Source organism: Micromonospora sp. AMSO31t, from assembly GCF_008868175.1.
GTDB lineage: Bacteria > Actinomycetota > Actinomycetes > Mycobacteriales > Micromonosporaceae > Micromonospora.
This window is the reverse complement of sequence record NZ_WBKT01000041.1, coordinates 1-42222: the sequence shown is the minus strand read 5'-3', so window position 1 is coordinate 42222 and position 42222 is coordinate 1. Positions and strand designations below refer to the sequence as shown.

Annotated in this window: 25 protein-coding genes; 18 read left to right on the top strand and 7 right to left on the bottom strand. The window is 75.7% G+C overall.

The features are described 5' to 3' along the window. The 3 genes from F8274_RS12345 to F8274_RS12335 form a co-directional block, all read left to right on the top strand. On the top strand, nt 1–617 hold a 617-nt coding region (locus tag F8274_RS12345; protein WP_151462440.1), incomplete at its 5' end, for a zinc-binding alcohol dehydrogenase. Continuing rightward, entirely contained in the window at nt 614–1432 is an 819-nt protein-coding gene (locus F8274_RS12340; RefSeq protein ID WP_151462439.1) for a sugar phosphate isomerase/epimerase family protein, read from the top strand. The genes F8274_RS12345 and F8274_RS12340, both read left to right, overlap by 4 nt. Further along, nucleotides 1429–2787 (top strand): hypothetical protein, encoded by a 1359-nt coding sequence (locus tag F8274_RS12335; protein WP_151462438.1) that lies wholly within the window; start codon nt 1429–1431, stop codon nt 2785–2787. Before F8274_RS12340 ends, F8274_RS12335 begins: the two co-directional genes overlap by 4 nt. A 9-nt stretch (nt 2788–2796) precedes the next feature. Here the strand turns inward: F8274_RS12335 and F8274_RS12330 are convergent, their stop codons facing one another. Together F8274_RS12330 and F8274_RS12325 are read right to left on the bottom strand one after the other, a co-directional pair. Further along, a complete protein-coding gene (locus F8274_RS12330) occupies nt 2797–4929 on the bottom strand; it encodes a molybdopterin-dependent oxidoreductase (protein WP_151462437.1) in 2133 nt (710 codons plus the stop codon). Between the two features lie 58 nt (nt 4930–4987). Next, nucleotides 4988–5317 carry a hypothetical protein gene (locus F8274_RS12325; RefSeq protein WP_225853751.1) on the bottom strand — a complete coding sequence of 110 codons (330 nt, stop codon included), beginning with the start codon at nt 5315–5317 and terminating at the stop codon, nt 4988–4990. A gap of 306 nt (nt 5318–5623) precedes the next feature. Between F8274_RS12325 and F8274_RS12320 the strand changes: the two genes are divergently transcribed. The 10 genes from F8274_RS12320 to F8274_RS12275 all read left to right on the top strand — a co-directional run bounded on the left by F8274_RS12320 (nt 5624) and on the right by F8274_RS12275 (nt 34001). Then, complete coding sequence (locus F8274_RS12320) at nt 5624–6019, top strand: DUF2267 domain-containing protein (protein ID WP_151462435.1); 396 nt, start codon at nt 5624–5626, stop codon at nt 6017–6019. 327 nt (nt 6020–6346) lie between these two features. After that, nucleotides 6347–9814, top strand: coding sequence for an AMP-binding protein (locus F8274_RS12315; protein ID WP_151462434.1), 3468 nt, complete (start codon nt 6347–6349; stop codon nt 9812–9814). Next, the gene (locus F8274_RS12310) at nt 9811–12930 is read left to right on the top strand and encodes a thioesterase domain-containing protein (protein ID WP_151462433.1); all 3120 of its coding nucleotides are present in this window, start codon (nt 9811–9813) and stop codon (nt 12928–12930) included. The genes F8274_RS12315 and F8274_RS12310 overlap by 4 nt, the downstream gene beginning before the upstream one ends. Next, a complete protein-coding gene (locus F8274_RS12305; protein WP_151462432.1) occupies nt 12927–15230 on the top strand; it encodes a lantibiotic dehydratase in 2304 nt (767 codons plus the stop codon). Before F8274_RS12310 ends, F8274_RS12305 begins: the two co-directional genes overlap by 4 nt. Beyond that, nucleotides 15227–18727 carry a non-ribosomal peptide synthetase gene (locus F8274_RS12300; protein ID WP_151462431.1) on the top strand — a complete coding sequence of 1167 codons (3501 nt, stop codon included), beginning with the start codon at nt 15227–15229 and terminating at the stop codon, nt 18725–18727. Before F8274_RS12305 ends, F8274_RS12300 begins: the two co-directional genes overlap by 4 nt. 39 nt (nt 18728–18766) lie before the next feature. Beyond that, nucleotides 18767–24226, top strand: a complete 5460-nt coding sequence (locus tag F8274_RS12295) for a type I polyketide synthase (RefSeq protein ID WP_151462430.1) — start codon at nt 18767–18769, stop codon at nt 24224–24226. A gap of 26 nt (nt 24227–24252) precedes the next feature. Then, nucleotides 24253–25206: a TauD/TfdA family dioxygenase gene (locus F8274_RS12290; RefSeq protein ID WP_151462429.1), complete on the top strand. Its 954-nt coding sequence runs from the start codon at nt 24253–24255 to the stop codon at nt 25204–25206. 1 nt (nt 25207) lies between these two features. Next, the gene (locus F8274_RS12285) at nt 25208–25396 is read left to right on the top strand and encodes an MbtH family NRPS accessory protein (RefSeq protein ID WP_091266326.1); all 189 of its coding nucleotides are present in this window, start codon (nt 25208–25210) and stop codon (nt 25394–25396) included. Further along, complete coding sequence (locus tag F8274_RS12280) at nt 25393–28512, top strand: non-ribosomal peptide synthetase (RefSeq protein WP_151462428.1); 3120 nt, start codon at nt 25393–25395, stop codon at nt 28510–28512. Before F8274_RS12285 ends, F8274_RS12280 begins: the two co-directional genes overlap by 4 nt. Next, nucleotides 28512–34001, top strand: coding sequence for a non-ribosomal peptide synthetase/MFS transporter (locus tag F8274_RS12275; protein WP_151462427.1), 5490 nt, complete (start codon nt 28512–28514; stop codon nt 33999–34001). The genes F8274_RS12280 and F8274_RS12275 overlap by 1 nt, the downstream gene beginning before the upstream one ends. 40 nt (nt 34002–34041) lie before the next feature. Here F8274_RS12275 and F8274_RS12270 read toward each other — a convergent pair whose 3' ends face one another. Both F8274_RS12270 and F8274_RS12265 read right to left on the bottom strand, forming a co-directional pair. Further along, the gene (locus F8274_RS12270; protein ID WP_151462426.1) at nt 34042–35277 is read right to left on the bottom strand and encodes a hypothetical protein; all 1236 of its coding nucleotides are present in this window, start codon (nt 35275–35277) and stop codon (nt 34042–34044) included. Nucleotides 35278–35317: 40 nt separating this feature from the next. Further along, a complete protein-coding gene (locus F8274_RS12265; protein WP_151462425.1) occupies nt 35318–35836 on the bottom strand; it encodes an NUDIX hydrolase in 519 nt (172 codons plus the stop codon). Between the two features lie 57 nt (nt 35837–35893). On the opposite strand from F8274_RS12265, the gene F8274_RS12260 reads away from it, so the two are divergent. Beyond that, a complete protein-coding gene (locus tag F8274_RS12260) occupies nt 35894–36349 on the top strand; it encodes a trans-aconitate 2-methyltransferase (RefSeq protein ID WP_225853750.1) in 456 nt (151 codons plus the stop codon). 65 nt (nt 36350–36414) lie between these two features. Here the strand turns inward: F8274_RS12260 and F8274_RS12255 are convergent, their stop codons facing one another. Together F8274_RS12255 and F8274_RS12250 are read right to left on the bottom strand one after the other, a co-directional pair. Continuing rightward, nucleotides 36415–37056, bottom strand: coding sequence for a carboxymuconolactone decarboxylase family protein (locus tag F8274_RS12255; RefSeq protein WP_225853749.1), 642 nt, complete (start codon nt 37054–37056; stop codon nt 36415–36417). 85 nt (nt 37057–37141) lie between these two features. Beyond that, complete coding sequence (locus F8274_RS12250; protein ID WP_151462422.1) at nt 37142–38179, bottom strand: DUF3800 domain-containing protein; 1038 nt, start codon at nt 38177–38179, stop codon at nt 37142–37144. Between the two features lie 139 nt (nt 38180–38318). On the opposite strand from F8274_RS12250, the gene F8274_RS12245 reads away from it, so the two are divergent. Continuing rightward, nucleotides 38319–38810 (top strand): type II toxin-antitoxin system PemK/MazF family toxin, encoded by a 492-nt coding sequence (locus F8274_RS12245; protein WP_151462421.1) that lies wholly within the window; start codon nt 38319–38321, stop codon nt 38808–38810. 51 nt (nt 38811–38861) lie between these two features. On the opposite strand, the gene F8274_RS12240 is transcribed toward F8274_RS12245, so the two are convergent. Continuing rightward, nucleotides 38862–39497: a GGDEF domain-containing protein gene (locus F8274_RS12240; RefSeq protein ID WP_192579805.1), complete on the bottom strand. Its 636-nt coding sequence runs from the start codon at nt 39495–39497 to the stop codon at nt 38862–38864. 253 nt (nt 39498–39750) lie between these two features. Here F8274_RS12240 and F8274_RS12235 point away from each other — a divergent pair, with 253 nt between their 5' ends. The 3 genes from F8274_RS12235 (at nt 39751) to F8274_RS12225 (ending at nt 42138) form a co-directional block, all read left to right on the top strand. After that, nucleotides 39751–40005, top strand: coding sequence for a DUF397 domain-containing protein (locus tag F8274_RS12235; protein WP_151462419.1), 255 nt, complete (start codon nt 39751–39753; stop codon nt 40003–40005). Nucleotides 40006–40115: 110 nt separating this feature from the next. Next, nucleotides 40116–41003 carry a helix-turn-helix transcriptional regulator gene (locus tag F8274_RS12230; RefSeq protein WP_151462418.1) on the top strand — a complete coding sequence of 296 codons (888 nt, stop codon included), beginning with the start codon at nt 40116–40118 and terminating at the stop codon, nt 41001–41003. 88 nt (nt 41004–41091) lie between these two features. Continuing rightward, complete coding sequence (locus tag F8274_RS12225; RefSeq protein WP_151462417.1) at nt 41092–42138, top strand: LacI family DNA-binding transcriptional regulator; 1047 nt, start codon at nt 41092–41094, stop codon at nt 42136–42138. Nucleotides 42139–42222 lie beyond the last annotated feature (84 nt).

The window sequence follows — 42222 nt, the reverse complement described above, 5'->3', positions numbered from 1 at the left end:
TGACCGCCGTGCTCGCCGGCGACCTGCACCTCGGCGACTGGGTGGGAGTCTTCGGGCAGGGCGTGATCGGGCTGCTCGGCACCCGGCTCGCCGTCCTCTCCGGAGCCCGGGTCGTGGCCGTCGACCGGGTACCGGGCCGGCTCGCCCACGCCACCCGGCTCGGCGCCCGCCGGGTGGTCGATGCCACCGTCGACTCCGCCGCCGCCGCGCTGCACGCGGCCACCGGCGGCCGCGGCGCGGACGTCTGCCTGGAGCTGTCCGGGTCGTACCCGGCGCTGCACGAGGCGATCCGCGCCACCACCCACGCCGGCCGCGTCGTGGCCGCCGGCTTCTACCAGGGGTACGCCCACGGGCTGGGGCTCGGCGAGGAGTTCCACCACAACCGGATCCAGCTGGTGGCGGCCCAGATCTCCGGGCCCGCCCCCGCGCCCGGCACGGCCGGCCGGTGGACCGGGACCCGGATCGCCCACACCTTCATGGACCTGGTGGCCGAGGGCAGCGTCGACCCGCTGCCGCTGGTGAGCCACGTCGTCGACGCGGGCGCGGTGGCCGACGCGCTGGCGTTGCTCGACCGCGGTGACGGTGACGCCCTCCAAGTGGTGCTGAGGTTCCCATGACCATCCCCCTCGCCTGCCAGGAGCAGTTGCTCCCCGGCGCCGGCCTGTCCGAGAAGTACGCCCTCGCCGTCTCCCTCGGCTACCAGGGCATCGAGCTGCGCGGCTGCGGCGACCTGGGCCTCGCCCGGCGGCTGCCGGAGCTGCGCCGCGCCCGCGCCGAGGGCGTCGTCCTGCCGACCGTCTGCGTCGAGATGGACCACTTCATCGGCGACTTCGATCCCGAGCGGTCCCGGGACGCCGTGCGCAACCTGCGCTCCCAGCTCTCGGTGATCGCCGAGCTCGGCGGCCTCGGCGCCATGACCCCGGCCGCCTGGGGGATGTTCTCCCGCCGGCTGCCGCCGTTCGAGCCGCCCCGCCCGCCCGAGGGCGACCGGCAGGTCCTCGTCGACGCCCTGGGCGAGCTGGGCGAGCACGCCCGCGCCGAGGGGGTCACCCTCTTCCTGGAACCCCTCAACCGGTACGAGGACCACATGGTCAACCGGCTCGACGAGGCGGTGGCCCTGTGCCGTGCCGTGGCCCTGCCCTCGGTCCGGGTGGTCGCCGACACCTACCACATGAACATCGAGGAGGACGACGCCTGCGCGGCGCTGCGCGCGGCCGCGCCCTACCTGGGGCACGTGCAGGTCAGCGACTCCAACCGGCACCAGCCGGGCGCCGGGCACCTGGACTGGACGGCGCTGCTCGCCACCCTGGACGAGATCGGCTACCCCGGCTGGCTGGCGCTGGAGTGCCGGCTGCGCGGCGATCCCGTCGCCGCCCTGCGCCAGGCCGCCACCGTCCTGGGTCAGGCCCGGCCGCGGCGGGTGGCGGCGTGAGCGCCCCCGGCGAGGCCACCGGGGTACGGTCCGGCCGCACCGGCGCAGCCGAGCGCGCCGCCCGGCTGCGCCGGCTGGCGCTGGCCACACTCGACGCCAACTGGGAGCACGACCACACCGTCCCGTCCCGCACCCTCTATCCACACCAGTGGAGTTGGGACTCGGCGTTCATCGCGGTCGGGCTGGCGCACGTCCGTCCCGACCGGGCCTGGCGCGAGTTGCGCAGCCTGTTCGCCGCGCAGTGGGCCGACGGCCGGGTGCCGCACATCGTGTTCAACCCGGCGCTGCGGGTCGGCGCGTACTTTCCCGGGCCCGAGTTCTGGGACTCGGCCCGGGCCGAGGGCGCCCCGGCGGCGGCCACCTCGGGGATCGTCCAACCGCCGGTGCACGCCCCGGCCGCCTGGCTGGTGCACCGCCGCGCCCCCTCCGAGGCGTCCGTGGCCGCGCTGCGCTGGCTCTATCCGCGGCTGGTCGCCCAGCAGCGCTACCTGACCGGCCGGCGGGACGTCGGCGGGGGCGGGCTGGCCGCCGTGGTGCACCCGTGGGAGTCCGGTCTGGACAACAGCCCTGCCTGGGACGCCCCGCTGGCCGCGGTGCCCGCCGACGAGGCGGTGATGCGGGCGTACCGCCGGCACGACACCGCGCACGCCGACTCCGCGCACCGCCCCACCGACCTGGACTACGCGCGCTACGTCACACTCGTGGACGCGTACCGGGCGGGCCGCTACCGGGACGACGGGCTGCTCGGGCGGCATCCGTTCCTCGTGGAGTGCCCGCTGGTCAACGCGGCGCTCGGGGTCTCCGAGCAGGCCCTCGCCCGGATCGCCACGGTGGTCGGCGCCGACCCGGGGCCGCACCGGGACCGCGCGGCCCGGATCACGCAGGCCCTCGTCGACCGGCTCTACGACCCGGTGAGCGGCACGTTCCGCCCGCGCGACGTCCGGGCGGACCGGCTCGTCCCGGCCCGCACCGTGCTGGGGCTCCTGCCGCTGATCCTGCCCGACCTGCCGGCCCGCCAGGCGCGGGCGGTGCTTGCCGAGGCGTGCTCGCCCCGGTTCGGCCTGGCCGCCCGGATGGACCGCCCGCTGCCCACGCACGACCGCACCGCGCCGGACTTCGAGCCGCTGCGTTACTGGCGCGGCCCGAGCTGGGTGAACACCGGCTGGCTGCTGTGGCGGGGGCTGCGCGCCCACCACCGCCCCGACCTGGCCGCCGGGCTGCGCGAGTCCCTGCTGGACCTGGTCGACGGGGCCGGCTGCCACGAGTACTTCCACCCGGACACCGGGGCCGGGCTCGGGTCACCGGCGTTCAGTTGGACGGCCGCGCTCGTGCTCGACGCCCTCGCCGAGGGGTGAGCCGCCGGCTCAGCCGGCCGGCACCGGGGCCGGGTCGGCCGGCGCCGGCACGGCCGCCGCGTCGGCGGGCGGCTCCGGGATCAGCAGCTCGGCCGGCACCGGCTCGACCTCGACCCGGCAGTCGTGGAAGGTCGGCGCCTCGCCCAGGTCGGTGTCGCGCACCGCGGTGACCGCGTTGACCGTGGCCCGCCCGGGGCTGAGCCGCGCCCAGTACGCCTTGTAGGTGAACGCCAGGCCCGGCCGGGTCGCCTCGTCCACGGCGACCGCCGCGAGGAACGCACCCCGGTCGTTGCGCACCCGCACGGCGTCGCCGTCGGCGAGACCGCGCGCCGCCGCGTCATCCGGGTGCAGGTGCACCCGGGGCGGCCCGGTCCGCCGGGCATGCCAGGGCAGCGAGGCGAAGGTGGAGTTCATGAGGAACCGGCCCGCCGGGGCGAGCAGCACCAGCGGGAACCGGCGGGCCAGCTCGGGGTCGGCCGCCTCCACGGGCGGCGTGTGCCCGGGCAGCGGGTCCACCCCGAGCCGGGCCAGCGCCGGGTCGTGCAGCCGGGCCCGGCCGTCCGCGGTGGGGAAGCCGCCCGCGGCGAAGGGTGCGGAGCCGACCGGCACCCCGGTGGTCCGGGCGTACGTCTTCTGCCGCAGCTCCTCGAAGCTGACCGGCGTGCCGGCCAGCAGCTGTCGGGCCAGGTCCTCGTCGCTGTCGCGGAACCGCGGGTGGTCGATGCCGAGCGCGGCGGCGATCCGCCGGAAGATCTCGGTGTTCGGCAGCGCCTCGCCGGGCGCCCGGGTGACCGGCAGGTTCAACGTCGTGTAGTGGTGGCCGTAGGACGAGTGCAGGTCCAGGTGCTCGGGCTGCATGGTGGCCGGCAGCACCACGTCGGCGTAGTCGCAGGTGTCGGTCCAGCGCTGCTCCAGCACCACGGTGAACAGGTCGGTGCGGCGCAGGCCGGCGAGGAGCCGGTTCTGGTCCGGTGCGGTGGCGGCCGGGTTGGAGTTGAACACCACCAGCGACGTCACCGGCGGGTCCGCCTCGCCGGTGAGCACGGTCGCCAGCCGGCTCATGTTCAGCTTCCGGGCCAGCGGGGCCGGCATGCCGGGCGGCCGGACCACCCGGCCCTCGTCGATCGGGTGGTGTCCGCTGGTCGACACCAGCGCGCCGCCGCCCGGGTGCCGGAAGTCGCCGGTGACCAGCGGCAGCGCGCAGATGGCCCGGATCGCCTGGCCGGCGCCGTGGTGCCGTTGCAGGCCCAGGCCGACCCGGACGGCGGTGGGCCGGGTGGTGGCGATCCGGTCGCCGAGGCGGCGGACCACCTCCACGGGCAGGCCGCACTCGGCGGCGGCCCGCTCCACCGGCCACTCGTCGAGCCGGGCGGCCAACTCGGGCCAGCCGACGGTGTGCGCGGCCAGCCACTGCTCGTCGGCGGCACCGGCGTCGCGTACGTGCCGCATGAGGCCGAGGGCCAGGGCCGCGTCGGTGCCGGGCAGCGGGGCGACGTGCTCGTCGCTGCGGGCCGCGGTGTCGGTGCGCAGCGGGTCGACGGTGACCACGTACGCGCCGCGCTCCCGGGCCCGCTGCACGAACGGCCACAGGTGCAGGTTGGTGGCGAGCGGGTTGGCGCCCCAGAGCACGACCAGCTTCGCCGCCACGATCGACTCCGGCTCGAAGCCGACCGAGCCGCCGTAGATCGACTGCAGCGCCGCCCGGGCCGCGCCCGTGCAGATGGTGGTGTCCAGCCGCGACGCGCCCAGGTGGGCGAAGAGCCGCTGGCCCATCGTCCAGCCCTGCACGTGCCCCATGGTGCCGGCGAAGTAGTAGGGCAGCACCGACTCCGGGCCGTCGCGGTCGATGCTCGCGCGCAGCCCGGCGGCCACCCGCTCGACCGCCTCCGCCCAGCTCGCCGGCCGGTAGCCGACCCGCCCGGCGCCCTTCGGGCCGGTGCGCACGTAGGGCGTGGTCAGCCGGTCGGGGCCGTTGACCGCGTCGAGGTAGCGGTTGACCTTGCCGCAGAGCGCGCCCCGGGTGAACGGGTGGTCGCGGTCGCCGCGCAGGGCGACGGCCCGGCCGTCGGAGACCGTGAGCTGCCAGACGCAGGTGTCGGGGCAGTCCAGCGGGCAGGCGCCGGGGTGGGTGGTACGGGCCATGCGGCGAGCCTACCGAGCGGCGGCGCCCGCCCGGTTCCCGCACGGGTGGCCGGCCGGGTCAGACGATCGGCCGCCAGTCCGGCCCGTCGGGCCGCCCGGTCGAGGTGAGCGCGGCGAGCATCACGGCCTCGACCTGCTCGGGCGTCAGGTGCTCCCGGCGGTCGGCGCCCGGCACGTAGGCGCCCCACGCCCGGCCGTCCGGCTCCTGCACGACGACGCCGACCGGGTCGCGGTGGTCGCTCACGGCGGCGATGACGCCCCACGGCCGGTGGATGTGCACCTGCTGCTGGAGATCCGGGTCGAGTTCCCGCAGCCACCGCCGGACGGTCTCGCGGTCGTCCAACTCGACAGTCTCCGTCCCGGTCCGGAAGAGGCCGTACGTGCTCACCCGCTCGGCAACGTCCTGCCGTTCCGGACCCGCTCCACCCAGGAGTCTGCTCAGCCACCCCATCCGGATGCTCCGTCCCGCGTCGGTGCCCGGCGTCCCGGGCGTCCCGGCGGATGTGCCCCGCCGTGCGACGGCGGCAAACCCGGCACCCTGGCGCGGAGCGCTGACCTCCGCTCAGCGCGTACCGGTGGCCGATCCGCAGTTTGCGGCGGCCGGGCGCGGGTAACCGCGGGCGCGACGCTCCGGGAGTCCGGGCCGGGGCTTGTCGGATACCCGGCAGCGGCCGGCGACGACAGGAGTGCGGCTGTGCGGTTTCCCCGATTCGTCGAGGCGGTGTCCCGCCGGGCCGAGCTGCCCACCGGCCAGGCCGCGACGATCTCGCGGGCGGTGTTGCAGACCCTCGCCGAGCGGATCACCGCCACCGAGTCGGCGGACCTGGCCGCGCAGCTGCCGGACGAGGTCGGCAGCTATCTCGCCGCTCCGGGCGAGGGCGGCACGACGGGTGGCGCGGTCGCGTTCCTGTACCGGGTCGCGGAGCGGGCCGGAGTGGACCCGGCGGTCGCCGAGGTGGGCTCCCGCGCGGTGCTCGCCACCCTGCGCGAGACGGTCACGGTCGGCGAGTTCCAGGACCTCGTGGCGCAGCTCCCCAAGGGATTCGACGCGATGGTCGACCCGATCCCGCGACCACCGTACGATGTGTAGTCAGGCACCCCGGGACGCGTGTTGAGCTGCGGCGACGAGGCCACCCGCGGTGGAAATTCCACGGTCCGGAAGTATTTTCACCGTAAAATAACTCGTGAGTAGACGCTTACGCGGTAAATCGTCTACGCGCTAGAGGGATGATCGGTCGAATTCCGCCGTCCGAGCTTCCACGGGTCGTCATCCCTTCGGCTTGACCTGAATCGATGCCGTCCCCATCGAGAGATTGAGCTTTATTCTGCTCCCAGTGTGAAGTCCTGGGGGGGATCATGATCACATTCACCGAACGCTGCGCGCCTGCCGTCCACGGGGAACAAACAGCCCGCTGACATGGCACAGCCGATGATCATCAATCGTTTCGGCGAGGTCGCGGCGCATCACGGTGATCGGCCGGCCCTTCTCGGCGAGACCCACGAGGTCGACTATGCCGGGTTGGCCGGGATGGCCGGGGGACACGCGGCCGCGCTCGCCGCCGCCGGCGTCCGACCCGGTGACCGCGTCGCCCTGCTCACCGCGCACGGCGCACCGACCGTCGCGGCGCTGCTCGGCGCCCTCGCCGCGGGATGCGCCTACGTGCCGCTGGACCCGGGCTTCCCGGTCGACCGGCTGCGCCACATGCTCGCCGCCGCCGGGGTCACCGCCCTCGCCTGCGCCGCCGAACACCGCGAGCTGGCCCGGGACCTCGCCGACGGGCGGACCGTCGTGCCGCTGGACGAGGTGCCGCCGGCCCCGCTGCGGCCCGTGCCGGTCGACCCGGACGCGCTGGCGTACGTGCTGTTCACCTCGGGCTCCACCGGGGTGCCCAAGGCCGTCGGGCAGACCCACCGCAACCTGGCGCACGTCGTCGACAACCAGATCGCCGCGCTGGCCATCGGCCCGGCCGACCGGCTCAGCCTGCTCGCCTCGTTCAGCTTCGACGCCGCCATCCCCGACCTCTACCCGGCGCTGCTCACCGGCGCCGCCGTGGTCCCGGTCGACCTGCGCCGGCACGGGCTCGCCCACGCCGTCGGGCAGCTCGACCGGCACCGGGCCACCGTGCTGCACTGCACGCCCACCGTCTACCGCTACCTGCTCGACACCCTCGGCGACCGGCGCCTCGACGCGGTCCGGGTGGTGCTGCTCGGCGGCGAGCAGGCCACCTACGCCGACGCCCTCCGCGGCCGGGACCGGTTCGCTCCCGACTGCCGGCTGGTCAACGGCTACGGCGCCACCGAGATGACGTTCGTGGCCCGGCACGTGCTCCCGCTGTCCACGGTGGACGCGGCCGCCGCCGGCCCGCTGCCGATCGGCACCGCGTTCCCCGGCTACCAGGTCGACCTCGCCCCGGACACCGGCGAGCTGGTGGTCCGCAGCCGGCACCTCGCACCGGGCTACCTCAACCAGGACAGCGACCGGTTCACCGTGGACGCCGACGGGCTGCGGGCGTACCGCACCGGCGACCTCGGCCGGCGGCTGCCCGGCGGCGAGCTGGTCTGCCTCGGCCGGCTCGACCGGCAGGTCAAGGTGCGCGGGCACCGGGTCGAGCTGACCGAGATCGAGGCCGTGCTGGCCGCCCAGCCCGGCGTGGCCGGCGTGCGCGCCATCGCCCGGAACGGCGAACTGCTGGCGTACGCCCGGCCGGCCGGCGACCGCCCCGACCCGGCCGCCCTGCGCGCCGCGCTCGCCGCCGCGCTGCCCGGGTACGCGCTGCCCCGCGCGGTCGTGCTGCTCGACGAGTTCCCGCTCACCGTCACCGGCAAGGTCGACGAGCGGGCGCTGCCCGACCCGGCGGCCGAGGTGCCGGCCGGCGCGGCGCCCGCCACCGACACCGAGCGGGCCGTGCACGACATCTGGTGCGCCGTGCTCGGCCGGCCGGCGGTGTGCCGCACCGACAGCTTCTTCGACGTCGGCGGGCAGTCCCTGCTGCTGGGCCAGGTGCAGCAGCGGCTCGCCGACCGGTTCGGCGTTCGCGTGCCGATGCTGCGCCTCTTCGACCACCCCACGGTGGCCGCCCAGGCGGCGCTGCTCGACGCCCCGCCCGAGGCGGTCCGCGCCCCGGTGCTGCCCGCTCCCGCCGCGCCGGCCGCCGCGGCCCGCGACTACACCGGCGACGAGATCGCCGTGGTCGGCCTCGCCGGCCGCTTCCCGGGCGCGCCGGACGTGGCCACCTTCTGGTGGAACCTGTGCACCGGGGTCGACTCGATCCACGAGCACACCGACGAGGAGCTGGCCGCCCTGGGCGTCGGGCCGGGGCTGCGCGCCGACCCCCGGCACGTGCGGGCCGTCGGCCGGCTCGACGGGGTCGCCGACTTCGACGCCGGGTTCTTCTCCTTCGCCGCCGACGAGGCGGCCCGGACCGACCCGCAGCACCGGCTCTTCCTGGAGACCGCCTGGGAGGCCCTGGAGGACGCCGGGCACGACCCGGAGCGTTTCCCCGGCCTGGTCGGGGTCTACTCGGCCACCTCCGCCAACCGGTACTTCCTGTTCCACCTCATGGACAACCCGGCCGTGGTGGGCGACGTCGACCCGGACGACTGGGAGGCCCGGCTGATCGGCCGGCAGTTCACCGACCACCTGCCCGGGCAGGTCGCCTACCGGCTCGGGCTCACCGGGCCCGCGCTGGCCGTGCAGAGCGCCTGTTCCAGCTCGCTGGTCGCGGTGTGCCTGGCCGCGCAGAGCCTCGCCGACTACCAGTGCGACCTCGCCGTGGCCGGCGGGGTGACCGTCACCTGGCCCCGGCACCGGCACACCCCGGGCGGGCTGGCCTCGCCGGACGGCCGCTGCCGTGCCTTCGACGAGGGCGCCAACGGCTCGGGCTTCGGCTCCGGTGCCGGGGTGGTGGCGCTGCGCCGGCTCGCCGACGCGCAGGCCGACGGCGACCGGATCTACGCCGTCCTGCCCGGCTGGGCGGTCACCAACGACGGGGCGGACCGCGCCGGCTTCGCCGTGCCCGGGCCGGCCGGGCAGGCCGCCGCGGTGGCCAACGCGCTGGCCACCGCCGAGGTCGCCCCCGGTGAGGTCGGCCTGGTCGAGGGGCACGGCAGCGGCACGCCGCTCGGCGACGCCATCGAGGTCGCCGCGCTGCACGAGGTGTACGCGGGTGCCGCGCCCGCCGACAGCTGCGCGCTCGGCTCGGTCAAGACCAACATCGGCCACCTCGACGCGGCCGCCGGGATCGCCGGGCTGATCAAGGCGGTGCTCGCCGTGCGGCACGGGGTGATCCCGCCGAACCTGCACTTCACCCGCCCGCACCCGGAGATCGACCTGGCCGCCGGCCCGTTCTACGTGCCCACCAAGGCGCGGGACTGGCCCGAGGGGCCGCGCCGGGTGGCCGGGGTCAGCGCCTTCGGGCTCGGCGGCACCAACGCGCACGTCGTGGTGGAACAGCCGCCGCCGGCCGACCCGGCCGACCCGCCCGGCGACGGGCCGTGGCTGCTGCCGGTGTCGGCGCGTACCCCGGCGGCGCTGCGGGCCGCGCTGGCCCGGCTGCGGGCCCACCTCGGCGGCGACGCCCCGGCGTTGCCCGAGGTGGCCGCCACCCTGGCGCTCGGCCGGCGGGCCTTCGCCCACCGGGCCGCGGTGGTCGCCGCCGACCTGACCGGCGCGCTCGCCGGGCTGGACGCGCTGCTGGACACCGACGCCCGGGTCGCGGGCGAGGGTGGCCCGCTGCGCGAGCTGGCGGCCGACTGGGTCGCCGGGCGGGACGTCGACTGGGACGCCCTGCACCCCGAGGGCACGGTCCGGCGCACCGGCCTGCCCACCTATCCGTTCCAGCGCCGGCGGTACTGGATCGACCCCGTCCAGAAAGGACCGCGGTGAACTGGTTCGTCTCCGCCGGAAGCCGACCCCAGGCGCCGGTGCGGTTGTTCTGCCTGCCCTACGCCGGTGCCGGCGCGAGCGCGTTCCGGCGCTGGCAGGAGGGGATCGGCCCGGACGTCGAGGTGCTGCCGGTGCAGCTGCCCGGCCGGGAGAACCGGATCAGCGAGGATCCGCGCTTCGACGTCGCCGAGGTGGCCGACGCCGTGGCGGCCCGGGCCGACCGCCCGTACGCCCTCTACGGCCACTCGATGGGCGGCCGGCTCGGCTACGAGGTGGTCCGCGAACTGCGCCGGACCGGCCGGCCCCTGCCGCTGCGCCTCTACGTCGGCGGCGCCCGCGCCCCGCACGTCACCGCGCCCGGCCCCTTCGACGGGCTGTCCCGGGCCGACGACGACGAGCTGCTGCGCCGCCTCGGCGACGGCGGCGGCCTGCCCGCCGAGCTGTTCGAGCACCCCGAGCTGGTGGAGCTGCTGCTGCCGCTGCTGCGGGCCGACTTCGGCCGGGTGGACGGCTACCGGTACGTGCCCGGCGAGCCCCTGCCGCTGCCGATCGTCGCGTTCAGCGGCCGGGACGACCGGGCCGTCACCCGCGAGCAGCACGCCGCCTGGGCCGAGCACACCGCCGCCGGGTTCACCCTGCATGAGCTGGCCGGCGGCCACTTCTTCCTGCATGACCAGCTCCCCGAGCTGCTCGCGCTGATCCGCGCCGACCTGGCCGCGGCCCTCGGCGCCGAGACCACCCGCACCGGCACGCCGGGCGCGGGCACGGACCGGGTGCACACCGCCGGCCGCGGGACCGCCGGCGGTGTGCACCGGGTGCCGCTCCGCGACACCGCCTGGTCGGTGTGGCGCGACGCCATCCTGCGCACCACCGGCTTCCCGGCCGACGGCCTGGACCTGTTCGCCGCGCCCCGGGCTGCCGCGGCGGCCGACGAGCTGCTCGCCACCGGCACCGGCGAGGACCGCTACGACAAGGAGTTCGACGAGGCGGTCCGCGCCGGTGCCCAGCGGATCAACGAGCTGGCCGCCGACCCGCTGCTGCGCGAGGCGGTCACCTGGCAGAACCGGGGCGCCCTGGTCGCGCTGGACGGGCTGGCCCGCGGCGGCGCCGACGCGGCCCGCAACGTGCGGCGCCGGGACCGGGAGCGGGCGCTGCTCAAGTACTGGCAGCGCTACGGCGGAAAGAACGAGACGGTCGGCTTCTTCGGCCCGAGCTGCTGGGTGACCGTCGACCCCGACCAGCCGGAGACCGCCCGGATCCGCCCCGGCGCCGGGCTGACCCGGCGGCGCTGGGTGTGGTTCGAGTCCTGGGCGCTGGCCGCGTACGCCGAGCGGATCGGCGCCGACCTGGCCGTCCGCCGGTGGTGGCCGCCGGTGCTGCGCCCGCACCTCGCGGTCCGGGACCGGACCGTGCTGCGCCCCGGCCGGCCCCCGCTGGCGCTGACCCCGGTGGAGGCGGCCCTGCTCGCCGCCGCCGACGGCGACCGCTGCGCCGCCGACCTGGTGGCCGACCCGGCCATCGGCCTGCGCCGCCCCGAGGACGGGTACGCCCTGCTCGACCGGCTGGTGGAGCGGGAGCTGATCAGCTGGGACGCGGCGCTGCCGGTCAGCCCGGACGCCGAGCGGGTGCTGGCCGACCGGATCGCGGCGATCGGCGACGAGGCCGCCCGCAGCGCCGCGCGGGACGGTTTCGACCGGCTCCGCACCGCCCGCGACGAGGTGGCCGGGGCGGCCGGCGATCCGGTGCGCCTGCGCGCCGCGCTGGACACTCTCGACGCCACGTTCACCGAGCTGACCGGCGCCCCGGCCGTCCGCCGGGCCGGACAGATGTACGCCGGCCGGACCATCTGCTACGAGGACACCGCCCGCGACCTGGACGTGGTCTTCGGCGCGCCGCTGCTCGCCGAGCTGGCCGCCCCGCTGGACGTGCTGCTGCGCGCCGCCCGGTGGATGGCGAACGCCCTGGCCGACGCGTACGACGAGGTGTTCCGGGGGCTCTACGACGAGCTGCGCACCGAGGCCGGCGGCGGTCCGGTCGCCCTCGCGGACCTGTGGTTCCTGGCCCAGGGCCTGTTCTGGGGTGCGGGCGAGCGGCCGGTCGACGGGGTCGCCGCCGACTTCGCGGCCCGCTGGGCCGGGCTGTTCGGCCTGGACGCGCTGCCGCCCGGCACCACCGACGTGCGGCTGCGGGTGGCCGACCTGGCCGACCGGGTCGACGCGGTCTTCCCGGGCGCCCGGGCGACCTGGTCCAACGCCGTGATGCACAGCCCCGACCTGCAGATCTGCGCCACCGACGCGGCGGCGCTGGCCCGGGGCGAGTACACCGTGGTGCTCGGCGAGCTGCACGCCGCCTGGTCGTCGTTCGACTGCGCGGTCTTCACCCCGTCGCACCCGGACGTGGAGCGGCTGCGCGCCGCGCTGGCCGAGGACATGGGCGCGCGGCGGATCCGGCTGCTCTTCCCCACCGAGTGGCCCCGCCGGACCAGCCGCACCTCCGAGTCGCTGACCGGGCCCACCGACCGGCACCTGGCCTTCCAGGACGCGCCGGGCGGGGAACCGGCCCGGGTGCTGCCCACCGTGGACCTCACCGTCGGCGAGGTCGACGGCCGGCTCGTCGCCACCGCCTCGGACGGGCAGCGGTGGCCACTCACCGAGGTCTTCGCCGAGCTGTTCAGCGCCCACGCGGTGGACGGCTTCAAGCTGGTCGCCGCCGCGCCGTACACGCCCCGGATCACGCTGGACCGGCTGGTGATGGCCCGGCAGACCTGGCGGACAACGGTGGGGGAGAGCGGCCTGGCCCAGGCCACCGGCGAGCGGCAGCGCTTCCTGGCCGTGCGGGACTGGCGGCGCCGGCTCGGCCTGCCCGAGCAGGTCTACGTCAAGCTCGGCACCGAGACCAAGCCGTGCTTCGTGGACCTGTCCAGCCCGGCCTTCGCCAACATGTTCTGCGCCATGGTGCGGGCCGCCCGGGTCGACGGCGGCGACGACGCCTCGCTCACCGTCAGCGAGATGCTCCCGACCACGGACCAGGCCTGGGTGCCCGACGGCGCCGGCCGCCGCTACTTCAGCGAGCTGCGCCTGCACATCGTGGACACCGAGGGGACGGAGAACCGATGAGCCACCTGCTGCCGCTGGGGGAGACCGGCTGGTCGGTCTGGCGGGACGTGGTGTTGCGCACCGCCGGGTTCCCGGCGGAGGGGCTCGACCGGTTCGCCGCACCGGAGGCGGCCGCCGTCGCCGACGCGGTGCTGACCGGTGCGAGCAGCCCCGACCTGCTCGACAAGGTGCTGCGCGAGGCGTTCGCCGACTCGTCCGCCGTCGTGAACGAGCTTGCCGCCGACCCGCTGCTGCGCGAGGCGGTCACCTGGCAGAACCCGGACATGCTCGTCGCGCTCGACGGCCTGCTGCGCACCGATCCCGAGGTGCGCAACGTCCGCCGGCGCAAGCGCGAGCTGAGCCTGCTGCGCTACTGGCAGCGGTACTGCGGCAAGGCCGAGACGATCGGCTTCTTCGGGCCGGTCTGCTGGGGGACCCTCGATCCGGCGGAGCCGGCTGTCCGGTTGTCACCCGGCCCGTCGCTGGTCCACCGGCGGCACGTGTTCTTCGAGGCGTGGGCGCTGATCGCGTACGCCGACCGGCTGGGTGACGACCTGGCGGTGCGCCGCTGGTGGGCTCCCGCGCTGCAACCGCACCTGACCGTCGAGGGGCGCCAGCTGCGCTGGCCGCTGCACCCGCCGATCGCGCTGACCCCGACCGAGGCCCGGCTGCTCTCCGCCTGCGACGGGCGGACCCCCGCGCGGGAGCTGGCGGAGCGGCTGCACGCCGACGGCGAGGTGCACGGCGTCGACGACGTCTACCTGCTGCTCGACCGGTGGGTCGATCGCGGTCAGCTCATCTGGGGCGCCAACCTGCCGGTCAGCCCGGACGCCGAGGAGGTGCTCGCCGAGCGGATCGCGCTCATCGGCGACGAGGGCGTCCGGGCCGAGGTGGCCGCCAATGTCGACCGGCTCCGCGCGGCCCGGGACGCGGTCGCCGCGGCCGCCGGCGACCCGGACCGGCTCGGTGCCGCCCTGGCCGCGCTGAACACCGAGTTCACGGCGGTGACCGGCCGCCCGGCCACCCGCCACAGCGGCCAGATGTACGTCGGCCGCACCGTCTGCTACGAGGAGACCGCCCGGGACCTGGAGTTCACCGTCGGCTCGGCCGTCCTGGACGCGCTGGCCGCCCCGCTGGGGCTGGTGCTCCAGACCGCCCGCTGGTTCACCGGGGAGGTCGCCACGCGGTGCGCCGACCTCTTCGCCGAGCTGCACGGCGAGCTGGCCGCCGACGGCCCGGTGCGGCTGGCGGACCTCTGGTCGCTGGCGCAGGGGACGCTGGTCGCACCGGACGGCCCGATCGGCCGGGCCGGTGCCGCCTTCACCGAGCGGTGGGCGGAGCTGTTCGGCCTGCGCGACCTGCCCGCCGGCCAGGCGGAGCTGCTGCTGCGCGCCGACGACCTGGCCGAGCGGGTCCGGCTGCTCTTCCCCGCGGAGCGCCCCGGCTGGCCGTCGGCCCGCCTGCACAACCCGGACGTCCAGGTCAGCGCGGCCTCACCGGAGGCGATCCGGCGGGGCGAGTTCCTGCTCGTCCTCGGCGAGCTCCACCCGGCCCACGTCGCCTACGACAGCGCCGTGTTCAGCCCGTTCCACCCCGACCCGGCGGCGCTGCGGGCCGCCGGTGACGCCGACCTCGGCCCGGCCCGGCTGCGGCTGCTCTGGCCGGACAGCTACCCCCGGCGGACCACCCGCACCACGTACGGGCTGACCGGGCCCGCGGACCGCCAGCTCGGCATCGACACCGCACACGGCGCGGACCCCGACCAGCTGGTGCCGGCCACCGCGGTCACCGTGGAGGGCGCCGCCGGCCAGCTGGTCGCGGTCTTCCCCGACGGCGGGCGCTGGCCGCTCATGGAGGTCTTCGCCGGCCTGCTCGACTCGCTGCTGCTGGACGCCTTCAAGCTGCTCGACCCGGCCCCGCACACGCCCCGGATCACCATCGACCGGCTGGTGGTGGCCCGCCGCACCTGGCGGAGCACGGCGGGCGGGTGCGGCCTCGCCGGGCACGCCGACGAGATCGCCCGCTACCTCGCCGTGCGCCGGTGGCGGGCGGCGGCCGGCCTGCCCGAGCGGGTGTTCGTCAAGGTCGGCACCGAGATCAAGCCCTGCTACGTCGACCTGACCGGCCCGCTGTACGCGCAGTCGCTCTGCGCCATGGTCGACGCCGCCCACCGGACCAGCCCGGACGTCCCGATCGTGGTCTCCGAGCTGCTGCCCGCCCCGGCGGAGTCCTGGGTCACCGACGCGCAGGGCCGCGGCTACGTCAGCGAACTCCGCCTCCAGATCACCGACCCAGCCGAGCACCGGGGAGACCACGGGTGACCGACATCCTGACCGTCAGCGCCGCGTACGGGGCGGACCTGCCCTGGCCGGACGCCACCCTGGCCGATCTGATCACCGCGCAGGCCGTCCGCACCCCCGACGCGGTGGCGGTACGCCAGTGGGACACCCGGCTGACCTACCGGCAGCTCGTCGACCGGGCCGCCGGGGTGGCCGCCGCCCTGCGCGAGCGCGGCACCGTTCCCGGCGACCGGGTCGGGGTCTGCGGGGCGCGTACCCCCGACCTGGTGGTCACCGTGGTCGGTGCGCTGCTGGCCGGCGCCGCGTACGTGCCGCTGGAGCCGGGCGGCCCCCGCGAGCGGCTGCGCGAGATCGCCCGGGACGCCGGGATCCGGGTGGTCGTCGGCGACGCCGCGGCGGCCGAGTTCGGCGACGAACCCGGCGTCGAGGCGGTCGGGCTGCCCGGCCCGGCACCGCTCGTCCCCTGCCCGGCGCGTCCCGGCGACCCGGCGTACGTGCTGTTCACCTCCGGCTCCACCGGCCGGCCCAAGGGGGTGCTCACCACCCACCGCAACGCCGTCGAGTTCGTCACCGGGGTCGCCGCGCTGACCGGCGCCGACGCCTCGGTACGCAGCCTCGGCATCGCCTCGCTCGGCTTCGACGCGGCCACCATGGACCTGTTCGTGCCGCTGCTGCTCGGCGGCGCGGTGCAACTGCTCGGCGCCGACGACCGGGCCGACCCGGTCCGGCTCGCCCGGTTCGTCGCCGCGCACGAGGTGACCTGGGGCTTCATCACCCCGACCGTGCTCGCCCTGCTCGACCCGGCGGAGCTGCCCTCCTGGCGGGTGCTGCTCTGCGGCGGCGAGGCGGTCCCGGCCGAGCTGGTCGTCCGCTGGGCGCCCGGCCGGCGGTTCCTCAACGGCTACGGCCCCACCGAGACCACCGTGCTGGCGGTCAGCGGTGACCTCACCGCCGCCGACACCGACCCGGTGCCCATCGGCGGGCCCCTGCCCAACCACCGGGCGTACGTCGTGGACGCCGACCTGCGGCCGGTGCCGCCGGGGGAGACCGGCGAGCTGCTGATCGGCGGCCCCGGCCTGGCCGACGGCTACCTCAACCGGCCCGCGCTGACCGCCGAGCGGTTCGTCCCCGACCCGTTCGGCGACCGGCCGGGGGAGCGGCTCTACCGCACCGGCGACCTGGTCCGGCAGGCGCCGGACGGCCGGATCGTCTACCTCGGCCGGGCCGACCGGCAGGTCAAGGTGCGCGGCCAGCGGATCGAGCTGGGCGAGGTCGAGGCCGTGCTGGCCGGCCACCCCGGCGTCGACGGGGTGGCCGTGGAGGCCGTGCCCGGCCCGGCCGGCACCGAGCTGGTCGCCTTCCTCACCCCCGCCGACGCGCCCGGCGACGAGGCGCTGCGGGCGTACGCCGGGCCCCGGCTGACCACCGCGATGCTGCCGGCCCGGACGGTGCGGCTGGCCGCGCTGCCGGTCAGCCTGACAAGCGGCAAGCTGGACCGGCCGGCGCTGCGCGCGCTCGCCGCGGCGGCTCCGGAGGTGGCCGAGGGGGCCGGCGGCCGTGACCCGGTGGAGGCGGCGGTCCGGCGGCTCTGGATCCGGCTGCTCGGCGCGAACCCGGAGCCGGACAGCGACTTCCTGGCGGCCGGCGGCAACTCCATCGCCGCCATGCGGCTGGTCGCCGCCCTCCGCGCCGAGCTGGGCCGGCGGGTCGACACCCGGGTGCTGTTCACCGACCGCACCTTCGGCGCGCTGGTCGACCGGGTGCGGGCCGCCGCGCCCGCCGACGGCGACGGCCTGACCACCGGCAACCCGCCCACGCTGTCCCCGCCGCAGCGGCGGCTCTGGTTCATGGACCAGCTCGCCCCGTCCAGCGCGCCCTACAACATCGCCGTGGCGCACCGGCTGCGCGGGCCGCTGGACCCCGCCGCGCTCGGCGCCGCGCTGCGCGCCGTGGCCGAGCGGCACGACGTGCTGCGCTGGCGGATCCCGCAGACCGGCGGGGTGCCGTACGCGGTCCGCGAGGAACCGACCGACGTGGCCGTGCCGGTGGTCGACCTGACCGGCGCCGCCGACGCCGAGGCGGAGCTGGCCACCATGCTCGCGGCCGGGGCCGGGCACTCGTTCGACCTGGCCACCGGGCCGCCCTGGCAGGTGACCGTCTACCGGCTCGACGCCGACACCCACGTGCTCGCGATCACCGTGCACCACGCGGTCTTCGACGGCTGGTCCGAGGCGCTGCTCTACGACGAGCTGGCCGGCGCGTACGCCCGGGCGGTCGCCGGTGCGCCGCCGGCCCGGCCGGAGCTGCCCGCCACGTACGCCGACTACGCGGTCTGGCGGGCGGAGCGCGACCTCCGCCGGGGCGCGGCCGACCTGGCCTGGTGGACCGACCACCTGGCCGGCGCCCCGACCGTGCTGGACCTGCCCCGCGACCGGCCCCGCCCGGCCGTGCAGACCTACGCCGGCGTGGAGGCCGCGGTGCGGCTCACGGAGGCGGCCGACCGGGCGGTGCGCGACCTGGCCGCCCGGCGCGGCACCACCGTGGCGGCCGTGCTGCTGGCCGGCTTCGGCGAGCTGCTGCGCCGGCTCACCGGCGGCGACGACCACGTGCTCGGCGCGATCGTCGCCGACCGGCGGCTGGCCGCCTTCGACGACGTCATCGGCTTCTTCATCGACACCGTGCCGGTGCGGGTCCGCACCGGCGGGGCGACTTTCGCGGGGCTGGTCGACCGGTGCGCCGCCGAGCTGCACGCGGTCACCGAACATCCCGGCGCGCCGCTGGAACGGATCGTCGAGGCCCTCGGCGTCGGCCGGGACACCGCCCGCGCCCCGCTCGTGCAGGTGCTGTTCAACGTGCTCAACTTCGTGCCGCCCCGGCTCGCGCTGACCGGCCTGGCGGTCGAGCCGGTGCCGGTGCCGAAGCCCGGCTCGCCGTTCGACATCACCGTCTACGTGGTGGAACGCGACGGCCGGGCCGGCGTCGAGGTGGTGCACAACCCCGACCTGTTCGACGCCGACCGGATCGAGGCGCTCCTGGCCGACCTGGCCGCCCTGGTCGGCGCCCTCGCGGCCGACCCGGACGCGCCCGCCGACCGGGTCGCCACCGACCTGCCCCGGCCGGCCGTACGGGTGCCGGCGCTCGGTGCCATGACCGTGGCGTCCGCCGAGCCGGCCCGGGCCCCGCTGCCCACCGGGCCGGACGCGCTCACCGCCACCGAGGAGCTGATCGCCGGCATCTGGCGGGACGTGCTCGGCCGGGACCGCGTCGGCGTCGCCGACAACTTCTTCGACATCGGCGGCCACTCGATGGCCCTCGCCGCGGTGCACGCCCGGCTCACCGAGGCCACCGGCCGCTCCCTCACCATGCTCGACCTGTTCCGCCACCCGACCGTGCGGGCCCTCGCCGCCAGCCTCGACGGTGCCGCCGACCGACCGGAACTCGCGCGGGCCGCGATGCGGGCCGCCGCCCGGCGCGGTCGCGCCCGCCGTACCCCACCCCGACGACCGAACCAGCCGTGACGCCCTCCCCGACGTACCGCGTGAGCTAAGGAAACCCCGATGCAGAACGACATTCCCACCACCGACGACGGCATCGAACCGATCGCGATCGTCGGGCTCGCCGCCCGCCTACCCGGCGCGGGCGACGTCGACGAGTTCTGGCGCAACCTGGTCGACGGCGTCGAGTCGGTGACCGAGCTGACCCGCGAGGAGCAGATCGCCCGCGGCGCCACCCCCGAGGAGGTCGACGACCCCGGCTGGGTGAACCGCGCCCCGCTGGTCGACGGCTACGACGAGTTCGACGCCGGCCTGTTCGGGATGACCGCCCGCGAGGCCGAGATCACCGACCCGCAGCACCGCCTGTTCCTGGAGACCTGCTACACCGCGTTGCAGGACGGCGGCTACGACCCGGCCCGCTACGACGGCGCGGTCGGCGTCTACGCCGGCACCGGCGGCAACACCTACCTGCACCGCAACGTGCTGCGCAACAAGCGAGTCGGCGGCAGCCCGCACGGCGCGGTCTCCCTCGCCACCGGCAACTCGCCGAACTACGTGGCCACCAACGTCTCCTACCGCCTCGACCTGCGCGGGCCCAGCCTCACCGTGCACACCGCCTGTTCCACCTCGCTGGTCGCGTTCCACCTGGCCTGCGAGGCGCTGCGCAACGGCGAGTGCGACATGGCCCTGGCCGGCGGGGTCAACATCGAGCTGCCGCACATCGGCTACCTCGGCATGGACGGCTTCACCTCCCCGGACGGCCGCTGCCGCCCGTTCGACGCGGCAGCCAACGGCACGGTCTGGGGCAGCGGCGTGGGGGTCACCCTGCTCAAGCGCCTCTCCGACGCGATCGCCGACGGCGACACCATCCGCGCCGTGGTGCTGGGCAACGCCATCAACAACGACGGGGCCGGCAAGGTCGGCTTCACCGCCCCCAGCATCGACGGCCAGATGGAGGCCGTCGCCCAGGCGGTCGGCCTGGCCGGCATCGACCCGCGCACCATCAGCTACGTCGAGGCGCACGGCACCGGCACGGCGCTCGGCGACCCGATCGAGATCGCCGCCCTCTCGGCGGTGTACACCAAGGACACCGACGACCGGGGCTGGTGCGGCATCGGCTCGGTGAAGTCCAACATCGGCCACCTCAGCCAGCCGTCCGGCATCGTCAGCGTGATCAAGACGGTGCTGGCCATGGAGCACGGCCTCATCCCGCCGACCATCAACTACGAGAACCCGAACCCGGGCATCGACTTCGCCGACACCCCGTTCTACGTGGCGAACACGCTGACCAAGTGGGACACCGACGGCGGGCCGCGGCGCGCCGGGGTCAGCTCGTTCGGCATCGGCGGCACCAACGCGCACGTGGTGCTGGAGGAGGCGCCGGCCGCGTACCGGACCGAGCGGCGGGTCCGCCCCGCGCACCTGCTCCAGGTTTCGGCGAAGACCCCGACCGCGCTGGACACCGCGGTCAAGAAGCTCGCCGACCACCTGGAGAACGGCACGGCGGGGGGTCCCGAGCTGCTCGCCGACGTCGCGCACACCCTGCGGGTCGGCCGCCAGCCGTACGCGCACCGCGCCGCCGTGGTCGCCAGCGACCTGCCGTCCGCGGCGGCCGCCCTGCGGGACAAGCGGAAGGCGCATCGCGGCGCCCTCGACGGTCCCGCCCCGCGGGTGGCCCTCCTGTTCAGCGGCCAGGGTTCCCAGTACGCCGGCATGGGCGCCGAGCTGTACGCCGAGGACCCGTCGTTCGCGGCCACCGTGGACGAGTGCGCCGAGCTGCTCCGCCCCGAGCTGGGCCTGGACATCCGGGACCTGATCCTCGGCCGCGACCCGGAGGCGGGGGACAAGCTCACCGAGACCCGCTACACGCAGCCCGCCCTGTTCACCGTCGAGTACGCCCTCGCCACCGCGTGGCGGCGGGCCGGGATCGCCCCGGCCGCGATGCTCGGCCACTCCATCGGCGAGTACGTCGCCGCCACCGTGGCCGGCGTGCTCACCCTCCCCGACGCCCTGCGGGTGGTCGCGGCCCGGGGCCGGCTCATGCACTCGCTGCCGGCCGGCTCGATGCTCGCCGTGACGCTGGACGAGTCGGCGGTCGCCGACCGGCTTCCCGAGGGACTGTCGGTGGCCACCGTCAACGGTCCGGGCACGTGCGTGGTGGCCGGCGAGACCGCGCTGGTCGAGGAGTTCGCCGCGAGCCTGGGCGGCAGGAGCAAGTCCAAGGTGCTGCGCACCTCGCACGCCTTCCACTCGCCGATGATGGACCCGATCCTCGACGAGTTCACCGCGCTCATGGCGAGCGTGCCGCTGCGCCCGCCGGCCGTGCCGTTCCTGTCCAACGTGACCGGCACCTGGATCACCGAGGTGCAGGCCACGGACCCCGCGTACTGGGCCGCGCACCTGCGTCGGCCCGTCCGCTTCGGCGACTGCGTCGCCACGCTGCTGGCCGAGGGCACCTGGGCGCTGGTCGAGTGCGGTCCGGGCCGGCAGCTCGCCAACCTGGCCCGGATGCAGGTCGCCAAGGCGTCCGAGGCGCAGCGGAAGCTGACCCCGCTGGGCAGCCTGCCCGGGCCGGGTGAGCCGACCGGTGACCTGGCCACCCTGCTCGGGACCGCCGGCGCGCTCTGGTGCGTCGGGGTGCCGGTGAGCCTGGCCGTCGACCCCGACGCGCGGCGGGTGCCGCTGCCCACCTACCCGTTCGAGCGGCGCCGCTACTGGGTCGACCCGGATCCGGTGGAGCAGGCCGCCGCGCCGGTCGAGACCGGGCCCCGGCCGCTGCCGGAGTGGTTCGCGGTGCCGGTGTGGCGGCAGGCCGCCCCGGCGCGGACCGTCGTCCCGCTGGGCCGGTGCCTCGTGCTGGCCGACGGCCCGCGCGGGGAGGCGCTCGTCGCCGCGCTGCGCGCCGCCGGCGACGACCCCGTCGAGGTACGCGCCGGCGACGCCTTCGCCGCCACCGCCACCGGCTTCCGGCTGCGCCCCGGCGTCCGCGAGGACCACGAGGCGCTGGTCGCGGCGCTCGGCGCCGACCTGCCCCGCCGGATCGTGCACGCGTACGCCCTGGACGGCGAGCCGGCCGGGACCGACATCGCCGCCGCCTGGGCCGCCCAGGACCGGGGCTTCTTCAGCGCCCTGCACCTGGTGCAGGCCCTCGCCGGCGCCGGGCTGACCGCCGACGAGGAGGGCATCCGCCTCGACCTGGTCACCGCCGGCATCGGCGACGTGCGCGGCGACGACCTGGTCCGGCCCGAGTACGCCACCCTCGCGGGCCTGGCCCGGGTGCTCCCGGTCGAGCTGCCCGGGCTCACCGTCCGGCTGGTCGACGCGGACACCGCCGCGCGGGGGGTCGCCGCGCTCGCGGCCGAGCTGCGCGGCCCTGCCGACCCGGAGCACCCGGAGGTGGCGCTGCGCCGCGACCGGCGCTGGGTGGCCGGCTACGAGCAGGTCACCGTGGACGCCGAGGACGCGCCGGGCGTGCTGCGCGAGGCCGGCCGCTACCTGATCACCGGCGGTCTCGGCGGCATCGGCGTGACCCTGGCCGAGGACTTCGCCCGCCGGGCCCACGCCAAGCTGGTGCTGCTGGCCCGCTCCGGCCTGCCCGAGCGGGACCGGTGGGACGAGCACCTGGCGGTGCACGGCGGGGCCGACCGGGCCGGCCGGGCCATCGCGGCGATCCGCCGGATGGAGGCGGCCGGGGCCGAGGTGCTGGTGCTCGCGGCCGACGTCACCGACCCGGACGACCTGGCCCGCGTACGCGACGCGGCGGTCTCCCGGTTCGGCGGCCTCGACGGCATCGTGCACGCCGCCGGCCTGCCCGGCGGCGGCATGGCCGAGGTCAAGGACCGGGCGGAGGCGGAGCGGGTGCTCGCCCCGAAGCTCGCCGGCACCCTCGCCCTGGCCCGGGTCTTCGGCGACCTGCCGCTGGACTTCGTGGCGCTCTGCTCCTCGATCACCGCGGTGATCGGCGGCTTCGGCCAGGTCGACTACTGCGCGGCGAACGCCTTCCTGGACGCGTGGGCGCGCGCCGGCGCCGGCTTCCGCGCCCCCGTGGTCTCGCAGAACTGGGGCGGCTGGGCCGAGGTCGGCATGGCCGTGGAGACGAACGCCCCGGCCGCCTTCCGGGCCGCCGGGCGGGACTCCGTCACCGCGCCGGTGGACCACCCGGTGCTCGCCACCAGGGTGACCGGACCGGACGGCACCGTCCTGCACGGCCTGGTCTCCGCCGGCACCCACTGGCTGCTGGACGAGCACCGGATCGGCGGGGTGCCCGTGGTGCCGGGCACGGCCCACCTGGAGTCGGTGCGGGCCGCGGTGACCGCCGCGCTGCCCGCCCCGGCGCCGGACGCCGCCGTCGAACTGCGGGACGTGGTCTTCCTGGAGCCGTTCTCGGTGCCGGACGGCACGGTCGCCCAGTACCGGGTGGAGCTGACCCCGGCCGAGGACGGTGTCGACTTCACCGTGGCGAGCCTGGCCGCCGGTCAGCTCCGCACCCACGTGCGGGGCGCCGCCGGCTGGACCACCGAGCCCGCCCCGCCGGCCGGCACGCCCGCCGTCGCCGGCCGCCGGGTCGACGACGACGCCTCGTTCGGCCGGGGCCGCACCAGCATGCTCACCTTCGGCCCCCGCTGGGCCGCGCTGGCCGAGCACCACCTGGCCGAGGGGGAGGAGCTGGCCCGGGTCGAGGCGCCCGCCGCGGCGCTGGGCGACCTGCCCTCCTGGGGCCTGCACCCGGCGCTGCTGGACGTGGCGACGGCGTTCGGCCGCGGCCAGGGCTCCGGCACCTACCTGCCGCTGTCGTACGGCCGGATCGTGGTGCGCGGGACGCTGCCGGCGACCTTCCACAGTCACCTGCGGCACCGGCCCAGCGCCACCGAGGAGGTGGTGGCCGCCGACCTGTCGCTGCGCGACACCGAGGGCCGGGAACTGGTCGCGATCAGCGACTTCGTGCTGCGCAAGGTGGACCAGGGCGCGGTGACCGGTGGCCTCGCCGACGCCCCGGCCGCCGCCGGGGCCGCGCCGGCGCCGGTCACCGAGGACATCCGGCCGGTCGACGGGGCCGAGGCGTTCCGCCGCAGTCTCACGGCCGGCCTGGGCGCGCAGGTGGTCATCACCACCCGCACCGTCGCCGACATCCGGCGGCGCTCGGCCCGGGTGACCACGGACAGCCTGGAGGCGGAGACCGATGCCCCGGCCACCGCGGCGAGCGGCACGGGCGGCGGCTCGGCTGCCCCGTCCACCGAGTTGGAGAAGACCATCGCCCAGGTGTGGCGGGACGGCCTCGGCGTGACCGACGTCGGCGTGGACGACGACTTCTTCGCCCTCGGCGGCAATTCGCTGGTCGCGGTGCAGTTGATCGCCGCGATGCGCAAGGCCACCGGCGTCCGGCTGCCCATGCGCAGCCTCTTCGAGACCCCCACGGTCGCCGGGCTGGCCGCCCGGATCGAGGAGCTGCGGGCCAACCAGCCCGCCGACGACCCGGCCGCGCCGGCGGCGATCCCGGCCATCCCGCGGCTGCCCCGCGCCTGACCACGAGAACAAGGAGACACCGCATCATGAGCGACACGATCGCCACGCTGCCGGTGGTCGTCGAGAACGACGGCCGGGCCCTGACCGACCTGATCGCGGCCCGCCGCGCCGAGCTGCGGGCCACCCTCGTCGAGCACGGCGGGCTGCTGTTCCGCGGCTTCGACGTCGGCGGGGTGGACGGCTTCGACGGGGTGGTCCGCGCCCTGTCCGGCGAGCCGCTGACCTACACCGAGCGTTCCTCGCCCCGGCACTCCATCAAGGGCCGGGTGTACACCTCGACCGACTACCCGCCGGACGAGGAGATCTTTCTGCACAACGAGAACTCGTACCAGGCGCGTTGGCCGCTGACCCTGTTCTTCTACTGCATCACCGCGCCGGAGACGCGGGGTGCCACCCCGCTCGCCGACGTCCGCCGGGTCCACGACCTGATCGACCCCGAGGTCCGCGAGGAGTTCGTCCGGCGGCGCTGGATGCTGGTGCGCAACTTCCACGGCGACTTCGGCACCCGCTGGCAGGAGGTGTTCAACACCGAGAACCGGTCCGAGGTCGAGGCGTACGCGGCGGCCAACGGGATCACCGTGGAGTGGGTCGGCACGGATGGTCTGCGCACCCGGGCGGTGCGGGACGTGGTGCACCACCGGCCCGGCTCGGACACCCCGCGCTGGTTCAACCACGCCACCTTCTTCCACGTGAGCACCCTCCCGAAGGACTACCAGGAGGGGCTGCTGGCCATGTTCGGCGCCGACGGGCTGCCGTCGAACACCTACTACGGCGACGGCGGCGAGATCCCCGCCGACGTCATGGACCACCTGCGCGCCGCCTACCGGGCGGCCACGGTCCGCTTCGACTACCAGCGCGACGACGTGCTGGTGGTGGACAACATGACCGCCGCGCACGGCCGGGAGCCGTTCACCGGCCCCCGCAAGATCGCCGTGGCGATGGCCGAGCCGCACACCCCCGACACCCCTGGAGCGAACTGAGATGGCCGAACCCCGATTCCTGGTCGTCCGCAACGACGAGGAGCAGTACTCGATCTGGTCGGCCGACCGGGACCTCCCCGCGGGCTGGCACGACGCCGGCTTCGCCGGCACCCGCGAGGAGTGCCTGGCCCACGTCGACACGGTCTGGACCGACATGCGTCCCCGCTCCGTCCGCGAGGCCCACTCATGACGCAGGAGTGGACGTTCCCGGCCTCCTTCGCGCAGGAGCGGGTGTGGATGGCCAACCAGCTCGACGCCGGCTCGCCGGTGTTCAACGTGTCCATCCCGTGGCGCTTCCCGGCCGACCTCGACGCCACCGCGGCCGGCGACGTGGTCAACCGGGTGGTGGCCCGGCACGAGGCGCTCCGCACCCACCTGCGGGTCGACGACGGCACGCTGGTGCAGGTGGTCCGGGCGCACGAGCCGGTCCCGCTGCCCACCACCGACCTGAGCCACCTGCCGGAGTCCGAGCGGCTGGCCGCGTGCGAGGCGATCCGGGGCGAGCTGGCCCGCACCCCGATCCCGCTGGACATGCCGCCGCTGTGGCGGGCCCGGCTGGTCCGTCTCGACGACGCCTGGGCGCTGGTCTTCGTGGCCCACCACGCCGTCTTCGACAGCCACTCGGCGGTGCTGTTCCACGCCGAACTCGCCGCGTTCGCCGCGGCCGCGCGGACCGGCGCCGAGCCCGCCGTGCCCGAGCTGCCCATCCAGTACGCCGACTTCGCGGTCTGGCAGCGCGACCAGCTCGCCGGGGCGGAACTGGACCGCCAGCTCGCCTTCTGGACCGGCCACCTGGCCGGCGCGCCGCCGGTGACCAACCTGCCGCTGGACCGGCCCCGCCCGGCCCAGCTCGGCTTCGCCGGCGACGAGGTGCGCTTCGACCTGCCCGAGGGGCTGCTCGACCGGGTCGGCAAGCTGGCGGCCGGCTCGGCGGCCACGCCGTACATGGTGCTGCTGGCCGGTTTCGCGGCGCTGCTGTCGCGGATCTCCGGCGACACCGACGTGGTGGTCGGCGTCTCCACGGCGGGCCGGGACACCCCCGAGCTGGGCCCGCTCATCGGCATGTTCGTCAACCCGGTGGCGCTGCGCTGCGACGTCTCCGGCGACCCGTCCTTCGCCGCGCTGCTCGGCCGGGTCCGGGACGGCCTGGTCGACGCCATGGAGCACGGGCAGACCCCGTTCCAGAAGATCGTCGAGGCGGTCGACCCGCAGCGCGACCCGTCGGTGCAGCCGATCTTCCAGACCGCGCTGAACTACATCCCGGACTCCGGCCTCGACCCGGTGGAGCTGGGTACCACGAAGGACGACCTGGCCTTCGACATCACCGCCGGGGAGTGCCGGCTGGTCTACCGGACCGCACTGTTCGACCGGGCCACCGCCGAGACGGTGGTCCGGCGGTACGTCGGGCTGCTCACCGCCGCCGTGGCCGACCCGGAGCGCACCGTCGCCGCGCTGCCGCTGTTCACCGACGCGGAGCGCGATCTGGTGCTGGGCGCCTGGAACGACACGGCGCGCGAGGTGCCGCCGGCCACCGTGGTCGACGAGGTGCAGCGGCAGGCCGCGGCCACCCCGGGCGCCACCGCGCTGGTCTGCGACGGCGTGCCGCTGACGTACGCCGAGCTGAACACCGCCGCGAACCGGCTGGCCCGGTTGCTGGTGGCCCGCGGCGCCGGCGCGGAGACCCGGGTCGCCCTCGCCCTGCCCCGCTCCTGCGAGCTGGTCGTGGCGATGCTCGCCGTGCTCAAGTCCGGCGCCGCGTACGTGCCGGTGGACACCGGCTACCCGGCCGGGCGGATCGCCTACCTGCTGGAGGACGCCGCGCCGGCCCTCGTGGTGGCCACCCCGGACACCGCCGCCCTGGTGCCCGGTGCGGCGCTGGTGCTCGACGGCGAGCTCGGCGCGGACCAGCCCGACGGCGACCTGACCGACGCCGACCGGTCGGCCCCGCTGCGCCCCGAGCACCCGGCGTACGTGCTCTACACCTCCGGCTCGACCGGGCGGCCCAAGGGGGTGGTGGTGGAGCACCGGGCGGTGACCGCCTACCTGGCCTGGGCGCGGGACACCTACCCGGGGCTCGCCGGCACGGCGCTGCTGCACTCGCCGGTCTCCTTCGACCTCACCGTCACCGGCCTGCTCGGCACGCTCACCGCCGGCGGCACGGTCCGGTTCGCCGCGATCGACGAGCCGGCCGCCCGGGCCGGCGGCCGGCCGGCCTTCCTCAAGGTCACCCCGAGCCACCTGCCGCTGCTCGACGGCGAGCTGTCGCCCACCACCGACCTGGTGATCGGCGGCGAGGCGCTCACCGGCGAGCAGCTCGCCGGCTGGCGGGCGGCGCACCCCGACGTGGCGGTCGTCAACGAGTACGGCCCCACCGAGGCCACCGTGGGCTGTGTGGCCGCCCGGATCGCCCCGGGCGAGCCGGTCCCGCCGGGTCCGGTGCCCATCGGCACGCCCACCTGGAACACCCGGGCGCTGCTGCTCGACGCCGCCCTCCAGCCGGTTCCGCCGGGCGTGGTCGGCGAGCTGTACGTCACCGGCGCGCAGCTCGCCCGCGGCTACCACCGCCGCCCCGGCCTCACCGCCGAGCGCTTCCTGCCCTGCCCCTACGGCCCGCCCGGCTCCCGGATGTACGCCACGGGCGACCTGGCCCGCCGGCGGCCCGACAGCACCCTGGACTACCTGGGCCGCCGGGACGACCAGGTCAAGGTGCGCGGCATGCGGATCGAGCTGGGCGAGGTCGAGGCCGCCCTGCTGGCCCACCCGGACGTCCGGGCGGCCGCCGCGGCGGTGCGCACCGACGGCGGCGAGCCGGCCCTGGTCGGCTACCTGGTCGGCCCCGCGCACGAGGACTCGGTCCGCGCCGAGCTGGCCCGGGAGCTGCCCGCGCACCTGGTGCCGGCGGCCCTGGTCCGGCTCGACGCGCTGCCGCTGACGCCGAACGGCAAGCTGGACCGGGCCGCGCTGCCCGCACCGGCCGCCGCCACCCCGGCCGACGACGCCTACGTGGCGCCGCGCACCGAGGCCGAGTCCCTGGTCGCCGAGGTGTACGCCGAGATCCTCCAGGTGGAGAAGGTCGGCGCCCTGGACGACTTCTTCACCCTCGGCGGCAACTCGCTGCGCGGCATGCGGGCCATGGCCCGGATCCGCGCCGAGGTGGACGTCGACCTGCCCATGCGGGCGCTGTTCAGCAGCCCCGTGGTGGCGGACCTGGCCGCCCAGATCGAGCAGCGGATCGCCGCGGAACTCGACGGGCTCTCCGACAGCGAGGTCGCCGCGCTGCTCGCGGCGGAAGAGGAAAGCAGCTGATGACCGACCTGAAGGATCCGGCCCGCGAGGCGGCCCGGCAGGCGCTGATCGCCAAGCGACTGCGCGCCCGCCAGGCCGCCCCCGCGGCCCGGATCACCGCCCGGCCCCCCGGCGCCGAGGTGCCGCTGTCGTACGCCCAGGAGCGGGTCTGGTTCATGGACCAGCTCGCCCCGGGCGAGGCGGCGTACCACATCGCGGTGCCGCTGCGGGTGCGCGGCCCGCTCGACGTCGAGGCGCTGCGCGTGGCCCTGGCCGCGCTCGCCGCCCGGCACGAGTCGCAGCGCACCCGCTTCCCGGCCGACGCCGACGGCCGCCCCACCGTGGTGGTGGAGGAGTCCGTCGAGGTGCCGCTGACCATCGTGGACGCCCCGGACGAGGCGGGCGCGCAGGCGCTGGTGGACGCGGCCGCCGCCGAACCGTTCGACCTGGCCACCGGGCCGCTGCTGCGCGCCCTGCTGATCCGGCTGGCCGCCGACGACCACGTGCTCTTCCTCGGCCAGCACCACATCGTCGGCGACGGCTGGTCGGTGGACGTGCTGCTGCGCGACCTGATCACCCTCTACCGGGGTGGCGAGCCGCCCGCCCTGCCCGTCCAGTACGGCGACTTCGCCGTCTGGGAGGCGGGGGAGCTCGACGGCCCGCAGGCCCGGGCGCACGTCGACTACTGGAAGGAGCGTCTCGCCGGCATCACCCCCCTCGAACTGCCGCTGGACGCGCCCCGCCCGGCCACGCAGACCTACCGGGGCGACTTCGTCGAGTTCCAGCTCGACCCGGCGGCCACCGAGGCGCTCAACGTGCTCACCCGGGCCACCGGCGGCACGCTGTTCATGACGCTGCTGGCCGCGTACCAGGTGCTGCTGGCCCGGCACGCCGGCCAGGACGACTTCGCGGTCGGCGCCTCGGTGGCCGGCCGCTCGGCGCCCGAGCTGGAGAACGTCGTCGGCATGTTCATCAACATGCTGCCGCTCCGGGCCGAACTGGCCGGCGACCCCACCTTCACGGAGCTGCTGGCGCGCACCCGGCGCACCGTGCTCGACGGCTTCGAGCACGCCGAGGTGCCGTTCGCCAAGGTCGTCCACGAGCTGGGGCTGCCCCGCGACGTCAGCCGCTCTCCGGTGTTCCAGGCCATGTTCGTGCTGCAGAACTACGAGATGGGCCGGTTCAGCGGGGTGTCCCGCACCGACGAGGTCACCTTCGAGTGGACCCCCATGGAGCTGCGGGCCACGCGGTTCGACTTCGAGCTGCACGCCGTGGAGACCGTCGACGGGCTCTGGGGCAAGCTGGTCTTCAACACCGACCTGTTCACCCGGGACACCGTCGAGCGGATGGCCCGGCGGTGGACCACCCTGCTGGCCGCGATCGTCGCCGCGCCGGACACCCCGGTCTCCCGGCTGGAGCTGCTTCCCGCCGACGAGCGGGCGCTCCTGGCCGGGTGGAACGACACGGCCGCGGACTTCCCCCGCGACGGGACCCTGCACGGCCCGATCGAGGAGCGCGCCGCCGCCACCCCGGACGCGGTCGCCGTGACCATCGAGGGGCGCAGTCTCACCTGCGCCGAGCTGAACGCGGCGGCCAACCGGATCGCGCACCGGCTGCGCGCCGCCGGCGTCGGCCCGGAGACCCTGGTCGGGGTCTGCGCGGAACGCTCCGTCGAGCTGGTCGCCGGCCTACTCGGCGTGCTCAAGGCCGGCGGCGCCTACCTGCCGCTGGACCCGGAGTACCCGGCCGACCGGCTCGCCTTCATGGTCACCGACGCGGACGCGCCGGTGGTGCTGGTCCAGGAGCACCTGCGCGACGTGCTGCCGGCCACCGCCGCCACCGTGCTCGCCCTCGACGACGCCACGGTCTGGGCCGACCAGCCGGTCACCGACCCGGCGCCCGCCGCCGGCCCGGAGCACCTGGCGTACGTCATCTACACCTCCGGCTCGACCGGCCGGCCGAAGGGCGTGCCGAACACCCACCGGGGCATCGTCAACCGGCTCGACTGGATGCAGAAGACCTACGGTCTCGGCGCGGGCGACGCGGTGCTCCAGAAGACCCCGGCCAGCTTCGACGTCTCGGTGTGGGAGTTCTTCTGGCCGCTGCGCGCCGGCGCCCGGCTGGTGCTCGCCAAGCCCGGCGGCCACAAGGACGCCGGCTACCTGCGGGACCTGCTGGTCGCCGAGCGGATCACCACGGCCCACTTCGTGCCGTCCATGCTGACGGTCTTCCTCGGCGAGGAGGGCATCGAGGCGGCCACCGCGCTGCGCCGGGTCATCTGCTCCGGCGAAGAGCTGCCGCTGGCCTCCGCGCTCGACTTCACGGCCCGGCTGCCCTGGTGCGGCCTGCACAACCTGTACGGCCCGACCGAGGCGGCCATCGACGTCACGGCCTGGCACTGCGCCCCGGCCCGGCTGGCCGGGGCGGCGAGCGTGCCGATCGGCGCGCCCATCGCCAACCTGCGGCTGCACGTGCTCGACCCGGCCGGGGCGCAGTGCCCGGTCGGGGTCGCCGGGGAACTGCACATCGGCGGCGTCGGGCTGGCCCGCGGCTACCACCGCCGGCCGGCGCTGACCGCCGAGAAGTTCGTCCCCGACCCCTGGTCCGGCGAGCCGGGTGCCCGGCTCTACCGCACCGGGGACCTGGCCCGCTGGGTCGTCGGCCCGGACGGTGCCGGGGTCATCGAGTTCCTCGGCCGGATCGACCACCAGGTCAAGCTGCGCGGCCTGCGCATCGAGCTGGGCGAGATCGAGAGCGCGCTGCGCGAGCAGCCCGGCGTGACCGAGGCCGCGGTGATCGTCCGCGAGGACAGCCCCGGCGACAAGCGGCTCACCGCGTACCTGGTCGGGCCGGCCGAGCACGCGGCGCTGAAGGCGGCGCTCAAGGAGACCCTGCCGGAATACATGGTGCCGGCCGCGTTCGTCACCCTCGACGCGCTGCCGCTCACCCCGAACGGCAAGCTCGACCGCAGGGCGCTGCCCGCGCCGGTGGTGACCCGCGAGGCGTCGGTGGCGCTGGTCGAGCCCCGCGACGACACCGAGCGGGCGCTCGCCGCCATCTGGTCCGAGGTGCTCGGCGTCGACACCCTCGGCATCGACGACGACTTCTTCGACCTGGGCGGGCACTCCATGCTGGCCACCCAGGTGGTCGCGAAGATCCGCAAGGCGGAGCTGGGCGGCCAGGCGGTCGGCGTCATGGACCTGTTCCAGCAGCGGACCATCCGCGAGCTGGCCGCGTTCATCTCCGGCGACGCCGCCGAGGCCGGCCCGCGCCGGCTGCTGTACGAGCTGACCAAGCCGATTCCCGCCGCCCAGCGGGTGCTCACCTACGTCTGCGTCCCGTACGGCGGCGGCAGCGCCATCGTCTACCAGCCGCTCGCCGACGCGCTGCCGGCCGGGCACGCCCTGTGGTCCCTGGCCATCCCCGGCCACGACGTGGGTCTCACCGAGGACGCCCTGCCCTTCGACGAGCTGACCACCCGGGTGGCCGACGAGATCCTGGAACGGGTCGAGGGGCCGCTGGCCCTCTACGGCCACTGCGGCGTGGGCAGCGCCATCGTCGCCGAGGTGGCCCGCAAGGTCGAGGCAGCCGGGCGGGACCTCGACGCCGTCTACATCGGCGCGATGTTCCCGTTCGCCCGCCCCAAGGGCTTCTTCGCGGCCGCCCGCAACCGGCTGGAACAGCTGCGCAGCAACAAGCACTACGCGAGCTGGCTCAAGTCGATGGGCGTGGACACCGACGAGCTGGACCCGGAGCAGGCCGACCGGATCATCAGCAACATGCGGGCCGACTCCCGCGCCTCGGAGGAGTACTTCACCCGGCTGCTCGACCAGCGGGCCACGAAGCTGCGCGCCCCGATCATCTCGGTGGTCGGCTCCGAGGACCCGGTCACCGACTACCACCGCGAGCGGTACGCCGAGTGGCAGTTCCTCAGCGACACCCTCGGGCTGGTCGTCCTCGACCAGGCCGGGCACTTCTTCCTCAAGTACCGGGCCGAGGAGCTGGCCGAGATCGTCACCCGGGTGCACCCGGCCGTGGTCGCCGGGGACGTCACGGACCTGGGCCCGCAGGCCCGCGGCGAGGACGCCGGCTGGGCGGTCCTCGACCGGCTCCGGGTCGGCGCCGAGGAGCGGCCGGCGGCCACGACGGTCAAGCCGAGCATGGCCCGCTTCCTGTCGATCACGATCGGGCAGCTCGTGTCGAGCACCGGCTCGGCGCTGACCGCGTTCGCCCTGCCGATCTGGCTGTTCAACCGGACCGGGTCGGTGGCCGACCTGGGCCTGCTCTGGGCGCTCGCGCTGATCTGCGGCGTGCTCATGCTCCCGGTGGCCGGCGCCATCGTCGACCGGGTCAGCCGGCGCCGGATCATGATGCTGGCCAGCTCCGTCGCCGGGTCGATCCAGCTGGTCCTGGCCACCCTGCTGTGGACCGACAACCTGGTGCTCTGGCACATCTACCTGCTGGTCGCGCTCAGCTCGGTGGCCGGGTCTTTCCAGCGGATCGCGTTCCAGTCGGCGGTGCCCCAGCTCGTGCCGAAGCGCTACCTCGGCCACGCCATGGGCATCACCCAGCTCTCCACCGGCACAGCAACCCTGCTCATGCCGGTCTTCGCGGCCGGCCTGCTCGCCGCCATCGAGCTGAAGGGCATCCTGCTCATCGACGTGGCCAGCTACGTGGTCGCCGTGCTCGCCCTGGCCCTGGTGCGCTTCCCCGACCTGCTCGGCTGGCGGCCCCGGGAGCGGCTGCTGGTGGCCATCGCCAACGGGATGCGCTACTCCTGGCAGCACCGCGGCTTCCGGCTGATGCTCGGCTATTTCGCGCTGGGCAACATCTTCCTCGCTCCCGCGCTGGTGCTCACCACCCCGCTGGTGCTCTCCTTCGGCAGCCCGACCCAGGTGGCCCAGGTGGCCCTCGCCGAGGCGGTCGGCGCGGTGGCCGGCGGCGTGCTCATGTCGCTCTGGGGCGGGCCGCGCCGCCGCCGGATGATCGGCGTGCTGATCGGCAACCTGGGCACCGCGATCGGCTGCGTGCTGATCGGCCTGGACGCGTCGCTCGCGATGATCTGCGTGGGCATGTGCTGGCTGGCCATGGCCATGACCACCGCGCAGTCCATCTACGCGACAATCGTGCAGGTCAAGGTGCCGCAGCGCTTCCACGGCCGGGTGTTCAGCCTGAACCAGACCATCGCCTGGTCCACCCTGCCCATCGGGTTCGCGCTGCTCGCGCCGGGCGCCACCGCCCTGTTCGAGCCGATGCTCGCCCCGGGCGGGGCCCTCGCAGGGTCGGTGGGCGCGGTGATCGGCACCGGCCCGGGCCGCGGCATCGGTTTCGCGTACGTCTGTTTCGGGGTGGTCCTGATCCTGATCACCCTGGGCGGCTTCGCGATCCGCCTGCTGCGCCGCTTCGACCTGGAGGTCGAGGACTCGCTCCCCGACGACCTGATCGGCGCGCAGGAGCGGGAGCGGCGGCTCGCCGCCCGGGCCGCCGAGCGGGAGAAGGTCGCCGTCTAGGCCGATGGGGGCCTCCGGCGGCAACCGGAGGCCCTCACGCTCACCACTGCTCCGGCGGGTCCGCCACCTCGTCCTCGGGCAGCTCAGCCGGCTCGGCCACCCACCCCGAGTAGACCGGCAGCCCGTGCCACGGCCCGCCCGCCTCGTCGGTGGCCACCGCCACCACCGCGTATGGGTGCCCGAACCGCAGCTCCGCGACCCGGGCGACGCCCTCCGGCGGCAGCCCGGCCGCGACGCCGAACGCCGTCACCGCTGCGGCCTCGAAGCCGTACCGCCCGAACCGGGCCACCGCCGACTGCACCGCCTCGAACGGCGGCTCCGCCAGCCCGAGCAGCGCGCCCAGCGCCCGGGCCGCCCCGTCGAAGCCGAACCCGGCCCGGGTCAGGTCGTGCTGGCTCTCCGCCGACCAGCAGGGCAGCACCGCCGCGGCCCGCTCCTCCCGGCCGTCCCGGGCGAACGTCCGGGTCGGCTCCTCCCGCAGCGCCCACAGCGGCGTCTCGCCCAGCGGCAGGTCGAACAGCGACCGGCGACCCGGCTCGGTCCCGGCCGGGACGATGGCGGCCGTCGCGGCCAGCTCCTGCGCGGCGGCCAGCACGTCCGCCGCGGGCACGTCCGGCGCGGCGGCCACCGACACCACCAGCAGGCCGGCCCCGCCGTCCGCCGGTCGTGCCGGCGCCACGTGGACCGCCACGTCCCCGGCCCGGTCGGTGGTCGCCACCCAGCAGCGGTGCCCCCACGGCGGGGTGCGCAGCACCCGCTGCAGCCGGCCCGCCCAGGCGCTGCCGGCCCCCAGCTCGGCGGCCGACGCGACGTGGAACGGGTCGGCCCAGGACACCCGGGTGGCCAGCGCGCTGGCCAGGATCAGCAGGGTGTCCGGGGCGACGGCGACCGGGAACCGCTCGATCAGGCCGCCGGTGCGCTCCCGGGCCCAGGCGTCCAGCGCCGCCTGGTCGGGCAGCGGCCCGCGCTCGGTGCGCTCGGGCAGGCCGGCCCGCCAGGCGGCGAGCTGCTCGAACGGGGTCCGCTCCCACAGTGCGGTGGCCGCGGCGACCAGCGGGTGCGGCTCGGCGAGCAGCGCGCGGGCCGCCGCCGCGGCGTCGTCCGCGTCGGTGCCGAGCGCCTCGGTGAGGGTCGCCCGCGCCTCGCCGGTCGCAGCCGGGCCGGTCAGCGCGAGCAGCAGCCAGGCGCCCAGCGGCGAGGCGACATGGTGGGCGTCGCCGGCGGCGCGGTGCAGCCGTTCGGCGTAGTGGGCCAGGGGTCCGTGGAGAGGGTTCACCGCTCCACTGTGCCGGTCGGCGGCGCGTCCGGCACGCCGGTCAGGACCACAGCTCGAACGGCTCGTCGATCCGCTCGCCGGCCAGGAACGCCGGCAACAGCTCCGGCAGCCGTCCCGGGTAGCAGCGCGGCTGCTCGGCGACCACGTCGGCCACCGGCCACCAGCGGAACCCGAAGTAGTCCTCCACCTCGTAGTCCAACCGGTCCGCCTCGTCCACGTCCGGTCCCGGCCCGGGCAGCCGTACCTCCACGACCACCTCGTCCTGGAGGTGCCGCCGCTGCCGGTGCCGGAAACTGGCCCGCCGCCGCCAGGTCGGCGCACCCACCTGCGCCGGCGCGACCACGATGCCGGCCTCCTCACGCAGCTCCCGCACCGCCGCCTCCAGGTAGGTCTCCCCGGGGTCGAGGCCGCCGCCGGGCAGCTCCCACCAGGTGCCCAGCACGGGGTGCTCGGGGTCGCGGGTGTGGAACAGCAGCACCCGGTCGGCGGCGTCCAGCACCACCAGCCGGACCGCCTCCCGCTCGAACAACGGCAGGTCGTCGGGCAGCTCCGGGTCCACGGCACTCCCTTTCGTCTTCGGCGACGGCGATCGGCCGGGCCTGCGGTGATGGCGGCCATGTCGCAGCTGTTCGGCGAGGTGGCCGGCGCCTACCACGAGGCCCGCCCAGGCTATCCGGCGGAGATCGTCGCGGCGATCCGCGCCTACCACGGCGGCACGCCCGAACTGCTGGCCGAGGTGGGCGCCGGCACCGGCCTGGCCACCGCCACCCTGCTCGGCCTCGGCGCACCGACTGTCTGCGTCGAGCCGGACCCCCGGATGGCAGCGGTGCTGGCCGCACGCTTCCCCCAGGTCGACGTGGTGACGGCCGCCTTCGAGGAGTGGACCCCGCCGGGCGCCGGCGTGTCGGCGCTGGCCTGCGCCATGGCCTGGCACTGGCTCGACCCGGCGAGCCGCAACCGGCGCGCCCACGGCGCGCTGCGCCCCGGCGGCACCCTCGCCGTCTTCGGCCACCGCTACGACTACGTCGACCCGGCACACCGGGCCGCCGTCCTGGCCCGCCGACCCGCCTGACCCGGTTCCGCCCCGGTGGGCGTCCAGCGAGTGGCCAGGATGGCGCCGACCCCGCTGAAGAGCGCTCAGCCGGTCACCGGCCCGGCCGGTGCGCTGTCGGCGGGGGCCGAGGTGTCCGCCTGCACCGGGCGGCCGTAGGTGACGGCTTCGCGGACGAGCCGAGGCGCCCTCTCGGCGAGCTGCGGATCCGGGCGTGCTCCCAGCGCGTCGTTGACGGTGGAGAACGCGAGCCGGAACGCGATCCAGGTCGTCGCCTCGAAGATCTCCCGGTCATGGAGGCCCGCCTCGCGGAGGCGCGCCACGTGGCCCTCGGTCGTGGCGTTCGGATCCTGGACGACCTGACGAGCCCAGGCGGCCAGCGCGTTCTCCCGCTCGGACAGGACGCCGTCAGAGCCGCGCAGCACGCTTGCGGCGCTCGCCTCGTCACTGAGTTCGGCCAGCCTGGCACCCCAGGCCAGCGCGCAGTAGGCGTCGCCGAGGGCCGCGGCGGTGGCGGCGACCAGCACGGCCACCTCCCTCGGCGACAGCCCCGAAGCGGCCAGGAGGTCGGCACGCAGAGTCTGGAAGGACGCCAGCACGTCCGGACGCCAGCACCAGACCCGGGTGAGGTTGTTGACGTAGCCGTCGGAGGTGAGGTCGTCCTCGTAGGCGGCAGTCACCCCCGCGCTCTGCGGCGGATCGGCGAGGAACGCAGCCGGACGGTTCATGGGCTCAGTCTGCGGCACCGGGCCACCACCCCGGAGTCCGATCAACGACAGCTCGGGAGTCGCGTTGTTCTCCCGTCGCCCTACCTCACCCTTCGGGGTCGTGCAGCGACGTCGGGGACAGCAGCGGCTGAAGCGCGGCGTCGTCGGCGATCCCCGGCGACCTACGGGCCACCCCCGCGAGGAGGTCGGCGACCTGGACCCGTGGATCGTCGCGGGAGTCGACCATCACGAGCCCGGCCAGGGGCGACACTCCGGCGGGCAACGCCCCGGCCCGGTCCGCGCCCGCCGCCGGTGGTCCGCCGTGATCGGCCAGCGCCTGCCGGAGACGGGTCAACCGGTCTGCCGTGAGGGCGCTCTGCTCGTCGTGGATCACCAGCACCTGTCGCTGCCCGCCGCTCCAGGACAGGACCGTTTCCGCCAGCGCCGGCAGCATCGGTTCCAGCGGTGGCGGAATCGACCGGTCGTCGTTGTCGAGCCTCGTCACCACGGTCCACACATGGGCCGGGTCCAGCCCGTCGAGGACGGCATCGGCCGGTGTGCCGAGGCCCCTTCCCACCAGCGCATCCCGGGCCTCGAAGAACCGCTGCACGGTCCGGCGATCCGGATGCCGCCGTTTGGTCCGGACCAGGTCGACGAAGGCCGCCAGGAAGACACCCCAGTCGCTTCCGGCCGCGCGTCCGGCCCGGTACAGCGCCAGAGCGGCCGGACGGTGATCCCGCGTCAGGCGAGTGCCGGCCGCGTACGACGGCTCGGCCAGCAGCAGGTCCACGATCCGGGTGACGAGAAAGAACTCCTTGTCGACGAGGTGGACGGACGCCCGGCCCCGCAGCGCCCCGAGGAACCACTCCCGCGCCCCGGCCGCGCCCGGGCCGCGAAGGAACTGCCCGGACTTGAACTCGTGCGGCGAGAACCGGAACCCGGCCCGCAGCGCGGTGATCAGCTCGACGGCCTCGTCCACGGCCAGGTCGACACCCGCGTGCGTGATCACGGGGCTGGCCGAATGGAGCAGGTTGGTGCCCGAGAATCCGGACTCATCGCAGGCGATGTGTACGACGGCGCCGACTACCGCATCGATCGGCGGGAGCCCGCCCTGCAGAGGTGTTCGCACACTCGATGCACCCATGCCGACCATGGTCGCCCGGACACCACCATCGAGCATCCCTATTGTGCGCGGCAGCTCACTCCGGAGACGGCCCGGTTACGGGGAGCAGCGGGCGTTCCCCCGCCTCGCGCCCGGGCGGGGCCGGGATAGGCTGCCCGCCGTGGCAGGTCTGTTGAGGAACGTGGCGTCGCGGCTTGGCCGGATCGCCGGGGGCGCGGCGCCCACCCGTACCGCCCGGCCGATCCCCGCTCAGGTCGCCCGGCGCCGCCAGGTCACCGCGTTGCAGCGGCGCGAGCTGGCGTACGCGCCGGAGCTGGACGGGCAGGCGGACCCGGGGGAGATCGTCTGGACCTGGGTGCCCTACGAGGACGACCCCCGCCAGGGCAAGGACCGCCCGGTGCTGGTGGTCGGCCGGAACAGCCGCACGCTCTTCGGGTTGATGCTGTCGAGCCAGAGCGACCGCGACGGCCAGCGGCACTGGCTGGCGCTGGGCCCGGGGGAGTGGGACCGGGACCAGCGGCCCAGCTGGGTGCGCCTGGACCGGGTGCTCACCATGCGCGAGGACAGCATCCGTCGCGAGGGCGCGGTGCTGGACCGGCGCCGGTTCGACCGGGTGGGCCAGGCGCTGCGGACCGGCTACGGCTGGCGCTGACGGGCAGCGCTCAGCATTCAGCGACGAGCTGGCGGGCCATGCTGGCGGCGCTCAGCATTCGCCGACGAGCTGGCGGGCCGTGCGGGCGGCGCCGACGGTCTTGGCCTGGTACATGGCCGCGTCGGCCCGGCACAGCGCGTCGGTGAGCTGGGTGGGGCCGTGCACCGGGGCGAGCCCCACCGAGGCGGTCACCCGCACGGTGCGGGCGCCCAGCGGGATGGGCGCGGCGAGCGCCTCGCAGAGCCGGCGGGTGGCGTGCTCGATCCAGCGCCGGTCCACCGTCGGGCTGACCAGCAGGCCGGCGAACTCGTCGCCGCCGAGCCGGGCGACCAGGTTGTCCCCGGCGAACGCGGCCAGCCGCTGCGCCACGCTGATCAGCACCTGGTCGCCCGCGGCGTGGCCGTAGCGGTCGTTGACCTGCTTGAAGTCGTCGAGGTCGAGCACGATCGCCACGAGCGGCCTGCCGGCGGCGTCGGTGAGCAGGGTGGCCGCCAGCCGGAAGAAGGCCCGGCGGTTGGGCAGCCCGGTGAGCGGGTCGTGGCTGGCCGCGTGCCGCTCGGCCTCCAGCTCGGCGTGGAGCAGCTCGATCTCGGCCTCGGCGCGCAGTGCCCGGCGGCGCAGTTGCCAGGCGGAGACCAGGGCGCCAGCTGCGGAGATGCCGGAGGCGACGGTCATCGGATCCGGCACGCGCCCTCCTTCACCGCGGCCCCGGCCTCGCCGGACGGTGCCGGGCCGGACCTGTTCTGTCTGCTCGCAACCGGGATCCGGGTAACCGAACGTGAACGTCCGGGTACACCGCACGTGCGATATCATGCTCGCTGTCCATTGCAGATGCAATAGCAGATGCACGTGCATCTCCGTCCTCAGTCGACAGCCCCCCGTCGCCACCCACCGCTCCTCCCCGCGGCACCGGCTGGCTCTTCCCGCGAAGGACGCCCCCATGCAACACGCCTCGAACGGCGTACCCACCACCGAGCTGCCGCCGGTGCGGTGGCTGAAGAGCCGGCGCAGCAACCCGAGCGGCAACTGTGTCGAGCTGGCCGAGCTGCCCGACGGCGGCGGCATCGCGGTGCGCAACTCCCGCCACCCCGAGGGGCCGGCGCTCATCTACACGGTCGACGAGATCGCCGCGTTCGTGCTCGGCGCCCGCGACGGCGACTTCGACCACCTCATCGCCCGGCCGCCGTCCCGCTGACGGGACCGCATCCTCCGTCCGGAGGAGTTCACCTCACTGTCGGTCCATGGCATGCTTACTCCTCGCCGGGCTGGGGCGTCCGGTCAGGACAGTTGGCAAAGGACGGCCAGGTGACGACGGTGCCCGTCGAGGGAGGCCCGACCAGCGGTCCGACCGTGCTCCGCATGCTGCTCGGGGTGCGGCTGCGCCGGCTCCGGGAGGGCACCGGGGTGAGCCGGGAGAGCGCCGGCTGGGAGATCCGCTCCTCCGAATCCAAGATCAGCCGGATGGAGCTGGGCCGGGTCGGTTTCAAGGAGCGCGACGTCGCCGACCTGCTCACTCTCTACGGCGTCACCGCGCCCGACGAGCGGGCGACGCTGCTCAGGCTGGCCCGCGAGGCGAACAGCCCCGGCTGGTGGCAGCGCTACGGTGACGTGCTGCCCGGCTGGTTCCAGTCCTACCTGGGGCTGGAGGCCGCCGCCGCGCTGATCCGCACGTACGAGGTGCAGTTCGTCCCGGGGCTGCTCCAGACCCCCGCGTACGCCCGGGCGGTGGTCCTGCTGGGCCACCACGACGCCCCGCCGGCGGAGGTCGACCGGCGCGTGCGCCTGCGGATGGAACGCCAGGGACTGCTGCGCCGCGGCGATCCGCCGCAGCTCTGGGCGGTGCTCGACGAGGCGGTGCTGCGGCGGCCCGTCGGTGGCCCCGCGGTGATGCGCGAGCAGGTGGACGCGCTCATCGAGGCGACCGCCGCGCCGCACGTCCGGCTCCAGATCGTCCCGTTCGCCGCCGGTGGGCACGCCGCCGCCGGTGGCGCCTTCAGCATCCTGCGCTTCGGTGACCAGGACCTGCCGGACATCGTCTACATCGAGCAGTTGACCAGCGCGGTCTATCTCGACAAGCGCGACGACCTCGACCACTACGCGGCGGCGATGGAGCGGCTCTGCGGCGAGGCCGCCCCGCCCGAGCGCACCCCCGAGCTGCTGGCCCGCATCCGGGACGAGCTCTACCCGGCCTGACCGCACGGGTCCCCAGGTTGACTCCCGCCGAGCGGCGGGGTAGCTTCTGAATCGATACAGCACTGAATCGATCCAGAAGGGCAGACCGGTGAAGCCGACCCTGCAGGACGTCGCGAACGCGGTGGGCGTCTCCCGCAGCACCGTCTCCAACGCCTACAGCCGGCCCGACCAGCTCTCCGCCGCGCTGCGGGCGAAGATCCTCGACGCGGCGCGCCGCCTCGGCTACCCGGGCCCCGACCCGACCGCCCGCTCACTGCGACGCGGCTTCGTCGGCGCGATCGGCGTCCTGTTCACCTCCGAGCTGTCCTACGCCTTCACCGACCCGTTCGCGGTGCGCTTCCTCGCCGGCGTCAGCCAGGTGGCCGAGCAGCACAGCACCAGCCTGCTGCTGGTGCCCCTGCCCCACGACCGCGAACGGGCCCGCGCCGCCGTCGACAACGCCGCCGTCGACGGCTTCTGCGTCTACTGCGTCGGCGACGAGGAACACGTGCTCGGCGCGATCCGCGACCGGGGGCTGCCCCTCGTCACCACCGCCCCCGCCACGGCCGGCCCCGCCGACCGCTTCGTCGGCATCGACGAGCGCGCCGCCGCCCGGTCCGTCGCCGCCCACGTCGCCGGCCTCGGGCACCGGCGGGTGGCCCTGCTCGGCGACACCGTCCTGCCCGACGCGCCGCCCGGCCCGCTGCGGCTGGCTGCTCCCGGCGACGCCCCCCGCCCCACGACCCACGGCCGGCTCAGCGGCTTCGCCGACGCCTTCGCCGCCGTCGGCGTCCCCTGGCCGGCGATCACCGTGGTCAACGCCGCCGGCAACAGCCGGGCCGCCGCCGCCGCGGCCATCGCACCGGTGCTGGCCGGCGACGACCCGCCCACGGCCGTGCTGGCCTGCTCCGACGTGCTGGCGCTCGGAGTGCTCGACGCGGCCGGCCCCCGTTCGGGCCTCTCGGTCAGCGGCTTCGACGACGTCGCCGAGGCCGCCGACGCGGGGCTGACCACCGTCCGGCAGCCGGCCGAGGAGAAGGGTCGCCTCTCCGCCGCACTGCTGCTGGAGCCGCCGGCCGACCCGGCCGACGGCCACGTCCTGCTCCCCACCGACCTCGTCGTCCGGACCTCCACCGGTCCCGTCCCCAGGAGTTGACCATGGAACACTCCACCGGATTCGTCCTCGCCGTCGACGCCGTGACGCGGCACGTGAACTCCGCCCGCCCCGACGCCCCGGTCC

Coding starts and splice junctions, on each gene's coding strand:
- F8274_RS12290 (WP_151462429.1), top strand. CDS start 24,253: ATGAGCGACACGATCGCCACGCTGCCGGTGGTCGTCGAGAACGACGGC.
- F8274_RS12280 (WP_151462428.1), top strand. CDS start 25,393: ATGACGCAGGAGTGGACGTTCCCGGCCTCCTTCGCGCAGGAGCGGGTG.
- F8274_RS12340 (WP_151462439.1), top strand. CDS start 614: ATGACCATCCCCCTCGCCTGCCAGGAGCAGTTGCTCCCCGGCGCCGGC.
- F8274_RS12250 (WP_151462422.1), bottom strand. CDS start 38,179: ATGGGTGCATCGAGTGTGCGAACACCTCTGCAGGGCGGGCTCCCGCCG.
- F8274_RS12235 (WP_151462419.1), top strand. CDS start 39,751: ATGCAACACGCCTCGAACGGCGTACCCACCACCGAGCTGCCGCCGGTG.
- F8274_RS12330 (WP_151462437.1), bottom strand. CDS start 4,929: ATGGCCCGTACCACCCACCCCGGCGCCTGCCCGCTGGACTGCCCCGAC.
- F8274_RS12305 (WP_151462432.1), top strand. CDS start 12,927: ATGAGCCACCTGCTGCCGCTGGGGGAGACCGGCTGGTCGGTCTGGCGG.
- F8274_RS12295 (WP_151462430.1), top strand. CDS start 18,767: ATGCAGAACGACATTCCCACCACCGACGACGGCATCGAACCGATCGCG.
- F8274_RS12275 (WP_151462427.1), top strand. CDS start 28,512: ATGACCGACCTGAAGGATCCGGCCCGCGAGGCGGCCCGGCAGGCGCTG.
- F8274_RS12255 (WP_225853749.1), bottom strand. CDS start 37,056: ATGAACCGTCCGGCTGCGTTCCTCGCCGATCCGCCGCAGAGCGCGGGG.
- F8274_RS12260 (WP_225853750.1), top strand. CDS start 35,894: ATGTCGCAGCTGTTCGGCGAGGTGGCCGGCGCCTACCACGAGGCCCGC.
- F8274_RS12315 (WP_151462434.1), top strand. CDS start 6,347: ATGGCACAGCCGATGATCATCAATCGTTTCGGCGAGGTCGCGGCGCAT.
- F8274_RS12285 (WP_091266326.1), top strand. CDS start 25,208: ATGGCCGAACCCCGATTCCTGGTCGTCCGCAACGACGAGGAGCAGTAC.